52 protein-coding genes and 1 tRNA gene (1 of these 53 running past the window's edge) are annotated in these 57,671 nt (G+C 36.9%); 19 read left to right on the top strand and 34 right to left on the bottom strand.

Features of this window, described 5'->3' with window-relative positions; translation table 11 throughout:
* The 5 genes from G530_RS0114595 to G530_RS0114575 all read left to right on the top strand — a co-directional run.
* A protein-coding gene (locus G530_RS0114595) for a hypothetical protein (RefSeq protein ID WP_026935231.1) crosses the window boundary here: on the top strand, nucleotides 1–245 show its 3' end. Its footprint begins 1,024 nt before the window's first position; only the last 245 of its 1,269 coding nucleotides appear in the window; the start codon falls outside the window, past its left edge; the stop codon is at nucleotides 243–245.
* A 96-nt stretch (nucleotides 246–341) separates the two neighbouring features.
* A complete protein-coding gene (locus G530_RS0114590; protein WP_026935230.1) occupies nucleotides 342–908 on the top strand; it encodes a YceI family protein in 567 nt (188 codons plus the stop codon).
* 68 nt (nucleotides 909–976) lie between these two features.
* Nucleotides 977–2,254 carry an acetyl-CoA hydrolase/transferase family protein gene (locus G530_RS0114585; RefSeq protein ID WP_026935229.1) on the top strand — a complete coding sequence of 426 codons (1,278 nt, stop codon included), beginning with the start codon at nucleotides 977–979 and terminating at the stop codon, nucleotides 2,252–2,254.
* A 95-nt stretch (nucleotides 2,255–2,349) separates the two neighbouring features.
* The gene (locus G530_RS0114580) at nucleotides 2,350–2,631 is read left to right on the top strand and encodes a hypothetical protein (RefSeq protein ID WP_026935228.1); all 282 of its coding nucleotides are present in this window, start codon (nucleotides 2,350–2,352) and stop codon (nucleotides 2,629–2,631) included.
* Between the two features lie 3 nt (nucleotides 2,632–2,634).
* Nucleotides 2,635–3,033, top strand: a complete 399-nt coding sequence (locus G530_RS0114575) for a group III truncated hemoglobin (RefSeq protein WP_026935227.1) — start codon at nucleotides 2,635–2,637, stop codon at nucleotides 3,031–3,033.
* 100 nt (nucleotides 3,034–3,133) lie between these two features.
* Here the strand turns inward: G530_RS0114575 and G530_RS0114570 are convergent, their stop codons facing one another.
* From G530_RS0114570 to G530_RS0114560, 3 genes are all read right to left on the bottom strand, one after another.
* Nucleotides 3,134–3,901: a universal stress protein gene (locus G530_RS0114570; RefSeq protein ID WP_026935226.1), complete on the bottom strand. Its 768-nt coding sequence runs from the start codon at nucleotides 3,899–3,901 to the stop codon at nucleotides 3,134–3,136.
* A gap of 89 nt (nucleotides 3,902–3,990) precedes the next feature.
* Entirely contained in the window at nucleotides 3,991–5,034 is a 1,044-nt protein-coding gene (locus tag G530_RS0114565) for a response regulator (protein ID WP_026935225.1), read from the bottom strand.
* A gap of 26 nt (nucleotides 5,035–5,060) precedes the next feature.
* A complete protein-coding gene (locus G530_RS0114560) occupies nucleotides 5,061–6,311 on the bottom strand; it encodes a sensor histidine kinase (protein WP_026935224.1) in 1,251 nt (416 codons plus the stop codon).
* A 431-nt stretch (nucleotides 6,312–6,742) separates the two neighbouring features.
* On the opposite strand from G530_RS0114560, the gene G530_RS0114550 reads away from it, so the two are divergent.
* Together G530_RS0114550 and G530_RS0114545 are read left to right on the top strand one after the other, a co-directional pair.
* Nucleotides 6,743–7,576 (top strand): universal stress protein, encoded by an 834-nt coding sequence (locus G530_RS0114550; protein ID WP_026935222.1) that lies wholly within the window; start codon nucleotides 6,743–6,745, stop codon nucleotides 7,574–7,576.
* Nucleotides 7,577–7,631: 55 nt separating this feature from the next.
* Nucleotides 7,632–8,711: a DUF6544 family protein gene (locus tag G530_RS0114545; RefSeq protein WP_026935221.1), complete on the top strand. Its 1,080-nt coding sequence runs from the start codon at nucleotides 7,632–7,634 to the stop codon at nucleotides 8,709–8,711.
* A 1-nt stretch (nucleotide 8,712) separates the two neighbouring features.
* Here the strand turns inward: G530_RS0114545 and deoD are convergent, their stop codons facing one another.
* Nucleotides 8,713–9,411, bottom strand: a complete 699-nt coding sequence (gene deoD / locus G530_RS0114540; protein ID WP_026935220.1) for a purine-nucleoside phosphorylase — start codon at nucleotides 9,409–9,411, stop codon at nucleotides 8,713–8,715.
* A 10-nt stretch (nucleotides 9,412–9,421) separates the two neighbouring features.
* Nucleotides 9,422–10,060 carry a deoxyribose-phosphate aldolase gene (gene deoC / locus G530_RS0114535; RefSeq protein ID WP_026935219.1) on the bottom strand — a complete coding sequence of 213 codons (639 nt, stop codon included), beginning with the start codon at nucleotides 10,058–10,060 and terminating at the stop codon, nucleotides 9,422–9,424.
* Between the two features lie 286 nt (nucleotides 10,061–10,346).
* On the opposite strand from deoC, the gene G530_RS17400 reads away from it, so the two are divergent.
* On the top strand, nucleotides 10,347–11,105 hold the full coding sequence (locus tag G530_RS17400; protein ID WP_026935218.1) for a LuxR C-terminal-related transcriptional regulator: 759 nt from the start codon (nucleotides 10,347–10,349) through the stop codon (nucleotides 11,103–11,105).
* A gap of 19 nt (nucleotides 11,106–11,124) precedes the next feature.
* Here the strand turns inward: G530_RS17400 and hemN are convergent, their stop codons facing one another.
* From hemN to G530_RS0114515, 3 genes are all read right to left on the bottom strand, one after another.
* Nucleotides 11,125–12,492, bottom strand: coding sequence for an oxygen-independent coproporphyrinogen III oxidase (gene hemN, locus G530_RS0114525; protein ID WP_026935217.1), 1,368 nt, complete (start codon nucleotides 12,490–12,492; stop codon nucleotides 11,125–11,127).
* An 83-nt stretch (nucleotides 12,493–12,575) separates the two neighbouring features.
* Nucleotides 12,576–13,202, bottom strand: coding sequence for a DUF4403 family protein (locus G530_RS0114520; RefSeq protein WP_026935216.1), 627 nt, complete (start codon nucleotides 13,200–13,202; stop codon nucleotides 12,576–12,578).
* Nucleotides 13,203–13,225: 23 nt separating this feature from the next.
* Nucleotides 13,226–13,669, bottom strand: a complete 444-nt coding sequence (locus G530_RS0114515) for an MgtC/SapB family protein (RefSeq protein WP_035716564.1) — start codon at nucleotides 13,667–13,669, stop codon at nucleotides 13,226–13,228.
* A 451-nt stretch (nucleotides 13,670–14,120) separates the two neighbouring features.
* On the opposite strand from G530_RS0114515, the gene G530_RS0114510 reads away from it, so the two are divergent.
* Nucleotides 14,121–14,537: a hypothetical protein gene (locus G530_RS0114510; RefSeq protein ID WP_026935214.1), complete on the top strand. Its 417-nt coding sequence runs from the start codon at nucleotides 14,121–14,123 to the stop codon at nucleotides 14,535–14,537.
* Nucleotides 14,534–14,728: a helix-turn-helix transcriptional regulator gene (locus G530_RS0114505; protein ID WP_026935213.1), complete on the top strand. Its 195-nt coding sequence runs from the start codon at nucleotides 14,534–14,536 to the stop codon at nucleotides 14,726–14,728. The genes G530_RS0114510 and G530_RS0114505 overlap by 4 nt, the downstream gene beginning before the upstream one ends.
* A 187-nt stretch (nucleotides 14,729–14,915) precedes the next feature.
* Here the strand turns inward: G530_RS0114505 and G530_RS17065 are convergent, their stop codons facing one another.
* Nucleotides 14,916–15,332 (bottom strand): helix-turn-helix domain-containing protein, encoded by a 417-nt coding sequence (locus tag G530_RS17065; protein ID WP_035716563.1) that lies wholly within the window; start codon nucleotides 15,330–15,332, stop codon nucleotides 14,916–14,918.
* 232 nt (nucleotides 15,333–15,564) lie between these two features.
* On the opposite strand from G530_RS17065, the gene G530_RS17060 reads away from it, so the two are divergent.
* Entirely contained in the window at nucleotides 15,565–16,257 is a 693-nt protein-coding gene (locus G530_RS17060; RefSeq protein WP_051199811.1) for a CPBP family intramembrane glutamic endopeptidase, read from the top strand.
* A gap of 163 nt (nucleotides 16,258–16,420) precedes the next feature.
* Here the strand turns inward: G530_RS17060 and G530_RS0114480 are convergent.
* From G530_RS0114480 to abc-f, 7 genes are all read right to left on the bottom strand, one after another.
* Nucleotides 16,421–16,493, bottom strand: a tRNA-Met gene (locus G530_RS0114480).
* Nucleotides 16,494–16,554: 61 nt separating this feature from the next.
* Nucleotides 16,555–16,908 (bottom strand): SpoIIAA family protein, encoded by a 354-nt coding sequence (locus G530_RS0114475; RefSeq protein ID WP_026935212.1) that lies wholly within the window; start codon nucleotides 16,906–16,908, stop codon nucleotides 16,555–16,557.
* Nucleotides 16,909–16,969: 61 nt separating this feature from the next.
* Nucleotides 16,970–17,152 (bottom strand): CPXCG motif-containing cysteine-rich protein, encoded by a 183-nt coding sequence (locus tag G530_RS17055; protein WP_035716562.1) that lies wholly within the window; start codon nucleotides 17,150–17,152, stop codon nucleotides 16,970–16,972.
* 2 nt (nucleotides 17,153–17,154) lie between these two features.
* Nucleotides 17,155–18,486, bottom strand: a complete 1,332-nt coding sequence (locus tag G530_RS0114470) for a TolC family protein (protein WP_026935211.1) — start codon at nucleotides 18,484–18,486, stop codon at nucleotides 17,155–17,157.
* On the bottom strand, nucleotides 18,470–21,673 hold the full coding sequence (locus tag G530_RS17050) for an efflux RND transporter permease subunit (RefSeq protein ID WP_035716560.1): 3,204 nt from the start codon (nucleotides 21,671–21,673) through the stop codon (nucleotides 18,470–18,472). The genes G530_RS0114470 and G530_RS17050 overlap by 17 nt, the downstream gene beginning before the upstream one ends.
* Complete coding sequence (locus tag G530_RS0114460; RefSeq protein ID WP_026935210.1) at nucleotides 21,670–22,812, bottom strand: efflux RND transporter periplasmic adaptor subunit; 1,143 nt, start codon at nucleotides 22,810–22,812, stop codon at nucleotides 21,670–21,672. Before G530_RS0114460 ends, G530_RS17050 begins: the two co-directional genes overlap by 4 nt.
* 59 nt (nucleotides 22,813–22,871) lie before the next feature.
* A complete protein-coding gene (gene abc-f, locus G530_RS0114455) occupies nucleotides 22,872–24,788 on the bottom strand; it encodes a ribosomal protection-like ABC-F family protein (protein WP_026935209.1) in 1,917 nt (638 codons plus the stop codon).
* 52 nt (nucleotides 24,789–24,840) lie between these two features.
* On the opposite strand from abc-f, the gene G530_RS0114450 reads away from it, so the two are divergent.
* The gene (locus G530_RS0114450; RefSeq protein ID WP_026935208.1) at nucleotides 24,841–25,227 is read left to right on the top strand and encodes a DUF983 domain-containing protein; all 387 of its coding nucleotides are present in this window, start codon (nucleotides 24,841–24,843) and stop codon (nucleotides 25,225–25,227) included.
* On the opposite strand, the gene G530_RS0114445 is transcribed toward G530_RS0114450, so the two are convergent.
* The 8 genes from G530_RS0114445 to G530_RS0114410 all read right to left on the bottom strand — a co-directional run bounded on the left by G530_RS0114445 (nucleotide 25,224) and on the right by G530_RS0114410 (nucleotide 35,932).
* Nucleotides 25,224–26,282, bottom strand: coding sequence for an NAD(P)/FAD-dependent oxidoreductase (locus G530_RS0114445; RefSeq protein ID WP_026935207.1), 1,059 nt, complete (start codon nucleotides 26,280–26,282; stop codon nucleotides 25,224–25,226). The genes G530_RS0114450 and G530_RS0114445 overlap by 4 nt on opposite strands.
* 91 nt (nucleotides 26,283–26,373) lie before the next feature.
* Nucleotides 26,374–27,267: a type IX secretion system ring subunit PorN/GldN gene (porN, locus tag G530_RS0114440; RefSeq protein WP_026935206.1), complete on the bottom strand. Its 894-nt coding sequence runs from the start codon at nucleotides 27,265–27,267 to the stop codon at nucleotides 26,374–26,376.
* 13 nt (nucleotides 27,268–27,280) lie between these two features.
* Complete coding sequence (gene porM / locus G530_RS0114435) at nucleotides 27,281–28,822, bottom strand: type IX secretion system motor protein PorM/GldM (RefSeq protein ID WP_026935205.1); 1,542 nt, start codon at nucleotides 28,820–28,822, stop codon at nucleotides 27,281–27,283.
* Nucleotides 28,823–28,875: 53 nt separating this feature from the next.
* The gene (porL, locus tag G530_RS0114430) at nucleotides 28,876–29,523 is read right to left on the bottom strand and encodes a type IX secretion system motor protein PorL/GldL (protein WP_026935204.1); all 648 of its coding nucleotides are present in this window, start codon (nucleotides 29,521–29,523) and stop codon (nucleotides 28,876–28,878) included.
* Between the two features lie 60 nt (nucleotides 29,524–29,583).
* Nucleotides 29,584–30,948 (bottom strand): T9SS ring complex lipoprotein PorK/GldK, encoded by a 1,365-nt coding sequence (gene porK, locus G530_RS0114425; RefSeq protein ID WP_026935203.1) that lies wholly within the window; start codon nucleotides 30,946–30,948, stop codon nucleotides 29,584–29,586.
* Between the two features lie 115 nt (nucleotides 30,949–31,063).
* A complete protein-coding gene (locus tag G530_RS0114420) occupies nucleotides 31,064–32,224 on the bottom strand; it encodes a formimidoylglutamase (protein WP_026935202.1) in 1,161 nt (386 codons plus the stop codon).
* A 3-nt stretch (nucleotides 32,225–32,227) separates the two neighbouring features.
* Nucleotides 32,228–34,753 (bottom strand): type I DNA topoisomerase, encoded by a 2,526-nt coding sequence (gene topA / locus G530_RS0114415; protein ID WP_026935201.1) that lies wholly within the window; start codon nucleotides 34,751–34,753, stop codon nucleotides 32,228–32,230.
* Between the two features lie 162 nt (nucleotides 34,754–34,915).
* Complete coding sequence (locus G530_RS0114410) at nucleotides 34,916–35,932, bottom strand: hypothetical protein (RefSeq protein ID WP_035716557.1); 1,017 nt, start codon at nucleotides 35,930–35,932, stop codon at nucleotides 34,916–34,918.
* A gap of 141 nt (nucleotides 35,933–36,073) precedes the next feature.
* Here G530_RS0114410 and G530_RS0114405 point away from each other — a divergent pair, with 141 nt between their 5' ends.
* The 3 genes from G530_RS0114405 to G530_RS0114395 all read left to right on the top strand — a co-directional run bounded on the left by G530_RS0114405 (nucleotide 36,074) and on the right by G530_RS0114395 (nucleotide 37,659).
* Nucleotides 36,074–36,796: an SDR family oxidoreductase gene (locus G530_RS0114405; protein WP_240472175.1), complete on the top strand. Its 723-nt coding sequence runs from the start codon at nucleotides 36,074–36,076 to the stop codon at nucleotides 36,794–36,796.
* A gap of 31 nt (nucleotides 36,797–36,827) precedes the next feature.
* Nucleotides 36,828–37,064, top strand: coding sequence for a hypothetical protein (locus G530_RS0114400; protein WP_026935198.1), 237 nt, complete (start codon nucleotides 36,828–36,830; stop codon nucleotides 37,062–37,064).
* Between the two features lie 88 nt (nucleotides 37,065–37,152).
* Nucleotides 37,153–37,659 carry a hypothetical protein gene (locus tag G530_RS0114395; protein WP_035716555.1) on the top strand — a complete coding sequence of 169 codons (507 nt, stop codon included), beginning with the start codon at nucleotides 37,153–37,155 and terminating at the stop codon, nucleotides 37,657–37,659.
* Here the strand turns inward: G530_RS0114395 and G530_RS0114390 are convergent, their stop codons facing one another.
* Nucleotides 37,660–39,690, bottom strand: a complete 2,031-nt coding sequence (locus G530_RS0114390) for a protein-disulfide reductase DsbD family protein (RefSeq protein WP_026935196.1) — start codon at nucleotides 39,688–39,690, stop codon at nucleotides 37,660–37,662.
* 155 nt (nucleotides 39,691–39,845) lie between these two features.
* Nucleotides 39,846–41,039 (bottom strand): GAF domain-containing sensor histidine kinase, encoded by a 1,194-nt coding sequence (locus tag G530_RS0114385; RefSeq protein WP_026935195.1) that lies wholly within the window; start codon nucleotides 41,037–41,039, stop codon nucleotides 39,846–39,848.
* A gap of 160 nt (nucleotides 41,040–41,199) precedes the next feature.
* On the opposite strand from G530_RS0114385, the gene G530_RS0114380 reads away from it, so the two are divergent.
* Nucleotides 41,200–42,078: a bile acid:sodium symporter family protein gene (locus tag G530_RS0114380; protein WP_156888645.1), complete on the top strand. Its 879-nt coding sequence runs from the start codon at nucleotides 41,200–41,202 to the stop codon at nucleotides 42,076–42,078.
* A 495-nt stretch (nucleotides 42,079–42,573) separates the two neighbouring features.
* Here G530_RS0114380 and G530_RS0114375 read toward each other — a convergent pair whose 3' ends face one another.
* A complete protein-coding gene (locus G530_RS0114375; RefSeq protein ID WP_026935193.1) occupies nucleotides 42,574–43,317 on the bottom strand; it encodes a DeoR/GlpR family DNA-binding transcription regulator in 744 nt (247 codons plus the stop codon).
* 358 nt (nucleotides 43,318–43,675) lie between these two features.
* Between G530_RS0114375 and G530_RS0114370 the strand changes: the two genes are divergently transcribed.
* The 3 genes from G530_RS0114370 to G530_RS0114360 all read left to right on the top strand — a co-directional run bounded on the left by G530_RS0114370 (nucleotide 43,676) and on the right by G530_RS0114360 (nucleotide 48,950).
* Entirely contained in the window at nucleotides 43,676–46,570 is a 2,895-nt protein-coding gene (locus tag G530_RS0114370; RefSeq protein WP_240472174.1) for a SusC/RagA family TonB-linked outer membrane protein, read from the top strand.
* Between the two features lie 19 nt (nucleotides 46,571–46,589).
* Nucleotides 46,590–47,924 carry a RagB/SusD family nutrient uptake outer membrane protein gene (locus G530_RS0114365; RefSeq protein WP_026935191.1) on the top strand — a complete coding sequence of 445 codons (1,335 nt, stop codon included), beginning with the start codon at nucleotides 46,590–46,592 and terminating at the stop codon, nucleotides 47,922–47,924.
* 354 nt (nucleotides 47,925–48,278) lie between these two features.
* Nucleotides 48,279–48,950: a class I SAM-dependent methyltransferase gene (locus G530_RS0114360; protein WP_026935190.1), complete on the top strand. Its 672-nt coding sequence runs from the start codon at nucleotides 48,279–48,281 to the stop codon at nucleotides 48,948–48,950.
* 247 nt (nucleotides 48,951–49,197) lie between these two features.
* Here the strand turns inward: G530_RS0114360 and G530_RS17905 are convergent, their stop codons facing one another.
* The 7 genes from G530_RS17905 to G530_RS17035 all read right to left on the bottom strand — a co-directional run.
* A complete protein-coding gene (locus G530_RS17905) occupies nucleotides 49,198–49,332 on the bottom strand; it encodes a hypothetical protein (RefSeq protein ID WP_262490148.1) in 135 nt (44 codons plus the stop codon).
* A gap of 614 nt (nucleotides 49,333–49,946) precedes the next feature.
* The gene (locus G530_RS17045; protein ID WP_035716554.1) at nucleotides 49,947–52,304 is read right to left on the bottom strand and encodes a GumC family protein; all 2,358 of its coding nucleotides are present in this window, start codon (nucleotides 52,302–52,304) and stop codon (nucleotides 49,947–49,949) included.
* Nucleotides 52,305–52,307: 3 nt separating this feature from the next.
* Nucleotides 52,308–53,072 (bottom strand): polysaccharide biosynthesis/export family protein, encoded by a 765-nt coding sequence (locus G530_RS0114345; RefSeq protein WP_026935189.1) that lies wholly within the window; start codon nucleotides 53,070–53,072, stop codon nucleotides 52,308–52,310.
* 32 nt (nucleotides 53,073–53,104) lie between these two features.
* Nucleotides 53,105–54,466 (bottom strand): exopolysaccharide biosynthesis polyprenyl glycosylphosphotransferase, encoded by a 1,362-nt coding sequence (locus G530_RS0114340; RefSeq protein ID WP_240472173.1) that lies wholly within the window; start codon nucleotides 54,464–54,466, stop codon nucleotides 53,105–53,107.
* Between the two features lie 107 nt (nucleotides 54,467–54,573).
* Nucleotides 54,574–55,341, bottom strand: a complete 768-nt coding sequence (locus G530_RS0114335) for a glycosyltransferase family 2 protein (protein WP_026935187.1) — start codon at nucleotides 55,339–55,341, stop codon at nucleotides 54,574–54,576.
* Between the two features lie 146 nt (nucleotides 55,342–55,487).
* Nucleotides 55,488–56,459 carry a UDP-glucuronic acid decarboxylase family protein gene (locus G530_RS17040; protein WP_035716551.1) on the bottom strand — a complete coding sequence of 324 codons (972 nt, stop codon included), beginning with the start codon at nucleotides 56,457–56,459 and terminating at the stop codon, nucleotides 55,488–55,490.
* Nucleotides 56,460–56,537: 78 nt separating this feature from the next.
* A partial coding sequence (locus G530_RS17035; protein ID WP_035716550.1) for an Ig-like domain-containing protein occupies nucleotides 56,538–57,671 on the bottom strand: 1,134 nt, incomplete at its 5' end.

Raw genomic sequence — 57,671 nt, 5'->3', positions numbered from 1 at the left:
ACAGATTTGGGAACGATGAAGATTTCCATATAGGTACACGTTACAATACCGTAAGTGGAGACCTTAAAACTGGAGGAGAAATCGATGTAGACAGATTTCAACTTGGGGCAGGATGGTATATGACCAAAAACATATTGATGAAGTTAGAGTATGTAACTCAGAATTATGATGGTTACCCTGCCAGTGATATCCACCACGAAGGTAAATTTGATGGGTTGATGGTAGAAGCCGCAATTAGCTTCTAAAGTTTGAATAAAAGATTTCGGGTAGTGTGATGAGGTCCCTCAAAGGCTTTAAAACACTACCCGAAATACTTTCTGATAATCTCAAAGTTCTGAATCATGAAACGACTTTTACTTTACATAGGATTTGTGCTTCTGGGATATGTGGTTCATGCCCAGGCAGATTTTGAAAAAGAGACTATTAAGATTCTTCCTGAAAGCGAACTTATCATCGCAGGAAGTACCAACGTGAATAAATTTGATTGCAAATTCGATATTGACTTAATAAGCGATTGGAGAGAAATTAGATATTCACAGGAAGACAATTTTCTTCATTTTAATGACCTTAAACTTCATCTTCTAACTAAGGGGTTTGACTGCGGACATAAAAAAATGAATGCAGATTTTCAAGACCTTTTGATGTGTGAGGAATATCCGGAAATAGAGATCAAAATAAACCGGATCGAACTCTTTTCCGAAGAATATTCAAAAGCCTATATCACGGTTATGTTAGCCGGTGAAGTGAATAATTATGATCTTCCAGTTAAGATCAGTGAAAATCGTTTTCAGGGTAAGTTCAAAATGAATATTCGCGATTTTGGATTGCAGCCACCAAAAAAGGCTCTCGGACTAATAGAAGTAGATGAAGAGATAGAGGTACAATTCAATCTTAAGGTTACACATTAAAAAGATCTCCGTTTTTTCCTTAAATTCTAAACAAAGGAACAAATACCGCTATAATTAATAAAAATGCTATGAAAAAACTAAATATAGTTTCGCCTCAGCAGGCTGTGAGCAAGATAAAATCTAATCAAAGAGTTTTTATACAGGGAGCAGCGATGACTCCAAATGTACTTATAGATGCTCTGTGTGAAAGATACAATGAACTTAATAATGTTGAGATCATCCAGATCCATACAGAGGGAAAAGCACTTTATACTCAACCTCCTTACCAGGATTCTTTTAAAACAAATAGCTGCTTTGTGGGTGGTAACGTTAGGAATGCCGTAAACTCTAATTTTGGTGCTTATATCCCTATTTTCCTAAGTGATATTCATTTACTTTTCAGGCAGAATATCCTACCCCTGGACTTTGCTTTCATCCAGGTGTCACCTCCAGACAAACATGGTTTCTGCTCCCTGGGAGTATCTGTAGACATTACACTTCCCGCAATACAAACGGCGAAAAAAGTAATTGCCCAGATAAACCCGAACGTGCCTAGAACTCATGGAGACGGGGTTGTTCATATAAACCAGCTGGATGCAGCAATTGAGGTAGACCTTCCAATTCATGCCCATATGCTTGGTCAACCAACAGATATTGAAAAGCAAATTGGGAAACATGTCGCCGAACTGGTTGAAGACGGCGCCACCCTGCAAATGGGAATAGGCGGAATTCCCAATGTAGTACTCAGCAATCTTACCAACCATAAAAGACTCGGAATTCATACCGAGATGTTCTCTGACGGGATCTTACCTTTAGTTGAAAAAGGAGTTATTACCGGTGAAGAAAAGGAGATCAAGACCGGCAAACTGGTTACCTGTTTTGCGGTTGGTTCCCCTGAATTATATGACTTTGTAGACGACAATCCTTTGGTGCATTTCAAGGAAGCCGGATACACCAATGATACCGCAATTATTAGAAAAAATCCAAAGGTTACTGCGATCAACTCGGCGATAGAGATCGACCTCACCGGCCAGGTGTGTGCAGATACTATTGGCAAGATCCAGTACTCCGGGGTTGGGGGTCAAATGGACTTTATTAGAGGAGCCGCACTTTCTCCCGGTGGAAAAGCGATTATCGCAATGCCATCTGTGACTAGAAATGGCATCTCTAAAATAGTTCCTTATTTAAAAGAAGGAGCCGGTGTTACCACTACACGTGCTCACGTGCATTATATCGCTACGGAATATGGAGTGGTAGATCTATTCGGGAAAAACCTCAAACAGCGTGCAGAAGCTTTAATATCGGTCTCTCATCCCGATCATAGGGAGGAACTATCCAGACAGGCTTTTGAGCGGCTAAACGCATAGAAAACATTTTTAAAATAACCCCGAAAGCTGAGATTCATCATATTTCAAAAGGCGGCCCTGCTATACTTTTGAAACTGTAATTAAAGACAAAAAAAATGAATTTTTACCAAAAACAACTTTCGGAATTTACGCGTGATTTTTATGCAGGAGCATCTACGGGGATCATAGTTTCCAGCTGTATGGGCTCTATTGCTGCAATGCTTGTTCTCATGAATGGTCATGGCCTGGCAGAAATGATACAGTTAGGCCTTATTGTAGTAGTTTGTATGTGGTTCAATGCATCTGTACTGGCGCAATTAAAAGCTAAATTCGTATTCAATTCACTAATTTTGAGCCTGCTTGTAAGTACAAGTTTTATTCTGGTCAATATTTTATAATTCATGCAGGACGATCTAAAAGAAAGAGCCGATATAAAGAAACTTGTTGTGAGCTTTTACAGCAAGGTTAGAAAGAATGAAGAAATAGGTTACTTTTTCAATAATACTATCTATAACTGGGAGGAGCATTTCGAGAAGCTCACCGACTTTTGGGAAAGTAACCTATTCTTTACCGGCAGCTTTCATGGAAATCCTGCCTTAGCCCATGTAAAAGTAGACCAGACACACAAAAATTCTATTACCGAATATCATTTTGGGATCTGGCTTAACCTTTGGTTCCAGACTATAGATGAACTCTTCCAGGGGGAAATGGCGGAACGCCTGAAACATAACGCCCGTAAAATGTCTACTCACCTCTTCTTAAGGATCTACCAGGGCAGACAATCTTCAAAATCTAATTAGCATTTTCTTCTCAGCTTTGAGATCACCGAATCATTATTGATCTTTTCTGAATAAGGATCATTTTCAGGTTTAGACTTTTTTGGTGTATGAACTCGATTCCCTAACCGTGGTATACGAAAATTGGAATTTCGATATTCATATTTGCAGAAAAGCCATATTCTGTATGTAGAAGTTGGTCACAGATACTCAGGTTCTTCCCGAAGATAAATATGATATCAAATTCCTTCTGAATATCTTTAAACAAATTTTTAGTAAAGGGAACGGGAGCTTTGAAAGGGATGTTTAAATTCCCGCTTTCAGAATATTCCACGTCTCCATCCTTGATCTCTAAAAGTGTGAAATCTGAAGAATCCAGGTAGGTAAGCTTTTCAAAAAACCTTTTTTGTTCCTGCATGGAAAGGATGGAACGATCTACCGGAAAAACAGCTTTTCTCGGGTTTTCATAGGAACATCCTGCCGGAACCGCGATAATATTACATTTTATCTTTCGTACCACATCATAGGCATGATCCCCTAAAATAGGATGTGCATGTTCATCCTGGCTTGCAGCCCCTATAAAAATTAGATCTATGTTTTTATCTACCAGCGCTTTTCTTACTGCACTTATCAAATTTTCTGAAGATAGTATAGTATTGAAATTATGCTTTTTATTTACAGAATATTTATCCAGTTTACCAGCATCTATCTGAAGATGCTCTAAAGTAGACACCAATTCGGTTTCAAGTAAGTTGCTGGCAGATCTATTGAAATTAAAATGATGAATGTTCAATAAATAGAAATTAGCCGCTGATTTTTGTAAAAAATCAGTGGCATATTTTCCTGCATTCTCTGAAGTTTCTGAGAAATCTGTTAGAATTAATACATTCATGGATCATCACTTAATAAGGCGAAATTAAGCGATGCCTGGTCATGAAAAAATGATGAAAATCAGTTCTTAATAATTAATCCTGAGTCGGTTTATTTAACATTCTTCAGGGCCTCAGAATCTACCAGCTTTATATTGCGTCCTTCGATCTCAATAAATCCTTCTTTTTTGAACTCAGATAAGGTTCTAATAAGACTTTCTGGGGCCATACCAGCAACTCCGGCAAGATCTGCCCGTGAAATACGAATACTTTTTAAGGGATGCTTTTTGATCCTTTCAGCAAAAAGAAGAATGGTATTGGCCGTTTTCCTTCTAACAGACCCATAGGCCATATCCATTAATTGCTGCTTAAGCTCAGAAAGGTTATTATTTAATACCTCAACAAGCTGCATCGTTATTTTGGGATTCCCAACAAGGATCTTTTGAAATTCATCTCTGGAGACAGCGTACAACTGGGAATTTTCCATCGCAGTGGCATAGTCTTCATAGGAAGATTGAGGATCTATAGCATGATTTCCGAAAAAATCATCTTCTTTATAAAGTTCGGTAATAAGCTCCTTCCCCTGATTGTCCATTCTATGGGCTTTAACCACTCCCCTTTTTATTAAATAAAAGAAATTGGAATGTTTGCCCTTTTCATAGATCGTATCTCCTTTTTTGAAATACAATAATTCATTTTTACTGAAGATCTCTCGAAGATCATCAAGATCTTTAAGTTTTTCCTCCTTTTGCGGTGAGGGTTCTTCTTTTCTATAAGATTTAAGAATAGCCACTTTCGCCAGCCTGCTCTCTATTGCGCTTAAAAGCTCCTCCTCTTCAAAAGGTTTGGTTAGGTAATCATCTGCACCCAGATCCATGCCTTTTCTAATGTCTTTATGCTCTGTCTTTGCTGAAAGAAATATAAAAGGAATATTAACCGTCTCGGGATCCTTGCTTAATGCTTCTAAAACTCCGTAACCATCTGTCTCGGGCATCATGATATCACAAACTATAATATCAGGAATATCCTGCTGCGCTTTTTCTATCCCAAGTTTACCATTAGATGCGATAATAACATTGTAATTTGAAAGCTCCAGCAATTCTGCCGTGTTCTCTCTTACCGTTACGTCGTCTTCAATAAGCAATAATTTCTTCATAAAACCAACCTAATTAGATCTGTATTTTAAGATTTATTCATGGGAACCCTTATTGTAAAGGTAGTTCCTTTATTTTCTTCACTTACAAATTGTATAGAACCACCAAGGTTTTTAAGATGAGTTTTAGCAATATTCAGCCCAATACCTGTTCCCTGATCCAGCAAGGCATTTTCTGCTCTGAAATACCTCTCAAAAATATGTTTCTGATCCTTTTTGGGGATACCTCGACCCTCATCTTCTATATCAAAAACCAATAATTCTTCTTCAATATTAACCCTGAACTTTATCACCGTATTTTCAGGAGAATATTTTATAGCGTTCCCTAATAGATTGGATAATATGAGTTCCAGGATCTTTTCATCCATATAAAGCTCCACATCCTCAATATCTTTAGGGTACACTATTTCCTGCCCATCCTTAAGGGTAATATTGGCATTATAAACAACTTCATTTATTAAGCGCTTTAACCCGAAATTTGAGAATTTATACTGCCCTCTTCCACTATCCAGACGTTCTATGGAAAGAAAGTCATTCAAAATATTATTAAGGTAATGAACTTTATTTCTTATGGTTACCAGATGCCTCTCCCTCTTTTCCTGTTGTTCTTCTTTGGTATATTTCTCAGCAAGCGTGGCCGAAGTTAAGATACCACTTAACGGAGTTTTAAATTCATGTGAAACCAGAGAAAGGAATTTTGTCTTTAACTCATTGAGTTCCTTCTCTTTTTGAAGAGCATCCTTGATCTTTTTCTCCGCTTCTTTTCTTCGGTTAATTTCTTCTTCAAGATCCAGGTTAAGATTCTTTAATTCATCTACACTCTCGCTCAATTCCTGAGTCCTGATCTCTATTTTTTCTTCAAGCTCAGAATTGAGCTCTTTTATCTGCCTTTGAGTCTCTTTTCTAACGCTAATGTCTATCACAAGTGACATCACATATTGCTCCCCATCCATTTTAAAAGGATTAAGCCCAGCTTCTACAGGGAATAATGACCCATCTTTTTTCACACCATGCAGATCTCGCCCATGCCCCATTTGCCGTTTCTCACTTTTATCAAGGAACTTATTGAAATGGTCTTGGTGGCTGTGATGATATTTCTTTGGAATGAGCACATCCAGATGCTGATTGATCAACTCCCCTTCCTCATACCCGAACATAAGTTCAGCTGCAGAATTTGCTACTACAACGATCTGGCTAGAATTTACTACGATAATACCTTCAGAAGCCGCCTGAAAGAGAAGATCGAATAGATTAGTATTATCGAGAAAAGTGTCCTTCAAATTAAGTTTGGTTTAAGGGACACTAAGGTAAAATTTTTTTAAAAATAACCGGTTATTTGCGCTGCTGGTATTCAGAATTCGGAGAATAATCTTCATAAAGATCTTTAAAAGTTTTTTTCGTGGTGTATTTATCTGTGAGAACCCAATAAACTGTCAACAACAACATAAGCTGGCCAAAACACATTAAGAAAAAAAGAATGGTAAAAGAAAAACCCAGGGCTGCAGAAATACTAAGCAGGACTAGGATCAAACTGGTAAAAATTAAAAGACCAATACTCGAAACCTTCATTTTTGTCTATAATTTACTGAATCACAATGTATTTAACTCTTAACTAATCACTAAAAATTGCTGTAATTTCTTCAAATTAATGACTGGCGTCATATTTTTCGGGGTAAGGAATAAATAGATTTGATTATAAAATTTTAACATCATGAAAACTATTCTTGTTCCCGTAGATTTTTCAAGCCATTCTGAATATGCGCTTGAGGTGGCAGCTAGCATTGCCAGAAAACAAAATGCTGAAATAGTGGTTGTGCATATGTTGGGACTTCCAGACTCTTTTCTTACCAATGACCAAAAACAGGAAGTTTTCAATGCTATCTATTTCATGAAGCTCACTAAAAAGAAATTCGACAAATTTCTTGATAAAGATTACCTGGAGGGTATTGATATATCCCAGGCTGTAAAAACGCATAAGGTTTTTTCTGAAATTAACGAAGTAGCTAAGGAATACGAAGCAGATCTTATTGTCATGGGATCCCATGGGGCTGCAGGTGTAAAAGAAGTCTTTATAGGATCTAACACAGAAAAAGTGGTACGCACGGCAGAGATTCCAGTCCTGGTAATTAAAGACAGAGTTAAAGATTTTAATATTAAAAATGCTGTTTTTGTAACCGACTTTAGCCTGGAGACGCTTAAAACATTTATGAGTGCCAGAAAATTCTTTAAAGCATTTGGAGTGAGCCCCAAGATACTTTTTATCAATATTCCTGAAAAATTCATAAGCTCTAAAGAAATGGAACTAAAAGCATATAATTTTCTTGTAGATGTAGGAATGGACAATGAAAAATTTAGCGATGACATCATCTTCTTCGATGATTACACCGTTGAAAGAGGAATCTTTAACTATTGTAACGAAAAAGAGATCGATGCGATCGCCATCCCTACCCACGGTCGTAAAGGTGTCGGGCATTTTTTCTTTGGTAGTATAGGAGAAGACGTTGCTAATCATTCAGAGATACCTGTAGTTACCTTTAAGATCTAAACTAAGATCATAGATCGAACAAGAATAAACTGCAGAAAAATTAAATCTCGATAATATGAGACTTCTATTCACGATAGTACTTTTTCTGCATTTGCTCATCCACTCTATTGGTTTTGCAAAAGCTTTTCACTGGATAGAATCATCTGGTGAAACTAACACAATTTCGGGTGCACAGGGCTTATTATGTTTACTGGTTTCAATCCTACTCATATTGACCATCGCCTTTTTTCAAAGGAAAAACCATATATGGATTCTTCTATCTATTGTGGTGATCATAATTTCTCAGGTAATTATCCTGTTTAACTGGGAAGTTGCCAAATATGGAAGTATTATAAATTTGATCATCCTCATCGTAGCGATTATCTCTATAGCGGGCTGGAAATTTGAAAATGAATTTAGAGAAGACAAGGTTAGGGCAATATTATCCAACCCTCCTTCAGGTGGGATAATTTCAAATGAAGACCTTGAAGATCTTCCTGTATTGGTTCAGAAATATATTACCTCATCTGGGTATTTAGGAAAACCGAAGATCGAAAATGTACTTATCAGGTTCCGTGGCGAAATGAGAGAAAGGGGTGAAAAGTGGTTTAAATTCAGATCTGAACAATTAAATGTCATAAAGAATCCTTCGCGCTATTTTTTCATGAAAGCTATATTCAAAGGAATTCCTACCAAAGGCTATCATAGGTTTGACGGTAGATCTGCCAGAATGACCATAAAATCACTTTCTATTTTAAAGATCATTGATATGAGCTCTGAAGTACTTTTAATATCTGAAATGGTCACTTACCTTAACGATATCTGCATTTTTGCTCCCGGAGCACTCATTAGTGATAAATTTACCTGGGAACAAGACGGGCAGAATACCATAAAGGTAAATTTTACCAATTACAGCCGGACCGTTTCCGCGATCCTGGAGATAAACGATAACGGACAATTGATCAACTTTTTCTCCAGGGATAGATATGCTGTAAACGAAACTAAGAAATACCTGTTTTCAACTCCGGTTGGTGGTTATCAAAATTATAATGGGTTTAAACTCGCCAGCTACGGCGAAGCTATCTGGCACTATCCTGAAGAAGATTTTGTCTATGGAAAATTTGAGGTTAAAGAAATCGAATACAATATTAAATGACCTAATAGGTATTAAGAGCGATCTCTACCATATGATTTAATTTATGCTCTCTCATTTCTGAAGAAATCTCCTCGCCATTTACCAGTGAATCTGAAACTGTAAGAATAGAAAGCGCGTTAACGCCAAATTTCGACGCTAACGTATACAAACCGGCAGTTTCCATTTCGGCACATAACACACCATAGGAAGCCCATTTCTTGTAATATTCCGGATCATCATCATAAAAAATATCTGATGAAAGAACATTTCCGGCCCGGAAGTCGATATTCTCTTTCTCAGCATATTTAACAGCCTTCATTAAGAGAGCGAAATTAGCCGTAGGCGCAAAGTCTGCACCATTGAAATTATCCCGGTTTAAAGAAGAAGTTGTAGATGCCGACATGGCAATTATAATATCCATCAATTTCAGGTCGGGCTGAAATGCACCAGCGCTTCCAACCCTAATTAGATTTTTCACCCCATATTCCTTAATAAGCTCGTGGCAATAGATCATTGCTGAAGGAATCCCCATGCCGGTCCCCTGTACAGAAATTCTCCGGCCTTTATAAGTACCAGTGTATCCCAGCATACCACGAACATCATTATAACAAAAACTATCTTTTAAGAATGTTTCGGCTATCCATTTGGCACGTAAGGGATCTCCAGGTAATAATATGGTCTCAGCGATCTCACCTTTTTTGGCTGCGATATGTATGCTCATGCGATCTTATTTAAGAAATGATTTTTATTCCGGAAGATGTTCCAATTCTGGAAACTCCCAGGTCTATATATTCTTGTGCGGTTTCAGCATCTCTAATTCCTCCAGATGCCTTGATCTTAATTTTACTGGCTACAGTATTCATCATGATCTTCACATCTTCCAGGCTAGCGCCCCGGCTTCCAAAACCTGTAGAGGTTTTTACGAAATCGGCCCCGGCCTGCATTACCAGTTCACTGGCCTTAGCTATCTCTTCATTTGTTAAATAGCAGGTTTCTATGATCACCTTCAGCGTCTTTTCACCTATGGCTTTTTTCACTTCCTCAATTTCCATCTGCACCTGGTCGTATTTCCCATCCAGCATAAGGCCGATATTCAAAACCATATCTATTTCATCTGCCCCATCTCTAAGCGCTATTTCTGCTTCTCTAACTTTAGATTCGCTGGAAGCTGCCCCTAGAGGAAATCCAATAGTGACCGCTAACTTTACTTCTGATTGGTTCAAATTCCTTTTTGCCACAGATGCATAACCACTATTTACGCAAACGGCATAAAAGCCATATTCTTTAGCTTCATTACAAATCTGAATTATTTGCTCTTCAGTAGTATTCGCAGCTAATAGTGTATGGTCTATATATTTTTCTAATTTCATTGGCTAGAATAATTTTCTGGCCTGTTAATTTATAGATTTAAAATATCAATGCCAGCAATTTTTCTAAGATCCTTCCTAACTACTGATGATAAACAGATTGTTATATGACTAATATCTAGATATATTGAGTAAAATGAATTACGCCATATATTCATTTTTAGCAGAAAAAAGCCGTATAAATTAATTTATTATAAATAAAAATCGATTTTTTTAATCAATATATTATAAATTTAAGCTTTGTTTAGTTATATATTTTTAACTTGGAACACTCTAAAAACGGTTCATAATGGTACTTTATGAAGGCGATTTTCTTCGCATTAAATATGAGAAGGAAAATGATTGTTTCGTGCAGTTCTGGAAAACTTCTCCCGAATCTTTTACAACTCTCAAGGAGGAGTTTATTATATATAAGTCTTTATTTGAGAAATATTCCCCTTTAAAGACACTTTGGTTGCAGCAGAATTTTCAATTAGAAATTACCGAAGAAATACATTGCTGGATAGAAAGGAATATAAATATTCCTGGTGTAGAGATTGGTATTAAGAAGGTTGCATTTGTTGTTGGTAAAGATGTATTGGTGCATCTAAGTGTTATGAATTATTTTGAAGAGAATAATTCTGTAATTCATCCACTACATTTCGCAACCGAAAAAGAAGCCCGAGAATGGCTGAATGATGAACAAAACAATCATAAACCCAATCCCAAGATTAGAATTCTATTTGAAGGCGTAGATAAAGAAGGTAATTCTATAATTAAAGTAAAAAGACCTTCTTCAGACATTACCCAGACCTTGCTTTCTTTTGGCCACCTAATTGAGGAAAATGATTTCCTTAAGTCTAATATTTCCAATTTTTCAAAACTTACTAAGAGGGAGAAAGAGATCATGGTAATCTTTTCCAAAGGACTGCGACAACAAGAGGCTGCAGATAAATTATTTATCTCTATTGAAACATTGAGAACTCACTGGAAGAATATCAAAAAAAAATTAAACATCAAGTCCCTTACAGAGGTTATTAAATATGTGAAAGCCTTTGATATGAATTGATTAATTCATATCAGTGATCCTAGACAGTCATAGAGAACAACTGCGTTTCAGGCTTATTTATTTGTAATCGCATATCGAAAGCCATACAAATATTACGCATGAACGGTCTTCCTTTATCTGTAATCTTCAGGTAATTAGTATCGATCTCAACAAGCCCGTCTACCTGCATTTCTTTTAAACTAATAAGTACATCTGGCAATTGTGTAAAAAATTCACCCCTGGTGTACCAGGAGGTCTTCAGCTTACACATCAGGTTGAGAATATGATTTCTAATTTTTAAGTCTTCGTCGTTTAAAATATGCCCTCTATTCACGGGCAGGATACCATTGCTCACTAAATCCTGATACTCCTCTACCATTTTTACATTTTGAGCAAAACCATACCAGCTATCACTTATTGCAGAAACTCCCAGTCCTATCATCGTACGGGTTCTGGAATTGGTATATCCCATAAAATTGCGATGAATAGTCCTGTTTTCAACGGCCTGGTATAGACTGTCTGATTTCAAGGCAAAATGATCCATTCCTATCTCTTCATAACCGGCTTCCAGCAACATCATTTTTCCGGTTTCGTATTGCTCTCGCTTAGATTCTGCTGAAGGAAGATCTCTTTCATTAAAACCTCTCTGGCCATTTCCTTTTATCCATGGGACATGAGCATAACTATAAAAAGCGATACGATCTGGCATCAATTGTTTAGTCTGTTTTATAGTATAAATGATATGATCTTTTGTTTGAAAAGGAAGACCGAAAATAATATCGTGTCCTACTGAAGTGTAACCGGAATCTCTCGCATCTTTTGTAACTCTTTTTACCTTCTCAAAAGGCTGTACTCGATGAATTGCCTTTTGCACAGTAGGATTATAATCCTGCACCCCATAGCTAACCCTATTGAAACCTATTTCGGCAAGAACTTCCAGGTGATCTTTCGTAGTATTATTCGGGTGGCCCTCAAAACTCATTTCCAGATCTGCCGACCTTTTAGCCCTGGAAAATATACCCTCTATCAGCACTTTTAGATTTTCAGAAGAAAAAAAGGTAGGAGTACCTCCTCCAAGGTGTAGCTCCTTTACCAATGGTTTTTTTTCCAGTAGCTCAGAATACATTTCCCATTCCCGTACCACCGATTTTATATAGGGCTCCTCCATCTTGTGGTTCTTTGTGATTCTCTTATTACAACCACAAAAAGTACAAAGGCTTTCACAAGACGGTAGATGTATATAAAGACTAATTCCTTCTGAAGTGTTGCTTTCTTTAAAGCTTCTCTTAATAGAAGTCTTCCATTGCTCTAATGTGAAATTATGTTCATCCCAGTAAGGAACTGTAGGGTAACTGGTATATCTTGGTCCTGGAACATTATATTTTTCGATCAGTTTCGAAGCCGCCATATCTTAAATTTCTGGCTCCAAAAATAACAGCACGATGTTTATTGAAAAATGATAATTATCAGGTTTAAGTCTGAATCGCCAGTTTAGATTTCTAACTTCTCGAGTTCTACCAGGCCAGTACCTTTGACAGATACAGATATCCAAAGTTCGTTCTCCCCGGCTTTGAGATTTGAAACTTCTAATTTTTCCAATGATCCAATTAGATGAACGCCTTCTTTAGCCTCCAACTTATTCTCTAATTTCTCATTAAGTGAACCTAGTTTTTCTTCAATATGAGGCATAAGGTCAAAATTCATTTTCTTCTTAAGCTTCTCATACATCCACTTATTCACTATAGTCTCCAATAGTTGATCGGCGAACCAGTTTTTGGTTTTCCCGTCTACTTCAAAATCTTTAAGAGATATATTTTGCAGATCTTTATCCAACTCCAAAGCAGCATGAAAGAAAATCTCTACCTGTTTATTTTTAAAAAGGTTGGTAAGTGTTTGTAAGGTAATATTGAGCCGAATGTCGAATCCTTCCAATTCACTTTTTTGAATGGAAACATCTAAAATCTGTGCGTAATTTGATTTTTCTCCTTCAGAATTTTCTTTACTTATAATTTCGCCAATTAATTTTTCTCGTAAATATTTATCAAGCACAGAATAACCTATAATTACAGGGATGGTTATATTGATATTTTGGTCATTAAATTCATCTTTTACATGCATACATCGTCATTTTAAAAACAAATCTACTCATCTTGATTTGTATGATTGCTTAGCTTTAAGTTCAAATATCCAAACACTAAATTAATTACCACAACAAAGATGGTAAAAATTAAAAGAGGTAAATAGAGAGCAAAGCCGGCAAAACATCCTGCAGCGGCACTACACCAGATAGTTGCCGCGGTAGCAAGCCCCTCAACTTTCTTACCTTTTTCTCCATGTAAGATAACGCCAGCTCCTAAAAAACCAACACCAACTACTACCTGACCAACTATCCTGGTCATATCTGTACTTCCGGAATCTTTAAAAAGTAATGAAATCATTATGAAGCCTGATGCACCAAGGGCAACCAGCATATTGGTTTTAAGGCCCGCCGGTTTACCCTTGTATTGTCTTTCCAGTCCCATAAGCAAACCTGCAAATGCCGCAGCGCCATTTTTTAGCAGGAATTCTGAGATCTCTATTTCCATAATAAAGCGACATTTTAATAAAGCTAGCAAAAACTATCTATATAGTAGTTTACTTACTGAAAAACGGTAAACAAAATTGTAAAAGGAGGAAAAGGCAAAAACCTTCCAGAAATCTGAAAGGTTTTGATTGGTCAAGTCAATTAAGGATTAATATTGAAAAAAGTTATTTCTACCCTACATAAAATAACTCTAAAAAATCCACTAATGAAATAACAATGCACAATTTAAGGATAGATTAGATATAAAAAAATACCCATTATAGGGGATATTTGATAGAATCATCCGGGAATATAAAGGGGTTTTACAAAGATTTCACTTAGCCATATCAACATCCTTAGACACCACCAATAACTAATAAGTCAAGTTTATTTTACTTTTTGTAAAACAAACCAGTCAATTATTCAAATATTTATTTACATTTGTAAAACAAACTTTACATATAAAAATAGAAATGATGAAACAAACTGACAAAAACTGGTGTGATAACACCAGAAAAAATACAGTAAATCTTGCATACTGGACGGGAGCCTGGGTGTTAACCATGGCGCTTGTCTCTTTTGGACCTAAATTTCTTTGGAACGAAAATATTCCTCTAACAATTATCGCAATTTTAGTGAATCTGGCGATCGGGATTGGAGTTATTTTTGCTAACAAGAGACATTTAAATTCTCTGGACGAGCTTCAAAGAAAAATTCAATTAGAGGCTATGAGCCTAGCTCTCGGGGTTGCCGTAATCTTTGGTTTAAGCTACTCTATGCTGGATGTTACAAATCTTATAAGCTATGATGCCGAAATTTCTCACCTGGTAATTCTTATTGGGTTAACCTATTTAGCAGGAACAATCATTGGAAATATGCGATATAGATGAAAAACAGGATAAAAGTACTCCGTGCCGAAATGGATCTTACCCAGGCGCAACTGGCTGCTAAACTTGAAGTATCAAGACAAACTGTGAATGCTATAGAAAAAGGAAAATTCGACCCTAGTTTACCTCTGGCCTTTAAACTTTCGCATTTATTCGGGAAAACTATTGAAGAGATATTTCAAAATGAAATATGAGTATCCAAAAAATAAAAAAAGGGGCCGAATCCCTACAATTTCAAGCCCCTTAATTCTTTAACTAAATTCTAATAACAAATATATCTTTATAATCGCATAGGCATTAACTCTAACAAATTAAATATTAGCACAATACATTATTTATCAAAGCTTAGGTAATAATTACATCCATATTGCCAAACTCTCATTAATTTAACCTTGCAAAAATTTCGTTCCAAACCATCCATTGTATTAAAGAAATCAGGATGACTACCGCGCTCCAGAATAAATACAATTCAAAATGAGTCTCGGGGAAAGTTGGAGATTGTGAAATAAATGCCATAGATAAAAGTAAAATAATTAGTCCGCTGGAAACAGAAAGAATGATCTTTTTACCCAATGATCCTTGAGAATTTACATCTTTGTCTAAAGAATACAGGGGGATTTGTAAAACTTCCATAATCTTATTCAAGGTATAATCCCTGGGATAAACTTCCGCCTTTTCTATTCGTTGTATAGAACGCAAACTTAGGCCGGTGATCTCGGCAAGTTTAGCCTGGGTTAACCCCTTTTCCCTTCTACTGCCCTTTACAAGACTAGCCAGTTTTTCTTTTGTAGCTTCCATTTATCCTGATTAATACATTTTCCACAGGTCATTTATATGACAATCTGAAGTTTTAAAAATACTAATATTTAATTGTTGTCTCTTTTCTGAGTTAAACAAAATGACCGTTCTAATCGGGAACTACGAACCGTATTAATGTGACATTTTATATGACAGAAGGTTCTTGTGCTTGCAATGACTATAATAAGGATCATTTAATGTCTAATTTTGAACCTTAATTACTGTTTTAGAAATGATTGGACTGCTTATTATCATTTGTATTTCCCTCGTGCTATTAAAGGTCTTTAAAATAGATTTTTCAGAATTTGGTTATAAGCCCAAATCTGAAAGACTAAGAAGTTTCGTAATTGGGTTTTCGGTATCTGCAATTGTATGTACAGTTTATTTCCTATTAATAATAAAGAGCCTGGATTATAATTTTAAGGTAAATGAAAATTACACTGTACGAGATTTTCTATTAGGTGCCTGGTGGACGTTTAGATCGGTCCTAACGGAAGAACTACTATTTCGTGGAGCATTGCTTATTCTGGCTATCAAATACCTTGGAAAACACAAAGCCTGTCTTCTTTCTTCGATCATTTTTGGAGTCTACCACTGGTTCTCTTATAATGTATATGGAAGTTTAATGCCAATGATACATACATTTCTAATCACTTTTATTGGAGGAATGATGTTTGCTTATGCTTTTGCTGAGACAAGATCACTTTACCTGCCATTTGCTTTACATTTTGGCTGGAACCTTTTTACCATAACTATTTTTTCTGAAGCCCCCCTTGGAGATCAGTTTTTGATAACTTCAGGAGGACAACCCATGGGCTACTTATATATTGTTTTTTTACTCTACCAGATCCTGGTCCTTCCCCTTTTTACCTTCTATTATTTAAAAGGAAAAAATAATGCCATCCGTTATAGATATGAACGATGAAGATATGTTAGCAAATGATTTTAGGATAATGAATATGAACCTACCTTCAAATAATGGAGTTATTCAGGTAATTAATACTATACTCCTCTCTACAGAGTAAGGTTTAGCCCTATAAATACAGGAATAAAAAAAGCCACTCGATTGAGTGGCTTTTTTTACTTAGTAGCGGGAACTGGACTCGAACCAGTGACCTTCGGGTTATGAGCCCGACGAGCTACCTACTGCTCTATCCCGCGATATTGGACGGCAAATATAGTATCATTTTTAGAATTACACCAAACTTTTTTGAATAAAATTTCAATGTGATATCCATTGAATTGCTTCTAGCCTGTCCTTCAGCTCAAAAGACTTCACTTCTGTACTAACAAAAAAATTATCTACGTCCATAATTGCTCTTACCCAGGCCAGATTTGTAACCATCGCTAGTTTCTGGATCTGGTCTGAATGATCAAATTTGAACTTCAAATTTTCTAACATAAATTTTAAAGGGACACTATTATCTGGCATGATCTCGCAAAATAGATTAATGCTATCATGTTCTTTTAACTTCTTCTCTATTATAGCGTGAATTTCATCAAGATAGTCTTTGCTAATATCCTTATCTACCATGACACCTATAACGTTACCTGCTAATTCAAAACTTACTGGCATAATTTATCAAAGAACTAAAAATAGCAATTATTAAATTGCCAGATTCCCGGTAATGATAATATTATTGCTCAATGTCAGAATACTGGAATTCAATTAGTTCACCCTCTTCAAATGCTACTCTGAATTCTATAGGACGACAGCATACCTCACAGTCTTCAATATAAGTTTGAGTTGAGACTGAAGGGTCCAGAAGAACTGATATCTCTTCCCAGCAATAAGGACATTGAAAAAAGTGCTCAAACATATCTACAATTCTACATTCAACAACTGCCCCGTTAGCTGAAGAACCTGCAATTCGGCAAGCTTCGCGTCATATTTTGCCAGGTTCAGGCTCGTACGCGCATCAAGTAGATTGATCTGTGCCTGCCTGAATTCTATAGAAGTGATCCTTCCCAGTTTGTACTGTTCTTCACTACGGTTAAAATTATCCAGGTTTGTTCTTACATTATCCTCCTGAACATTAAGAATATATAACTTATTACGGTAATTCCCCAAGGCATTTGCGATGTCGCGTCGAATTTCAGTTTCACGTTGCTCTTTCAGGATTTGCTGATTCTCGTACCTTATTTTGGAGTTATCGACCAACACACTGGTCCTTCCACCATCAAAAATATCCCATCTTAAACTAACTCCGGCAGAAAAACCATCTCTGGTAGTTGTAGATCCCGGAAAAAAGGCCGAGGCCGCACTTCTATTCTTATTCCAGCCATAAGACCCGGTTAGATCTACCACAGGAAGGTATCCAGATTTATTTATCTTGATATCGTACTCACTAATTTCAAGATCCTGATCAATTTGAAGCAGGGATACATTATTAGTTTCAGCTTCGTCTATGAAACTTTCTAATTCTAAGTCTGAAACAAAATTCACAGTTGTATCTACCGCGAAAAGATTATCATTTACCTCCCTATCCAGAAGGACATTGAGATCTCTTTTAGTATTTCTTAGTTGCTGTTCAGTTTCAATTAAAGCGATACTATCATTGTTTACGTCTACCCGTGCATTTAAAACCACCAGGTTATTTGCCTGCCCGTACTCAAATTGATACTGAGCCCTGGTCACCCTGTTCTTAGAAATATCCAGGGTTTCCTCTAAAACATTTACATTTTCAGATAGCCTGGCGATCTCATAATAGACGCTCATGATCTGAAGGATCGTATTCTCTACGGTTTCCCTTGCTTCCAGCTGAGAAAGGTTATATTGCTCCTTTAAACTCTTGTAGTTATAATACCGGCCTAGACCATCAAAAAGCGTATAACCCAGGTTTATAGAAGCATTATAAGCATTGTTTTCAATACCATTCTGGATCACATCTTCACCATTTTCCGGTTCTGTAATCCTATCATTGATATCATAATTAGCTCCTGCCAGTCCGGTAAGCGTGGGCAAATATCCGGAGTTAAGTATCCCCTGATTATTATCTGCTATTTCTACATTATTGTTAGCCAGTTTAATCCCGAAATTTTCTTCAAGAGCTCTGGCAATAACTTCCTCTTTCGTTAATACCGGTTCTTGTGACCACAGGGTATTAGAGAAGGAGACAATAAGAATTAGAATTAAACTACGTAATACTTTCATGCGCTTCTTCTTCTTTTTTCTCTTTAATAGCTCTTTCCATATCCTCCTTAGAAGGCTTCTCGCCAGTTGTTAGCCATTTTCCCCCTACTTTAATGCTATTGCTTATAGAAATTAATAATGGCAATAAAAGCAGGGTTAAAATTGTTGCCACGGCAATTCCGTAAGAAATAGAGATCGCCATTGGTTTTAAGAATTGTGCCTGTCTGCTTTTTTCCAGTAATAGAGGAGCCAGACCGGCAATAGTGGTTAACGAGGTAAGAAAGATGGCTCTAAACCTGGATTTACCTGCTTCATAAAGGGCCTTATTAAAGTCCATGCCCTGCCGCAGGAAGCTATTATACTTTCCAATTAAAACCAGCCCATCATTTACCATAATTCCTATGAGCGCAATAATACCTAATGCCGAAAGTACATTTACAGGGAAATCATGCAACCAGTGACCCCAGGCCACGCCAATTATACTAAATGGGATCATGATCATTAAAAGGAATGGCTGACTATAACTTCTAAAAGTAAACGCGATTGTAGCATATATTAAAAACAAAATAATTGGTATCACCGCAGCTGCAGAACTGGATAACTTAGATGCTTCCCTGTTCTGACCTTCAAAAGAAACTGTAATGCTTGGATATTTTTCCAGAATTGGCGGAAGCACATTTGTTCTAACATCTTCCATAATTTCTGTAGAACTGCCATTTGGATCTTCCATATCTGCTGCAACACGAATCTCTCTCATTCCGTCAAGGTGACTAATAGATTCAGTTCCACGAACAATATCATAGTTGGCGATCTCATCAAAAGGAACCCTTTCCCCGGAAGGCGTCACCAGCCTCATCTCATCAAGATCGTTAATAGAACTTCTATTCTCAAGGTCATATCTCACCCAAACCCTGATCTCGTCCTGACCTCTTTGAAAACGTTGTGCCTGGGCTCCAAAGAACCCATTTCTTATTTGACGCATTACCTCTCCCAGGTCCAGACCAAGTGCGTATGCATTGTCTTTAAGCTGAACATTTATCTCTTTGATTCCCTGAGGATCATTATCTGTTACATCTTTTAAAAGAGAGTTATTTTCCAGTTCCTGCTTCAATTCCTCTTTTGCGGCTTCCAGTTCTTCTAAATTGTTTCCAAGAAGAGATACTGAAACTGGAGAACCACCAAAATTCCCCCCGGAACCAAAAGTCAGGTTTTCTACTCCAAAAACAGGACCTACTTCATCCCGTATCGCATTCGTAATTTCAGGAGACCCAAAATCACGCTCTTCTCCGGGTAGCAGGTTGACCTGTAAAGATGCTTTATTATTACCTGGACCTACTCTTTTTATAATATTTTCAACAACCTGCTTATTGCCGGTTTGCCTTTCTGTATAATCATCATTAACCCTCCATGCAGCAGCTTCCACCATAGAAATAATAGAATCTGTCCTGGCCGGGTTAACCCCTTCTGGCATCAGCAGATCTATACTTACCCGGTCACTGGCGATACTGGGGAATAATGTTACCCTTATCCAGTTTCCGCCAATAGCGCCTATGGTTAAGACCAGTACTGTTAGTAGAATTCCCAGTGCAAGCACTTGTTGGGTAAGCACAAACTTAAGGGCAGGACTATAGATCTTGTCCCGCATGTAAGACATAGCGCGGTCACCAATTCTATTGGCCACTTTCATCTTCTGGAAGAACTTAGCGATTCCCTTTTTAGGTTTTTCGTTTGGATCATCTCTTTTCAATGCCTTAGAATGTGCAATATGGGCAGGAAGAATGATCAAAGCTTCAACTAAAGAAATCACCAGGGTAAGGATCACTACCGTAGAGACTTCTCCGAAGAATTCCCCAATCCGGCTGTCCAGGAAGAGGAAGGTAGAGAAAGCCAGTACCGTAGTAATAATTGCCGATAGAATTGGAGGAACAACCTCCATCGTTCCGTCCATTGCGGCCTGAACTGGGCTTTTACCCATTTCTGAATGCTGATAAATATTTTCTGAAATAACGATTCCATCATCTACCAGAATCCCTATTACAATGATCATCCCGAAAAGTGATAAAACATTGATCGTAACACCAAAAGAACCTGCGAAAATAAACATCCCCAGGAATGCTATAGGCAAACCAAAAGCTACCCAGAATGCGAGTCTGATATTCAGAAAAAGTGAAAGGAAAAATAACACCAGCAGCATTCCCATGATACCGTTTTCAACCAGTAATTGAGTACGCTGATTTAAGGTAATAGATTGATCGTTCACCACATTCAACTGAACATTGCTATTCTTCTGGTTAAACTCATCTACATATTCATTGATCTTTTCAGCAGTGGCTAACAAATCTTCGCTACTTGTATTACTAACTGAAATATTTACTGCTACATTCCCATTAAAATAAAGTGCATTCGGAGTTTCAGAAAATTGATCTCGAACTTTGGCAATTTCACCCAGACGAACAATCTCACCTGTAGCATTAGACTTTAGAACAATATCGTTTAGAGCATCGGCATAATAAGCCCTGTTATTAGCGCGAATTAGATAATCTTCAGCATCGGTTTTAATGGTTCCTCCTGTAGATAGAATATTCGAATTACGAACTGCCTGCGCAACCTGATCAAAAGTAAGATCGTAAGCAAGAAGGTCATTTTCGCTAACCGCGATCTCAATCTCTTCCTGAGGAAATCCTGAAATACTAATTTGAGAGACCCCATCCAGCAAGCGCAGATCATTCTCTATTTGCTGGCTAATTTGTTTTAAGGTTGCCAATGGCACATTATCACCACTAACTGCGAAATTGATGGTTTCCCGAATAAATTCCTGCTTAGAAACTACCAATGGCTCCATGCCACCGGGAAATGTAGGAACACGGTCTACCGCATTCTTCACTTCGGTAAGCATGGCGTCAATGTTTTCTCCACGTTCGATCTCGACCGTGATAGACCCACCACTTTCTCTTGCCGTAGACGTAACCCTGTCTATTCCCTCAAGACCTTTCAGGTTATCTTCGATCTTCAGAATGATACCTTCTTCAATCTCCTCTGGAGCTGAACCAGGATAGGCGATATTTATGTTTATAATTTTAGAATCCTGAAGAGGGAAAAATGAAGATTTCATATTCATCACTCCAAGGACCCCGAAAATAATAAAGGCAATGATCACGACATTAACCGCAACTCCGAACTTTATAAAGTAATTAATTAAACCTCTCAAGATTGTTCTTTTTTAAGAAGATCCTTTTGACCTTCGATCTTTACCAGCATTCCGGAATATGCACCAGGGACATTTGCAGATAATATTTGCGTTCCGTCTTCCAGGCCTTTTATCACCACCGTATTATTTGTAAAATAAACCGGGTTGATATCTACCAGATTCAGCGTGCTATCCTTTACCACGTATACTTTGGTTCTTTCTACAAGAAGTTCCCTGGGGATCTCAATTGCGTTCTCTTCTTCCTTTGCATCCAGTTTAGCTTCCAGGTACATCCCTTCACTTAGATCTGAATTTTCAACTTTTATGAACACTTTGATACTTTGAGTTTCCTGATTTACCTTACCGTTGATACGACTTACCGTACCAGTATAGGTCTTTGTTCTTTCAAGATTCTGAAGATTTACAGATTTACCGATCTCCAATACATCACTGAATTTTTTTGCGATAGAAACCTCCAGTTCATATACACTTGGATCTATGTATTCTCCAAGTTTCTGCCCCGGTCTAATCAAAGTACCCTTATTCACTAGAGCTTCAGTAAGAATCCCGTTGTATGGAGCAATAATGGTGTATTTGGCAAGCCTTTCTTCCAGGTTCTTGACGTTATAGTATGCTGAAACAATTCCGCGGCCAGTTATAAAATATTGCTCCTGCTGCGTGGCAGTCTCTGGCAAGGCAGGCACAGATTTGGCCATATCGAATTTGTTCAAATAAGCTTCCCATTTTTTGAATGCTTCCGGGTAATCCAGTCGAAGGTCTGGCATAATGGAAGTGATATTATTATAGAGATCACTTTTTGCAGACTGTACACTTGCTTTGTACTCTTCAGAATCTATACTTAAAAGCACCTGGCCCTTTTGAAATTTTTGTCCTGGTCTAAAATCTTTGCTGCTATACCTGAAGATCCCCTGTACTTCAGCAAAAAGTTCCAGGCGGTGTAAAGCAGTAATATTTCCATTTGCCGGCACTACAATTGGCACCGTAGTATTTTCAACCGTATCTACAAAAACGCTTTTAACGGTCTTGGCGACCGGAGGTTTTTCCTTGACATTGCTATCTATAATAAGTTTTGCTCCAAAAATGGCAGCAATAACGAGAACGACACCCAGTGCCGAAAGAATGATCTTGCGTTTATCCATAACAGTACTAGGACTAAGACAAGTCCTTATGGTTTAATTAAAAAAATAAAAATTACACCTTACTTTAATTGCTCAAGATCGAGCTGTAGTTCCTCCCAATCTAACATAAGTTTTTCGAGTTTCTTTTTGGAATCATTATAGTTGTTAAGGAACTCCGGCTTCGTAACCGTCTCCTCATAATTATCGGCAAGTTGCTTATCCTTGGCCTTGAGTTCTTTTTCCAGTTTAGTGATCTTGGCTTCGGTCTTACTAAGTTGATTTTTCAATCTTTTGATCTCCTTTTGATCATTAAAAGATCTCTTTTCATCCTTATTCTCCTTTTTCTTCGAAGATTTCACCTTTTCACTTTTCTCAACAGCTCTCATATCCAGAAGCTTCCTTTGCTCCAGATAATAATCTATATCACCAAGATATTCCCTGATCTTATGATTTCTGAACTCGTATACTCTACTAGTTAGATTCTGAAGGAAATCCCTGTCGTGAGAAACAATGATCAAAGTTCCTTCAAAATTATTAAGAGCATCCTTTAGAACGTTCTTGGATTTAATATCCAGGTGGTTTGTAGGCTCATCCATCACCATCACATTGAATGGTTCCAGTAACATTTTACAAAGAGCCAACCTGTTCCTTTCACCTCCTGATAGTACTTTTACTTTCTTCTCTACTTCATCACCTCTAAAAAGGAAAGCTCCAAGCATATCACGAACCTTGGTTCTATTCTTTTCATTAGAAGCATCCTCCATGGTCTGGAGGATAGTTTTATTTCCATCCAGATATTCAGCCTGATTCTGGGCAAAATATCCTAGCTGAACGTTATGACCAAGTTTCAGTTTACCTTCGTGTTCTATTTCACCGATAATTATTTTGGCAAGGGTTGTTTTTCCCTGCCCATTCTGCCCAACAAATGCAATCTTACTTTGACGTTCTATCAATAAATTTACATCCTTTAGAACCTTCTTTTCTCCATAAGATTTTTCAAGGTGTTCAGTTTCGATAACTACCTTTCCCGGATTGATCGAAACCGGAAAATTCACGCTCATCACTGAATTATCATCTTCATCTACCTCTATGCGATCAACTTTTTCAAGTTTCTTGATGAGTGATTGTGCCATTGATGCTTTACTGGCCTTGGCGCGAAATTTATCGATCAGCTTTTCTGTATTCTCAATTTCTTTCTGCTGATTCTTTTGAGCAGCAAGTTGTTGTTCCCTTAGTTCTTTTCTGAATTCTATAAATTCTGAATAAGGCTTTCTATAATCATAAATACTACCAAGGGATATTTCAATACTTCGGTTGGTCACATTGTTAAGAAACATCTTATCATGAGAAACCAGCATTACACAACCTGTATAGTTATTAAGAAAACTTTCCAGCCAGATGATACTTTCTATATCAAGGTGGTTGGTAGGCTCATCCAGAAGCAAAATATCGTTATTCTGAAGCAGAAGCTTCGCTAGTTCTATCCTCATCCTCCACCCTCCAGAGAAAGTCTCTGTAAGGCGATCAAAATCCTCCCTTTCAAAACCAAGCCCCTGAAGCACTTTTTCAGTTTCTCCTTCGTAATTATAACCACCTATAATTTCATATTGATGGGTTACCTCACTTAAGTCTTCAATAAGCTTACTATATGAATCACTTTCATAATCTGTACGGGTGGCAAGTTGCTCATTGATCTTCTCCATTTTGCCCTCCAGCATTTTGATCTCCTCAAACGCCTGGTGCGCTTCATCAATTACAGTTCTTCCATGCTCAAAATCAAGATCCTGCTTTAGAAAACCAATTTTAAGCTCTTTATCCTTAGCGATCTGCCCGGAATCATACTCCTGGTCGCCAGAAATTATCTTAAGTAAAGTAGATTTCCCCGCACCATTTTTTCCAATTAGACCCACTCTGTCCCCGGCACCAAGCCTGAAACTAACTTCTTTAAATAGATATTCCCCTTGAAATGAAACGGAAAGATTATGAATATTAAGCATTAACGCATATTTTTTGCAAAGATGCTTAAATTTGTGATGCAAAAAAAATAAGATGAGTCTACTTAAAGGAACCAAAATTTACAGTATTCTAACTGGAACCTGCCCTGTTTGTCAGGAAGAAAGCATGTATATCGAGAAGAATCCTTATAAAATCTCGAAGGTTATAAAAATGCATGAGCGCTGTTCCAACTGTAATTCAAAATATAAAATTGAACCATCTTTTTTTTATGGAGCTATGTATGTTAGTTACGCGGTAGGAATCGCCTTTGCCGTAGCAGCATTCGTTATTGCTTATATATTTTTAAATGCTACGTTACTTGGATCGTTTTTCAGTATTGTTGGAACACTTATAGTTTTTATGCCGGTAATTATGCGTTTATCAAGAAATATCTGGATAAATATGTTTTTTAGTTATAGAAAAACAGCAGGAACTAACTAATTCGTATTATAGTGTTTCTTAGTGAATCTTGCCAGGTCTATTTCTGGATCCAGAGATGCAGAATTTTCTATATACTCCAACATAGCTGCAGACATATTAGGCGCTATTAAAACTCCCCTGCTTCCAAATCCATTGCAGCAATACATATTCTTAATTTCTGGATGCGGACCCACCAGGGGCTTACGGTCTGAAACAGCAGGACGAATTCCCGCAACCTGGTCTACAACTTCAAAATCACATTTTATAATCGACTTGAGTTGTTTTACAAGATGATCTTTGGCTTTTTGAGTTGGTTCCGCAGTTTTATCCTGATGATCATAAGTAGCCCCGGCCTTGTAAACATTATTTCCCAAGGGCATAAGAAAAACAGAAGCTTTTACAGCAAAATCCAGTTGAAGATCTTCAGAATATATAATGATGTATTCTCCTTTATTACTTCTTAAGGGAAGATAATTAAAGTAAGGGTTCTTTTTTAAACCGAAACCTTCACAAAAAATAATTCGTTTAGACTGAATTCCCTTATAATCAAAATGATCTTTTTCGACTTTCAGGCCGGCATAATTAAAAGTTTTAAATTTGATTCGATCATTCTTACTTAAATACTGCCGATAACTATTCAGAAGATTCTCGGTATCTATATTCCCTGTATGTAAAACCTTCCCTAGCGAATAGTCTGCAATTAAATTGGGATTATCATTTCTCTTTAATTGAGGATCAAGAAAAGGAGAAACTTGTGGCTTATCTGTGGCTACAAACCAGTCATTCTGTTCTTCTACGGAATGAAAACGCCTGAAGATATTCCAGTGATGTATTAATTTTACCTGAAGTTTTTGCTCTAGATGCTCATAGAACGGAATGGCGGTCTTCAATTGTTCTGCTGCATTCCAGGCCGGGGTAAATCGTTTTAGAATCACCGGATTAAAGATACCACCTGCGACAAATGAAGAGCTTTGAGAATTATCTTCGAAAACCAAAAAGTTTTTTCCTCTCTTATCTAATTCTTCGGCAACCGCAAGACCACTTAAACCAAGACCAACAATAATATAATCCAACATGGGCTAAAGATATCAATGCTACTTATCATTTTCAAAATTGAACAAAAAAAAGCGCTCTTATGAGCGCTTTAATTTATATACAAATACAGAGTTAGTAACTCCACATATCCTGTTCAAAATTTCGAATCTGTTCCTTGATTCGCTGAGATTCGAGTAATTGCATAAAAGCATTATCAGCTATATACTCATCGATCTCTCGATCTCCCTGAACGTTATCTTCCTTATAGATCACTCCGTCAAACCTTCTGGAGTTCAATAAATGATCAAAAGAAACCACCTGAGAAGTATTATTTCCTGTAAAGACCTTTGCATCATGAAGCACCTGTCTTGCATCTGGATACCACACCCAGAACAATTCAACCAGATCTGTCTGCCCGGAATCAATAAAGTTCACATCTGGTGCTACCGGAGCAATACCTAGTAGACGATATTTTAATTCAGCCAAACGCTTATCAAAGTACCAGATCCCACGAATATGATACTCAGCAATATCAGCCGAACCAAGGTCACGGCGATCAATAAACTGCTCATCTACCTGTTCACCAGCATTATACTGCTCAACACCAAGATCTGTAGTATCAATTTTAGATAAGGTAGCTCTAATATCTTTCAACGTCCTTTTTTCCTGAAAATAGGAATCAGCATAGATGTTTTCAATCTTCCCTTCCTTGATAGCTTTTACAAGCACATCATAAAGAGATCTTCTATTAGATCCAATATTATTGGTATCTATTGGATAATAAAGCGGAAAATTAACTCTCTCATCAAGATCAATGATCTCCCAGGTACCTTTAGACCAAAGAATATCACGATCTCCAACATAGCCATATTCTAATGGCTTGTCTTCCTCATCTATGATGACCTGAGCTTCCGACTTCTTCCCGATGTCCTCAGGTTTGTTGGCATTCAGGATGTTTGCCTGACCGAAAGAAGAGACACCCGCCATCATCACAAATCCATATACAAAAAATTCTTTCAAGCTCATTTTTTAAAAAATTTTAGTTCGTAAGCTCTATCACTACAGGAGCTACTTTCTTAAGCTTATAGCTTGAGTTTCCTGCAAGTGAGGCTGAAATATCATAAATCTGAACCGACTCACCTCTACCAGCACGTCTTAGTGCCGCTTTAGCTCTATCATCTAACCTACTACCATTAACAATAATAGTTGGTTGTCCAGGTACTTTAAATTTAAATCCGGTAACATTTAGATTAAGATCAAAATCGAAATCTGGTAGACTAGCACCAATCGTTGCGATCTCAAGACTGTTTCTTTGCATAGACACAGATCCATCTTCCCCACGTATAGTACCTACCGGTCTTGGAATATCTTTTACTCTAAAGGTCTTCTTATCTGAAACCGTCTTCCCGCCAGGAAGTGTTCCACTAACACTAATGGTAACTTCTCTAGCCTGTAAAGTTGTAACATCCATCAAATAATTCCCTGTTCCGCCGGCAGATCTTAAGCCCGGAGCATTTGCGCTTACATTGCTAACACCAGGAATAGAGATTGTCATTGGGTTTTGAACTCCACGATAAACAACGTTCATTTTATCTGCAGAAATTACCGCTGAATTTGGTAATGGAATTACATTATAAGAATCAGAGATATTGATGCTTTTTAAAGAATCATTCTCCATATACTGAAGTTCTCCAGTAATCTTTTGCTCTCCAACATTTCCTGCTGGAAATTCAAGAACTACCTGTCCAGCTTCGGTATTATCAACTTTCTTACCATTAATAACAACGTTCTCAAATTGTAAAGTATTGTCAAAACGACCTAAAACTACCTTACCAGTAAAATTCTCACCACTAAAAAAGGCAGGTTTACTAGGAATAACGATCGCCTCGTAATTCTTCAACGAAACATCACTTTGTAACTGGCCTGAAAGCATGGAAGAAAGTATTTCACTTTCTGTGCTTTTAATATCAGCCTGCATCTGGGTTAACTGTGTAATAGATGCAACTAAAGGAAATCCTTCAAAACGATATTTTAACCATGGTACTTTTGCGCCTTCAACATTTTGATCTTCTGTAGCAAATTCTTTCTGAATATTTACTTTCTGAGCAATTGTATTATAATCTCCTTCGAGAATTTCAGATATACTATTTCTGTAAGTTTCAATTTGCGCAAGGAACTCTTCTCCTTTAGGAGAGATTCTACCACTCTGGAAGAACATCTCATCCATTGCGCTAGACTGATCCATAGTTTCATAATCCATAGGATCATCAACAGAAGTTTCCAGTTCTGTTTTTATTCCCTCGACATATTCACTAAAGTTTGAAGAAAGCTCATGAATTCTATCAGCATCTTCCTTGATAGAAGTATATTTTGCAGGTTGTTCGTCTACCTTAGTAGCAAGCCCTGCCATCAATGCGTTATTTCTTTCAGCATAATTCGCTGTAGACGCATTCAATTTTTCGTTCATAAGTCCAAAAGCGGTAAGAACCTCTTTGGACATATTCAGTGCCATCATGGCGATGAAAACCAGATACATTAGGTTTATCATCTTCTGCCTTGGCGATTGTTTTCCGGATGCCATGTCTAATTAGTTGTTTTTAAATTAATATAACAGCTTAATTGAAAAATTATCAATTAGACTCTAACTTTTCCGTTCATCGCAGTTAACATTCCACCATAAACATTATTTAATGAAGCCATATTTTCAGTCAGTGAATTCATTTGAGCCTTAAGCTTTCCTGCATTTTCAGCTACTTCCTGATTAACTTCAGCTTGCTTAGCGGCAGATTCAACCTGAGCTCTATAAATATTATTTAAGGTTTCCATTTGTGCAGCAGCAACACTTAATTCTTCACTGTATTTCTTTTGAGAAGCCATAGAGTCTACGGTTGGGGCGATACCTTTAGCAGCTCCTTCAAAGTTTTTAATACTATCTCCTAATGAAGCCATAAGATTTGCATCTAATTTAGCTTCTTTAAGCATTGCATCTAATTTTTTAGAAAGCATTCCTTCTGCTTCTTTTTCATCAGCAACGATTGCTTTTCTATCTCTTCCCGGTGCGCCTGCGAGCTCAGGGTATACTAGTGACCAGTCTAAATCGTCATCTACAGGTTCAAATGCTGAATATGCGAATACTAAGGCTTCCACGATAAGACCCGCAATAAGCATTGGGTTACCACCTGGCCAGTGCATGATTTTAAAAAGGGCACCTAGAATAACTACCGATGCTCCCAGACCATACACCATATTGGTCAATTTTTTTGTTGATCTTGAATTTGCCATAACTCTAATGTTTAGATTTTCTTAATTGATTTTATTGATAGGTTTAAGTTCCAATTTTTATTATGGATTCTTTTGGTTTAAAGTCACATCTGTACCCAGGTAATCCTGAACGGTTCTAAACCCGATATAACTTCTAGCTGAATCCATGTACTCATAATCTCTTGAACTTACCTGTAAGAAGTAAGCAACATCTTTCCAAGATCCTCCACGAACTACTTTTCTCATATCCTTTGGATTGTTAACGGTAGGGTTCATCGTAGACATGTACTCATATGATCCCGGATCATATGAAGAATCTACCCACTCTGCCACGTTACCAGCCATATTATAAAGGCCGTAATCATTAGGATCGTATGATTTAGCTTCTACAGTATAAAGTGCCTGGTCTGCCGCGTAATCTCCTCGTAAAGGCTTAAAGTTAGCCATAAAGCATCCACGATCATTTAAAGTATATGGTCCCCCCCAAGGGTATGAAGCTCCTTCCAGTCCACCTCTGGCAGCGTATTCCCACTCCCCTTCGGTAGGAAGCCTATAGGTAGGTACATTCGCATCTCCTTTTTCTCTTCGGAAGTCATTATGATATTTTGTTCTCCACTGCGTAAAAGCTCTGGCTTGCTTCCATGAAACTCCTACTACCGGATAATCATCAAATGCGCTATGCCAGAAATAATCATTATGCATAGGCTCGTTGTATGAATAATTGAAATCTTTAATCCAAACGGTTGTATCTGGATAAATAGAAACTTCTTCTTTCTTTATAAAATTGCTACGGTTCCCGTTTTCTTTGGCAGCCGATTGAATATCCATATAGGAATATTTAAACTTCAGCTTCTTTACATCGATGGTGCGCTGACCGTTGTATACTTCATCTAATGGTATATACATTGAATCCATCACCTCAGCGTAATAAACATCTGGATAATCTTCAGTATCCCAGATTATCTCTACATCGCGATTTAGTTTTCTATTTTCATAGTCATCGGTTGGACCACCCTGACCGTAAGTATTCAGCATATACTCCTGATATGGAGTTAGGTTTTCTGGATCTGCATCGGCAAAAGCAAATTCACCAATCCCATCATCTCCAGGTACAGCACCTTGTAATTCCGCCATAATTGCAAGATTAACCCTTACCACAGAGTCTCTTACGTCTTCAACGAACTGCCTGTATTCAGCATTGGTTATTTCCGTTTCATCCATATAGAACGAACGAACCGTAACGGTTTTAGGGGGTGCATTTTTTTGGCCGGCAATATCATCATCAGATTTACCCATAATGAATGCGCCACCAGGAATCAATGTCATACCATAAGGTTTCTCCGGATTCCACTTCTTTCCCTCCGCACCTACAAGCTGTCCACGATCGCCTCCGCCACAGCTAGAAAGCAAGGCCAGAACAGCAATGAGCGAAATATACTTCTTCATAATTATCTTAGGTTAAGACATTTTGATTTACGGCAGTAAACCTATCTAAATATTTTTTAAAAAACAATATTTCAGATAAAAATACAGTAAATCAGAATATGTCTGAATATAATTTTTAGACTTCGTTTTTTCTTTTGGCTTTATACCAGCGCTCCGGAATTACCTGATTGCAGGCCTCAAGATAATCTTCTTCGCTGCAAGGTAATAACGTATGCCTTTTTAATTTAGTATTTACATTCGACAAAAATGGAATTTCTATCCACCAGCGCCCACTTACAGGGCTCTTAAAAAAGACAAGCACCTCATCATCAATAGGTACCTGATACTTTATAAACTCCTTTTTAGCCGAAATAGTATTTTCATTGGTTCGATAATTCACCCCTTCGATAAAGTACCATATAATCTGGGCAATCAGCATATTTGCAAGATCTCCCAGTTGTTCCTGATATTCGTACACCCCAAAAGATGAAACTTTATCACTTATCCCGGCATATCGGGATAATGCACAAATTTCACGACCATTAAAGCCGTTCGGGGAATTAAAACTCTCCGAGTTTAATGAGGCCGAATCTATAGCTCCAAGATCCATTCCTACGAGGTTCGCACTTCTAAAAATAGGCTCCATATGACCAATATTTGAAGTAACTTCACCCAATCTATAAGCCTCAAAAAACAATCTCTCCATTAACTCAATCTCATCCTGAGAATTGAAATAGGTTTGATAACCAACAGCAGAATAATTAAATAAATTATAAGGCTGATCAACTACGATTTTTCCTACATAAGATTGATTAGAAATATTTTTTTCGGCATCACCCAGATCAAACCTACTATCAATATTTACAAGATTAACCATCTGATCTAATTTATCATAGGCTCTGTATTGAGCATAAATAAGATCCTGACTACCTCCCAAAATTATTGGTAGTACATCCTGTTTAATTAGACTTTCAACTAAATTCTGTACTGCAAAATAAGTATCTTCTACCGTTGCTCCAGGTTGGATATCTCCAAGATCTGCCAGTTGTAATCTCCAGTTTCCCGGGTATAATCTATAAAACTGACGTCTAAGATTGAAAAATTCAGGAGCATCTGCCGATTTTATGCTTCTCCTATTCTCACAAACGCCAAAAATTGCCACATTTACTCCTTCTACTTCAGGCAAACCCGATCTCTCGGTATGAAGTCGAATATTAGCGCCTATAGACTGAGGGTTTAAATTCCTGATCTCATCCAGTAGATCTTCATGTACCGGACTAAGAAAATCGAACTCCATACTTTATTTCTTTTTGGTAGTTTTCTTTTTGGTCGTCGTTTTCTTCTTCGCTGCAGTTTTTTTCTTAGCTGCAGGCTTCTTTTTCTTGGTATTCTTTTCGATGATTTCCTTTACCTCATCTAAAGTTAGTTCTTCCGCTTTAGTGGTCTTAGGTAATTCAACCTTTGTTTTACCTTTAATAACGTTAAATCTGCCCCACCTGGCTTTTTCTACTCTAATTCCTTCTTCTTCCCAGTGATGAATAAGCTTTTCACGCTCTTTTCTCAACTTATCTTCAATAAGTTCTTCTATATCATTGTCAGAAAGATTATCGAAATCATATTTCTTGTTCACGTTAATGAACATACTATTCCACTTTAAATATGGACCAAATCTACCCACGCCTTTTTGCACTGGCATCTCCTTGTATTCGTAAATAGGAGCATCTGCTTTTTCTTTCTCCTTAATGAGTTCCATAGCACGATCTAATTCCACATTTAAAGGATCCTCACCTTTTTCAAGTGAAACGAAAGTCTTGCCAAATCTTACATAAGGGCCATATCTACCATTATTTACTTCTACATCTTCTCCTTTATATTCACCTAATTTCTTCGGAAGCTGGAAAAGATCCATCGCTTCTTCGTAAGTAAGGGTTTCCATATTTTGATCTGGACTAAGACTGGCAAATTTTGGCTTTTCATCATCCTCCACACTACCTATTTGTACCATAGGCCCGAATTTCCCTAATCTCACACTTACCGGTTTCCCGCTTTCAGGATCTTCACCCAGAATACGTTCACCTACTTCCCTATCGGCATTCTTAGCTACATCCTGAACATGAGGATGGAAATCCTTGTAGAATTCCTTCATCATCGCTGTCCATTCTTTGTTTCCTTCGGCGATATTATCAAAGCTTTCTTCTACTCTTGCCGTGAAATTATAATCCAGAATATTAGAAAAATGGTTTACCAGAAAGTCATTTACCACCATTCCGGTTGCGGTTGGCACCATCTTACCTTTGTCGCTACCAACGGTTTCGGTTAGTGTTTTCTCTTTTAAGCTATCATTCTTAAGCTTAAACTGGACATATTCTCTTTCAGTTCCATCTACCGAACCTTTTTCCACATAATTTCTACTCTGTATAGTTGAGATTGTTGGGGCATAAGTAGAAGGTCTACCAATACCAAGTTCTTCCAGTTTCTTAACCAGTGAGGCTTCAGTATATCTATATGGAGGCCTTGTAAATCTCTCGGTGGCAGTTATGTATTCATTATTTAACGGCTGACTCACCTTTAATGCTGGCAGCATTCCGTTCTGCTCTTCATCTTCATCATCGCTACCTTCCAGATAAACCTTCAGAAAACCATCAAACTTCAATACTTCTCCATTCGCAGTAAAATGATTCTCATGTTTATCTGCCTCGATCTTAACATTGGTTCTTTCTAATTGCGCATCACTCATTTGTGAAGCGATCGCTCTTTTCCAGATTAACTCATATAAACGCTGCTGATCACGATCTGCAGAAATACTGTGCTTGGCAAAATTAGTTGGACGTATAGCTTCGTGAGCTTCCTGTGCTCCTTTCGACTTGCCTTTAAACTGGCGAGCTTTAGCATATTTATCCCCATATGCTTTCAGAATTTCTTCTTTGGCGCCTTTTCTAGCATCTTCTGAAAGGTTTACACTATCTGTTCTCATATAAGTAATATGACCGGCTTCATATAAACGTTGAGCCATGGTCATGGTCTTACTTACAGAAAAATATAGTTTCCTGGCAGCTTCCTGCTGTAAAGTTGAAGTTGTAAATGGTGGTGCCGGATTCTTTTTGGCAGGTTTCGTAGTAAGATCGGCTACTTTAAAGTTTGCACCTATATTTTCTTTCAGGAACTTTTCAGCTTCCTCTTTTGTATCAAAATTCTTCGGAATCTTTGCTTTGAAAGATTTTCCATCCTCGGTGGAGAATTCAGCATCGATTCTATAAGATGCCTGAGCATTAAAATCCTGAATTTCGCGCTCTCTTTCTACAATCAATCTAACAGCTACAGACTGAACACGACCTGCAGAAAGACCTCCTTTTACTTTTCTCCAAAGCACCGGAGAAAGTTCATAACCCACCAATCTATCAAGCACCCTTCTTGCCTGCTGAGCATTAACCAGGTTATAATCTATACTTCTTGGATTATCTATCGCCTTAAGAATTGCAGTTTTCGTGATCTCATGAAAAACTATACGTTTAGTCTTATCATCCTCAAGCTTCAATTCCTCTGCGAGATGCCACGCGATCGCTTCTCCCTCACGGTCTTCATCACTCGCTAGCCACACCATCTCTGCACTCTTCGCGAGGCTCTTAAGCTTCTTAACCACATCCTTCTTATCCTTGGATACAATATATTTAGGTGTGAAATCTCCTTCGGTGTCAACACCAATCTCCTTGGTAGGTAAATCTGCGATATGCCCAAAACTTGAAGCCACTTTATAGTCACTTCCAAGAAACTTTTCTATAGTTTTAGCCTTCGCAGGAGACTCAACAATCACTAAATTCTTAGCCATAAATCTGTCGGTTTGTATTTGCAAAAGTATATCAAATTTTTCTTCCTCTCGTTAAACTTGCTTTAAAACCAACGAACAAAGCCTTGAAAACCCTGAAATTGACACTCTTCAGAGATTCAAAAAAAAATATTATCTAAAAAATAAAATTGTTTTTGTACTAACCTATTCGGTATAAAAAAACAAGGAAGAAGCTCCCTGTAGAGCATATTTTAGGTCTGGTGAAATATTTCCTGAAACAGATGTAGCATCGTTAAATGCAAGCACTCTACCGCCATTATTAAGAGCCTCGGCAACAAAGATCACGTTATAGGCCGCATTGTAAACTATATTCACCGGGTTACCTAATAAAGTGTTACCTCCTGAAATTCTTAATTGATCTCCAGCACCTATGAAACCGCCATTATCGGTTAGTGAAAATTTTTCCTGAAAATTCTCAATAATATGTAATGCACCATCAGAACTTGATTCGGCTTCACCAATATCAGACAGGACCATAGTACCGTTATCATAATCTAATCCATGTGCACGAATAAGCCCTTGAATGGCGACGATTTTTTCAGCCGTCACAATACGATTGTTAGTATTTACGGTTAAAAAATTACGATAAACAGCTAATTTACTTGATTCATCTACGGCCAGGAAAAGATCATCACCCACAAACTCGATTCCCCATACCTTGAATTTGGTTTGAACCACATTTCTTAGAACAAAATTGGTTTCGGTTTTCCTATAGATAAATAATCGTCCTTCAGGCGTTGTTTCGTCTTCATCCAAATCTGTATTATCTGAAACCACATAGAATTCACCATTCACAGCAAGATCTCTAGGATTTTCAAGGTCGGCACTACCCATGATCATATCTTCAGGATTTTTCGTTCCGCCTTCACCTAACAAGCCTATGCCAGAATATGATTCCAACCTGTTCGCAGATCTGGAAACTATAGTAAAGGAGTCATCTTCAGAAGAAAAAAATATGCCTTCAGCATCTGAAGAAGAATTGGCATAATTTGTTTCTACCCCATTATTTATATCATAACGTCTAACATCACCATTATGGGTAGTTGCATATAGGTGAGCCGTTTTAGAGGTACTCACCCCTCCATTAAGATCGTCATCGTTACTACAGGAAACGCCTACGAACATTAATAACATTAAAAGCAATAATTCAGGTTTCTTCAAAATCCTATTTTTTCACGAATATATAACGTAGAAAATTTCATTATGGTTTATAAGCGTTAAATATCTGTTATTTGAAATAATCTTAACGCAGAAATATTCCTGTATTCGTCATATTAAAATAAAAGTAAATATATGAATGATATGGAAAAAGTAGCAGTTATTACGGGGGCAAGCAGCGGAATTGGCGAAGCTATTGCCAGGAAACTTTCTACTGAAAAATACAAGGTGGTTCTTGCAAGTAGAAGTATAGATAAAATGAAAAGTATCCAGAAGGACCTACCTAATGAAAGTATGGTGGTGAGAATGGATGTGAGTAGTACCGAGAGCGTCACTAAAGCCTTTGATGAGATCACTGAAAGATATAATAGAATTGACGTTTTAGTGAATTGCGCAGGGATAATGCCTCTTACCTATTTAAAGAACAGACATCTAGATGAATGGCTGAATACTATTGAGGTCAACGTTAAAGGCACTCTACGTTGTATATATTCTGTTCTACCACAAATGAAAAAGCAAATGAACGGGCATATAGTAAATATAGCTTCAGTAGATGGTAAGGAAATTTTTGCCGGAGGTGCGGTATATGGAGCTTCCAAAGCTGCAGTTATAGAATTATCTAAAGCTATGCGTATGGAGCTTTCTCCAGAATTCAACATCAGGATAACTGCAGTTGAACCAGGAACGGTAGACACCAATTTGAGAGATGATATTACAGACCAGGAATTACTGGATGATAAAGATTACGGAGGTGACGAACCTAAACTTACCGGTAAAAACATTGCCGATGCAGTTTTATACGCTGTTTCACAACCAGAATCGGTTAATGTGAATGAATTACTGGTAAAACCAACAGGGAAAGCCTAAAAAAGGAAAATTAAAATTAGAAAGAGAAATTATGGGAACAGGAAACATACTAAAACTAGCTAGCAAATTTTTAATAAGAGGAGTAATCTATAAATCAGGTAAAAAAGCCGCCATAAAAGGCGGGAAAGTAGGGATAGGTATATTTTCTATCTTTTATGCAGGCTATATGGCTTACACTTTATATAATTTACGAAAGGAGAGTATAGAAGAGCAAAAGCAATTACATGTAGACAGAGGTTGGGATCCTAAGACAGTAGAAAAAGCTTAAGCACTCACATCGCAAAAGGGTGTTTTCATATCAAATTCAAAATTTTCAGTGGTCAAATTATTATATTGAAGGCTGAAAATTCAATGATATGAAACAAAAAATACTATACCTTTTAGTATTAATTCCCTTTTTAGGCTTTTCTCAAAATACAGATTGTGCATGTTGCACACCGCAACATGCGCAATTTGACTTCTGGGTTGGAGATTGGGAAGTATTTAATGAAAATGGCGACAGGATTGGAGAAAACCTGGTGGAAAAACTGGAAGATAATTGCATTCTTAATGAGAACTGGAAAGGCGCCAAGGGCAGCACGGGAAAAAGTTACAACTATTATGATCCTTCAGACGATACCTGGAATCAATTATGGATAAGCAATTCTGGTACTATCCTAAAATTAAAGGGAACTGCCTCTAAGGATAAAATGACCTTAAAAAGCGAACTTATCAAAGGCAAAAATGGTGAATTTTACAACCAGATCACCTGGATTAAGAACGAAGATGATAGCGTAACCCAGCTCTGGGAAGTTTATGACCCTCAGGGAAACCTTTTAAATGAAGCTTTTAAAGGAATTTACCGAATAAAGCGGAGTGATTGACTATTGAAAAACGCTTACTGAATCTGCATTTAAACTTTGTGTAGAAGACGTACCAGGCTTACTAAAGTTCTCTATTCCTTTTTTTAGCCAGTTATAATACTCGTCTGCATCTGGTTCGTAGGCTGAAGGCGCGATCAACTTTTCTTCATTATGATCTATTAGCACATAATAAGGTTGAGCATTGGCCTTATACCTTGTGATTTGAAAATCACTCCATTTATTACCTATACTTTCTATTTCTTTACCGGTAGTTTCTGAAACATACTGCTCAGATTCAGGCAATTTTCTTTTATCGTCCACGTATAAAGATATAAGCACCACATCATTTTTCAGAACTTCTAAAATCTGAGGTTCGCTCCAGACCCTTTCTTCCATTTTTCTACAATTCACACAGGCGTGTCCTGTAAAATCTATAAGTACAGGCAAATCCTTTTGCTTTGCATATTCTAAACCATCTTCATATTCATGGAAGGAAACAATATCATGAGGTCCGTATTTAGCTCCTTCAGGAAGACTACCTGTAGGAGACGAAACCCCAGCGCTAGAGGCTCCTATCCCATCTGGAGACTCACTGTACTGCATTGGCGGCGGGAATCCACTTATTATTTTTAAAGGAGCTCCCCATAGACCAGGGATTAGATAAATTGTAAAAATCAAAGCTACGAGACCAGTAATAAGTCGGCCAACAGAGATATGATCTACCTTAGAATCATGTGGCAAACGAATCTTGCCGAATAAATAAAGTGCCAGCATACCAAATATTGCTATCCAGATGGCCAGAAAAATTTCTCTTTCCAGGATATGTAATTGCAGAACAAGATCTGCATTAGAAAGAAATTTGAAGGCAAGTGCAAGCTCCAGAAATCCCAAAGTAACTTTAACGGTATTCAACCAGCCTCCAGATTTTGGTAAAGTATTTAACCACCCTGGGAATGCGGCAAATAAACCAAATGGTAGCGCAATTGCCAGAGAAAATCCAAGCATCCCGACTATTGGAGCAATCCCTCCTTTAGAAGCGGCTTCAACAAGCAAGGTTCCAACAATAGGCCCGGTACATGAAAATGAAACTATGGCTAAGGCCAGAGCCATAAAGAAAATACCAATTAAGCCTCCTTTATCTGCTTTGGAATCTATTTTAGTACCCCAACTACTGGGTAATACTATCTCAAAAGCACCCATAAAAGAAATTGCAAATACCACTAGTAATATAAAGAAGATAATATTGAACCACACATTAGTAGAGAGGGCATTTAAAGAGTCTGCCCCGAAAATAAGAGTTACCAGTGAACCTAGTAAAACATAGATCACTACGATAGAAATTCCGTAAAAAATGGCGTTTCTAATCCCTGCAGCTCTTGATTTGCTTTGCTTTGTAAAAAAACTAACGGTCATTGGTATCATAGGAAATACACAAGGCGTAAGCAATGCTGCAAAGCCCGATAAAAATGCTACTATAAAGATACCCCAGAACGACCTTTTTTCTTCAGGATTATTAACTGCCAGATCTTCCTTATCTTCACTTATAGCTTCATTTTCTGAAACTTCCTTACCGGCATTCGCAATTGATTTTTCATTGATTATAAATTCAAAATCTTCGGTTTGGAAGATACAGGCTTTATCATCACAAGCCTGATATTCTACCTTCCCCTGAATGCTGGTAAGGCTGGAATCCAGAACTTTTATATTCTGAGTAAAGGTGGCAGAATTTGAAAAATAAGTGAGATCCATTTCAAACACATTATCATATTCTGTAACAGATTCACTTTCATTGGTCTCACCAACCAATTCATACTTATCTCCGGCATCTTCGAATTTAAAAACGGTAGGAAGCGCTCCACCTTCCGGTAGTTCCTGTGAATATAAATGCCAGTTTTCCTGGATGTACGCGTTGATGACTAACTGATATTCATTATCAGAAATCTGTTTAACCTCAGAGTCCCATTCAACAGGGTTATGTATCTGGGCTTGAGAAAAAAAACCTGTTAATACAACTAAAAAGAAAAGACCTTTTTTTAGTAATTTGTCAATCATAATCTTGAAATCCTGGTAGTTTTAAATCATCGAATGCGTTCAAATTTAAGGAATTTAAACAGAATTCAATTTTTTAGTAATCCTCTATTTTAACTTTAAGAGAAGTCTCGATAGGATCATCGAACTTACATTTTTATCACTAAAACAATTGAAGTTTATATGGGAACTCTCACCTCGATTTTCGCACCCTTATCTTGCGTAGAAGAGATCTGCATATCTCCATTAAGATCGTTGAGCATTTCATTCACCAATTTCAGACCCAGGCCGAAACCTTTTTCTCCAGCACTACCAATGGAACAATCCAGTTTATTGTTATAAAATTCCTGAATTTCATTCGCTGTAAAACCTTTACCAGTATCAGTAATCAAGGTCTGGATAAATTTCCCCTGTTCAGAATTCTTGATATCGAGAGCAACTTGAATTTTACCATGAATAGGAGTAAATTTTATAGAATTTGAAATAAGGTTCCCTAATATGGAAAGTAATTTTCGCTTAGGGAAAAATTTCCAGTTCTTTTCTGGATCAAAATTTATATGAAGACCAATTTGCTTCGATTTTGCAGGTAGCTGGTAAAGTTTATCCAACTTTTCTTTTAACTGTTGAAGGTTTAAGTAAGTTGATCTAAAAATATCAGGATCTTTCCCATTATCAAGTATATCATCTGTAAGGTCTAAAATCCCCTTTCCTGAATCTTTAATTAGCTTAAAATACTCTTTCATCTCCTCTGTAGAAACCTCCTCTGTCTCAACAACCTCAGCCAAACCGGCAATCCCATTGATGGGACCACGCACATCGTGGGCCACCTGATTCTTCACCCTGATTGCTTCAGAAAGCGAATAAACAGTTTCGTTCAACTTCTTTTTTGCTTCCAGTTTCTCAACTATTTCTGTAGCGATGAGCCTGAGAGCTTTCTTTTTGATGTTGGAAGTCTGTTTTTCTACACGATCTGCCAGGCAGATAGCACCAATATTTTCTCCTGAGGTTAAAGTAAGCGGAATTCCTAAATAATATTTCAGGCCAATTTCACCCTGGACAAAATTTTTGCCAGAAAATCTGTCATCGAGATCAAGCCTTTGAATCTCTAATCCATCCTTAGTTTGGATAGTGTAATTGCAAACCGAATCTTCTCTAGGTATTTGGCGGGGACCTTCGATAACTGGTGAGACGGTCCATTGAGTATTACTATCTAAAAGGTTCAGCATTGAAATTTCTGTACCGGCGACCATACCCGCTAACTCAACAAGATTTTTAACCTCATCGTTTATCTCAAGGTAATCCAGGTCAAATTCACTAAGCTTTTTAATTCTTTGAAATTCAGAATTATAACTTATAGTCTCTACTTCAATCATAATCAGATTTTGGGGATGCAAATATACCCCATATCTATGGATAAAAGACGAAAATCTTCGTTAAGAGACTGATGTTTAATAATTAGAAAACTATAAATTCTTTCTAGTGCCAATATTTACTAGCTTAGTCCAGCTAAAAATTTAATTCAAAAATCTTCATTTGGAAAGTGCCTCTGAGTTTATAATGCCAGCTGCTATAGCCATCATCATGTTTGGGATTGGCTTAGAATTAAAATTTAAGGATTTCCGCAGGGTTTTTACGAACCCTAAGGGAGTACTCATTGGGCTTGGTTGCCAATTATTCATCCTTCCGGCTATAGCACTTTGTATTATATATTATTGGCCTATAGAGCCCATTCACAAAATAGGCATTATGCTTATCGCTGCCTGTCCTGGCGGCACTGCTTCAAACCTGGTTACAAAAATACTGAAGGGCAGGGTAGCCCTGTCTATCTCCCTAACTGCTTTTAACAGCTTCCTGATTCTCTTTACCATTCCACTCATCATTGAATTTAGTTACATGATCTTTGATCAGGATACAAAAAGTATTGATCTGGGGTTTTGGGAAACAATGAAGCAGGTCTTTTTCACCGTGGTTCTGCCAGTTTTTACTGGAATAGGAATCGGGAAAATGATGAAGGAAAAACATACAGAAAACCTTCACCAACCGCTTAATTTCATTCTACCTGCAATACTAGTGATTGCCGTAATAACTGTGCTGGTTTCAGATGAGTCCAAACAAAATATCAGCTACATTAAATACCTGCATATATTGGTCCCACTGTTTATATTGAATATTGTGACGATCATAGTTGGGTTTATCATAGCCAGAAAAAGCTCACTAAAACACGATTCTGCTTACACTATTGCTATTGAAATGGGGTTACAAAATAGTGTTCTCGCTCTTTTTATTGCAAACCAGCTTTTGAAAAGTCAGGAAATAAGTCTTATTGCCATTCTATATGGCAGCTTTTCTTTAATAAGCACCTTTGGAGTTGCCTTTATACTGAAGAAATATTTCGCTTACGGAATTAAATAAATTATAAGCTGAGAAAATAATGGTCTATTCCAACTTATTTTCTCCTTCTACGATAATGAACCAGTAATAAATAAATGGAGGTTATAACAGCCAGAATGGCCAGAATTATAGAAGCAAAATAAAAGAAATTAATCATAGCATCTGATTTTAGAGGACGGACAAAAGCACCGTTTCAGATGAAAATGCACTCCATGATTATCAATTGGCAAATATACCTTGCAAGAAGACAGTAGAACGCAACGAAAGATTTTATTATTGCCGTTTATCAGAAATTAATTACTGTTTTTAGGCTAAATACAGATTATTAGTAATTTTTTATACCGCTAAGTAGCTCGAAGCCGCTCCTGCTTGTCTAGCTACTCCTGCACATACATTAAAACATTTAACGAACTCAGAATAAGATTTGGAATATAATAATGCTCATCAAAAGAAGAAATCAATTCATTGATATATTCTGGTTTTAAAATCTGTTTTTATTGAATGTGACTAAGGTCATCACAGGATTTCAACATCTTTACGATAGGCATCTAATTCCCGGTCTTCAGGATCCAATTCAGTAATCAGGGTATGAATTTCAGAAATTTCACAGATCTTAAATCGTTGTACCGAATTCAGTTTTTCTGAAATGGTCAATAATATCGTCTTTTTCGAGGCTTCAACCATTGCCTGTTTAACCTGTACTATTTCCCAATCCAATTCTGAAATACCAAATTGAGAATCAATATTTCCAGTACCAAGGAAACAAATATCTACCTTGATATTTGAAAGGATTTTTATAGCGCTGCCACCGTAACTTATCTGGGCTTCTTTAGATATCTTACCTCCAATAAAATTTACCTCAACATTAGGGAAAGACATTAATTTAGATGCAATTATCAAACTTGGAGTAAAAACGGTCAATTTTATTTTATGAGGCATTGCTTTAATGAGCTCAATATTAGTGGTTCCTCCACCAATTAATACAACCTGGTCATCCCGTAAAAAATTTATCGCCTTTTTCGCGATGACTATTTTCTTCTGAAGAAAGTACACTTCTTCTGCCTTGTAAGGTAAATTATTATAGCCTAGGGAAACAGCTCCACCATGGACCTTTTTCAGCTTTTTCTCACTATCAAGTTCCTTAACATCACGTCTTATGGTATCGATAGAAACATTCAGTAAATCTGAGAGATCACTCAAAAGAACGCGATTATGTAGCATAACTTTAGATAATATAATCTGCTGTCTTTCATCTTTCATATAAGCAGGACATTAGAGGTTAAAAACTGCAAAAAACTGCATTCTCGTCAGGAATAGCAGATATTGCAAGTGTTTGATTCACTAATTTACTGCAAAAAACTGCAGGCATTAACATAATTATTGTAATTTAGTTTCTCACGCAGAGAATATTTTCTACATATCTCAAGCTGCGTTATTAAGAATGATACAAAACCAGCACTTACTTTAAATTAAAAGCTAAAAGAGAATGGCCAGTTTTGTATATATAGAATTGAATTACTAATTCACTAATTTCTAATATATGATGAACTACTTTTTTCAAAGGCCATCGATCCTAAAAAAGTGCATTACCCTAACATTTTTTTTAGTTTTTGGTACAATGGCGATCGCACAGACCAACCAGTATGTGTTTACTGGGACCATTACAGATAATAACTCGAATATTCCTATCTCTGGAGTTTCAGTTTTTATTGAAAATTCAAACAGGGGAGCCTCCACAGATTTTGACGGGAATTATAGATTTACGGCTGAATTAAGCCCTGGCACCTACAATCTTGTAGTGAATTCTGTAGCTCATAAATCGAAAAAACTAAGTATCAGCCTTGGCGATCAAACCGAAATCACCAATGATTTCACTCTGGTAGAAGATCTCTTAAGTCTTGATGAAGTAGTAGTTACAGGTAACGTGGTGGGAATCAACAAAAGAGCTTTAGGTAATAATATATCTTCTGTAAATGCCGAAAACCTCAGTAACACGGCATCAGTACAGGTAGATCAAGCATTACAGGGAAAAATCACCGGGGCATTGGTAGTCCAGAATTCTGGAGATCCAGCCGGAGGAATTTCGGTTTTACTTAGAGGAGCCAGTAGCTTAGGTGGAAATCAGCCATTATATATTCTGGATGGAGTAATACTGAATAACGACAGCAACGAATTGATAGATATTGGTGGAAATAGCCAGAACAGGCTTGCCGACATTAATCCGGAAGATATTGAGAAAATCGAGGTGATAAAAGGTGCAGCGGCATCAGCAATTTATGGGTCTCGAGCAAATAATGGTGTTGTACAGATCTTTACTAAACAAGGAAAAAGAGGCGAGGCTCAATTCAGGTTTTCAACCAGCGTAAAAGTAAATGAGCTTCGAAAGAAAATAGATTACAATACCGCTCCATTAGCATGGGTTGATCCATTCGACAGAAACAATCTAGAAACGAGACCTGTTGAAAGATTTGATCTACAGGACGAATTCTTTGATACAGGGTATGGAGTTGAAAATGCTCTTTCTGTAAGCGGGGGTGGAGAAAATGCCCGATATTATGTTTCAGGTTCATTCCTGGACAATGAAGGTATCATCAAGAATACAGATTTTCAAAGAATAAACTTTAAGACCAATGTGGTTTTAGACGCTTTTGACTGGTTAAAAGTTACCGGAGATTTTAATTACGCGCGCAGCGTTAGTCAGGATATCCCCAACGGTGGAATCAATGCCGCGTATGGTGCTATTACCGGATTTGTGTTTAGTGAAAATTCAATAGACCCTTCACCAAACGAATCTGGTGTATATCCTGTGACGTCTCTATTAGTACCAAGAACAAACCCGGCAGAAGCTGTGGAACGATTTGATTTTGGTAATAAAACGAACAGATTTATCACTAGTTTCAAACTAGATGCTGAAATAACCGACAACCTTTCGGCTTCCTATATTTTGGGATTGGATTATTACAATCAATCTGCATCTGCATTCATTCCGGTAGGGAACACTTCTCCTAATGGAAGCGGTTTTGCCAGAAGATCAGACGTGAACAATTTTCAATATAATAGTGATCTAAACCTAACATACCAGGCAAATATAACTGACGATCTTACTTCTACGACTACTCTAGGTGGAACTTACCAGTTTCAAGAGGTCGAAAGAATAGGGATCCAGGCCACTGGACTAGTTCCAGTTGTAGAAACTGCCGGCTCGGGAAGTATCCTGGAACAGGGAGAAACACGAGTACCTTTCTCACTTTGGGGAGGGTTTATTCAGCAGGCATTCGGATTCAAAGACAAGCTATATATAAATGGAGCTATTAGAACTGATGGATCGTCTGCATTTTCAAAAGATGAAAGAAACCAGTTATATGCCAAAGCAGGTATTTCCTATATCATCTCAGAAGAAGATTTCTGGCAGGATGGAATTGGCGATGTATTCAATACATTAAAACTGAGAGCTGCCTGGGGTCAATCTGGAGGATTAAATGCATTACCTGCATTTAGCCGATTTACCAACTTCTCCCCTAGCGCCCTTAACGGACAAAGCAGTTTGATCATTGGAAATCAATTAGGGAATGTTGATGCTGCTCCGGAAAAACAAACGGAAACTGAATTTGGTTTTGATGCTGGATTCTTTGACGGAAGAATAGGTGTGGAATTTACCTATTATCAGCAGGAAGTAACAGATCTATTACTGAATAGAGAACTTGCACCTACTGCCGGTTTTGGTTCAAGGTTTGAAAGTGTAGGTAAACTGGAAAATAAAGGTTTAGAATTATTAATAAGAGCTATTCCTGTTAGAACAGATGATTTCACCTGGAATCTTACAACGACCTACACTAGTAATGACAATAAAGTAACCAATGTAGCGGGACAACAATTTGCCCTTGCAGGAAGTTTCTCCACTAACTATGTGATCGAAGGTGAATCTCTTGGTGTATTTTACAGACAGTTCTATAACAGAGATGCCAATGGAGAGATTATTTTAGATGATAATGGTTACCCAACTACAGGAAGAACGGAAGATGGTTCCTCTTCAAAGGTTATTGGAGATCCTAATCCAGATTGGTATGGTTCGCTAATCAATGAATTCAAATACAAGAATTTCGCTTTAAGAGCACAGTTTGACGCAGTTCAGGGATTTGATGTTTTTAACTGGAACCGAAGATTGCTTGATAATGTGATCTTTGGTGGTGGTTCTAATGTAGGAGAGGAATTGCTTGGAAACTTACCTAAAGGTTACGGTGGAGCACAGGCCGGTATCTTCGAAGAATTTGTTGAAGATGGTTCTTTTGTAAAACTTAGAGAGCTATCCCTAAGCTACACGATCGCAGAACCAATAAAATATATTGACGAAATAAAGTTAAGCCTTGTGGGTAGAAACCTGGTTTCATGGGACGACTACAGCGGTTGGGATCCTGAGGTAAATACCGGTGGTCAAAGTAATGTTCGTGGATTCGATTTCGGGGCAGTGCCAATCCCAAGAACCTATCAGTTCGGAATAAACCTAAGCTTCTAATTTTAAAGTCATGAAAAAAATGAAAAATTATATCCATATAAAAATTCTAGCTGTAGTGGTTTTACTTTTTACAGGTGCAGCCTGTGAAACAGATTTTGATAATCCCAATGCAGCTACAGACGAACAAACCTACTCTTCCAGAGAAGGTACGATAGCAGCAGCCATAGGTATGCAGCAATTATATTCTACCGCTGGGCTAAGATGGATCGTGGAAACACCAGCTATTACTACTAGAGAAGTGGGGATTACAACTACTTTCCAGAATATGATAGAACTGGAAGACGGAGGAAGTGAACTACCAAATTCCAATTCTAATGTTGAAGGAATGTGGGGAACACTTTACAGAGTCGTAAAAGTTGCAGAAGACCTGGAGAATAATGTTCCAAATCTTGGCTTACAGGCAGGAACGGAAAGTGGTTTATTAGCTTTTGCTAAACTATTTAAAGCAATGTCTATTGGTGCCTTGTCTCAGAATTATACAGATGTAGTGATCGAAACTGACCAGGATAATAATGCCGAATTTGTTTCCAGAATGCAGGGATACCAGGAAGCAATAAGATTACTGAACGAGGCTAACTCCTTAATTTCAGCGAATCCAGTTTCAGACGAATTTAATTCTGCTATTACTCTAGGAAATATTGATCTTCAAAATACGATAAACGCTATGCTGGCAAGATTTAATTTGTTTGCTGGTAATTATGACGCAGCAATTAGTGCGGCTTCAAGTGTAGATCCAAGTTCTACATCATTCTTTAATTATGATACTCAAAACCTGAATCCAATCTGGTCCAGAGTTTATCAAAATTCAGCACCTAACTGGAAACCAAGAGATGAATTCGGATTACCAGAATATCTACAGCCAGAAGAAGATGACATGCGAAAAGAATTTTATTTGATTCCTTTAGACACCTTAAACCAGAACGGTTTACCAATTGAAGATCTGGCTGGATTCTATGATGTAAGTACAGAACCAATCCCGATTTATTTACCGGATGAAATGGATTTGATAATTGCTGAAGCAAATTTACGTAAGTCATCTCCAGACACTGATGCAGCAGTAAATGCATTGAATGATGTACTTACTGATAGTTCAGATCCTTTAAATGTGAATGCCGGTCTGGATGCCTATTCTGGTGTAGAAACTGTAGATGCACTATTAGACGCCATCTATACCAATAGACGAGCTGAATTATTCTTAACAGGGGTTAGCCTGGAAGATAGTAGAAGGTTTAACCGTCCTGAACCTAGCGGACAATCCAGAAATTTTGCTGAAGAGCGTAACCGTAATTTCTATCCTTTCCCGGAAAGTGAGAGAAACAGTAATCCTAACACACCACAGGACCCTTCTATTTAGGAGAAAATATATTCTGAATAATCTACGGCCTGTTTTTAACAGGCCGTTTTTAATCATTATTTGATTACAATATCGTGTAATTATATTTCCTCTAATTACGGGTCTTATCTCCAGTGATATATTTCATTATGATATGGTTGTGCCTGGTTAATCCAAATATTGGAGAAGGAAGAATTGATTGAATTTCTGGCAAGCATCTTAATATCCAGCGAGGTTATATTATATTACTTCTGGAATAGATACCTATAAAATATTTTAAATTACACCTTGGATAATTCAACTTTTGGCCTGGCCACAGTACAATTTGCGTAGAGAAATAATGCTTGAAGGTAAACATCCTTTAAAACTCGGGTTATGAAAAAGCAAAATGACATCATAAAATCATGGGAAGCAAATGCTTCAGAATGGATTAGAATCATCGAGGAAAAAGGGATCGCTTCCAGGAAAATTACGAACCAGGCAATCGTAGATGAGGTGAACTCATACGATTCTGCTAAAATACTGGATCTGGGATGTGGGGAAGGCTGGCTTACCAGAGCCTTATCTACTGATGAAAATTCCGTAACTGGTGTTGATGCTATAGAGAATTTGCTGAAAAAAGCGAGAACAAAAGGGGAACAGTCATTTTACCAGCTCACATATGAAGATATAATTGAGGGAAAAAAAATTCCAAATGCTCCTTTCGACAGTATAGTGCTGAATTTTTGCCTATATCAGGATAAGCAGGTCGAAAAGTTGCTGAAATCTCTTTCTAAGTTTTTAAATGAAAATGGCCAGATACTAATTCAGTCAATCCACCCTTACTTTCTCATTCAGAATGATTTTAAATATAAAAGCAGTTGGATAGAAAATTCATGGAAAGGACTTCATGGGAATTTTGTACATCCTCACGCCTGGTTCGCGAGAACATACGAGGATTGGATAAATACATTTTCGAATTCCGGACTTTATTTATATAAAATGAGGGAACCAATAAATGAAGAGGGACTCCCTGCTTCAGTGATTTTCACCTTAAAAGGGTTGTAAAAAGTATAAGATTTTGATGATAAGAATCTTCAATTCTGCTTAGATTAAGCTTTTTAGAAAAAACCAGGTTTGATAAACTTTTGGAAAATCAAGAATAATTAAGTGTAGTATAAGACAAAGAATTATTATGAATACAGTAGCTTCACGGCAGAATTGCTATCATAATGTAGTCAACTACCTACAAAAGAAGATATAAAATAACCCTCATGCATTTCTGAATGAGGGCTAACTGTAAATTTCAAGTGATCTATTGGAAGACTGCCACCAAAGCCATTAGGATAAGCCCAACACCAATGATAACCCTTCTAATCACACTAACCTTCTTTTCCATTGAAGCATAAATCTTCTGAAATTCCGGGTCAGTTGAAACTAAATTCTCCATGTTGTGTAGATTTGGGTACGGCTAATATTGTTAATATATTCATAACAAACAAATTAATCGATGTATTTCATCTGATTAATATGCTTTTTACCGTAAATCTTACCTGAAGCTATTCAATATTTCATGCCCTTCCCTTTCAGAATTAGAAAATAGTATTCAACGTTGATCCCTAAAAACAAAAAAGCCTTCTTCCATCAAATGGAAAAAAGCTTTTCATTGGTTAACCAATAATCCACACAACAAGGATTATAGCTCGGTTAACTACACATCCCAGTCTCCTGGGACAAACAACACAACTAATCATTAGTGCCAAAAAAAGCCCCCCGTGTAGAGGAGCTTTTTTGCAATTTTGCGGTCTGGTTAAAAAACCATCTTGCCTTCTAGATGAGAGGTAGATATTCTATCTAACTTAACAGTTATAATGTATTCATATTTCAAGGACAATTAGAAAGGTTTTAGTAAAATAGCCGGATTAAAAATAATTCTATCAAGAAATTTAATTTTGGATTTATTGATATATTATGAATATACATTTCTTTTAAAAAATATAAAGCCTGCACTTTTAATTCGGCACGGGTTATTTCCAGAATTTAGTTGAATATCTATTAAATAAACTAGAAATAAGTTCTCCAACTAAAGGCTGGTTTTTTTTGTTCTCCATACCCATAACCATATTTATTCCCAAAGCCAAGGTCTGATTTCTGGACATTATTGAGAATAAAATTAATTTTAGGCATAGTCCCGTTATTCTTTGCATCTAAAGCAAACTCCAGCAAATCTTTATCTGTATAACCCGCTTTTACCAAATATAAGGTAATATCAACATGTTTATTAATTAAGAAAGTATCAGTGACTAACATCGATGGAGCTGAATCTATAATGATATAATCATAGATATCTTCAAGCTCCAGAAACATTTGCGATAGTTTTTCTTGACGCAAAAGTTCGGAGGGGTTAGGAGGAATACTCCCAGAGCCAAGAATACTTAAATTTGAATTAATTGTAGATTTTTTAATCAGGTTTTTGATACAAATTTTATTCTGGGTCAGGTAATTACTTAAACCGGCTTTATTACTTTCAGAATTCTCTATATACATTTGTAATTTAGGGTTACGTAGATCTGCACCTATCAGTAAAACTTTTCTCTCGTTGTTAGCCAGTGTAATTGCTAGATTTAAGGCAGTAAAAGTTTTACCTTCTCCTTTTATAGACGATGTAATAAGGATCTTTCTTCCTTTATCTGTTTTCTTTGAATCCAGTAATAAAAACTGAAGATTTGTAATTAAGAACCTAAAAGATTCCGAAAGCATGGAACGGTCATTTTTTCCGATCATGATTTCCTCCTTTTCCTTAACTTTCGGTAATTCTCCAACAATAGTAATTTCTCTAGATAATTCTTCAATATCTGATCGACTATATATCTTATTATCCATCATTCCTTTTATATACAATATTGAAAATGGAATAAATAAACCCAGTGCTATTGTTCCTAACAATACACTTTTAGAATTTGGAGATACTATATAACCGGTGCTGTGAGCGCTATCTACAATCTTGGCTTTTGGTGCTGTAACTGCTAGTGCCAGTGAATTCTCTTCTCTCTTTTGCAGTAAATACAGGTATAGGGCTTCCTTAATACTTTGCTGTCTTTCTATACCTCTATACTCTCTTTCCTGTGATGGCACCGCCAGAATTTTGGAACCTATACTCCTAACCTGACGGGTAACATCCTCCTCAGAAATTCGCAAATTATTCCTTAATCGCTGCAGACTTTGTAAAATACTAGCCTTAACCTGGTCTATCTGATTGTTTATTCTAACCACCGTTGGATTTAATTCAGTAGAACTTTGCATGATCCTGTTTCGCTGAAGGACCATATCGTTATATTCTGAAATTTGCATATTTACACCATTCTCCTGAATTCCTAAATTTGCCGGAAGAAGTTCAGAATTTGAACTACTGGAGAGATAATCAAGCATGGCATTTACCAGTTCTAACTGTGTTCCTATTTCCTGTCTTTTCCTATTATATTCACTTGCGGTTTGCACAAACATCTGCGATTCAGACTGAATATCGGTTAACCGATTAGACTCCTTAAACTCTTCTTTCCCGGATTCTACAAATTCGAGTTCATCATTTATAATATCTAAACGGTCATTTATAAAATTAGCAGTATTACCAGCAATTAAGTTTTTATCTTCTATTGCATCTCTATTAAATTCAAAAATCAATTGATCTATAATATCCATAGCCTTTTCCGCTACCGGATCTTCAAGACCTAACATAATTACATTAGAACTTTCTTTTTCCTGAATGAGCTTGATATTGTTACGGTAAATTGCTGCTACCTTATCAATTTCAGAAAAGGTCATGGTTATATTTTTAAAACTCTTCACACCCTTATTTGGAATGATCACAACACTGGCAAACCCGAGGTCAACAGGAGATCCTGATTCAGCTTTTAAAACCTTCATATTGGTAAGGTTTGTAATTAGAAGTCTATCTTTTCCAGTTAATGCTATTTTAAAACTTTTGTCCCCATATTGATTTTCTTCTTCAAGCTTTAAAACCTTCAGTGTAAACGGTATGTCCTTATAAACTTCGACATCTCTTACCTTACCTTCTACAAAATAAGAGATATGGAGATTTAATGATTTCACAACTTCTCGCATAAGTCTACGTGATCTAAGAATAGCTAACTCCTTATCGAGATCATTGGTTTTTAACCCTGTGGCTAAACCCAGATCGGGCATGTCAGATTTACTTGAATTGGTTGTTTCCTGATTAATGATAATACTGGCAGCTGCGCTGTATACCGGTGTAGTATATCTTAAATAAAAATATCCTAATAAAAGTGAAAACACAATTCCAACTAGAAACCAATACCAATATTTCAGATATTTTTTTAGCTCCTTCCTTAATCTGAGTTTATTAGATTGTTGTTCTAAAGGATTATGATTGGAATTAATCATGATTTAATTTGTTAATAAAATAGCGGTAGAAATCAGAAGAGATAATAGTCCTATATAACTTGAAGCATTGTTAAGTACGCTTGCTGACTGTCTTTTAGTTCCTTTGGGTTCTACATACACAACATCATTCTGTCTAAGATGAAAAAACGGGGAATTCACCGCATCAAAATCTGTAAGATCCAGATAAGTTTTAACTTTTTTTCCATCCATTTCTCGGATTACCATTATATTCTCTCGTTGCCCGAAAATTGTAAGGTCTCCAGCCAATCCTAAAGCCTGGGTAAGACTGATATAATCATCCTGAATTATAAAGGTCCCCGGATTTTTCACTTCTCCTAAAACACTAATCTTGAAATTAAGGACTCTTACATTAACAATAGCATCCTTTACATACAGTGAAATAGCATTTTTGATTTTTTTAGATAACTGAAAAGTATTAAGTCCTTCAACATCCACAGTTCCTAATACGGGAAATTCAATAGTACCTTCTTTAGATACCATATAAGTTTCCAGCTCTACATTTACACTAATTTCTGACGCTACAGATTTGGTCATATTAAATGGCAGGGCAGCTTCAGGCTCAGGTGTTGCGACCCTTATCGTTAGTTGGTCGTTAGGCATGATTCTTAAATTCTTGTCTGGATCGTAATTCGTACTTTGCAAGTCATTTTGGAAATAAACAATTTCTTCTCTTGAAACACAGGCACTGAATAAAATCAGGCAACATCCTGTGTAAATCGCAATTTTTAAAAACTGGGAGGCTTTCATAATTTCTCTTTTTTTAGTTAAAATTTAAGTTTTCAGAAGGCATTTTCTTCACCTTTTAAGCAATTGTAGATGGTATTATAAATTATCTTGAAGTCCAGTATAGGGCACCATTTTTCGAGATAAAAAATATCCAGTCTAGTACGATTTATTATATCAGATTGTTTTGCAATTTCTCCTCTGTAACCTTTAATTTGAGCCAAACCTGTGATGCCCGGTTTTGCATAATGCCTTACTAAATATTTATTTACAGATTTAGAATATTCTAGAGTATGTGCTTCCATATGAGGCCTGGGGCCTACAACACTCATGTTTCCAATTAGAACATTATAAAATTGAGGTAATTCGTCAATGCTGGTTTTTCTTAAAAATTTACCCAGCCTTGTCACTCTGCAATCATTTTTTACACACATTTTTGAATTTGACTCCGTATTTATTCGCATAGACCTAAACTTATAACACCAAAAAGATTGGCGATTATAGCCATGCCTCAATTGTTTAAAAAATACCGGTCCCCTCGATTCCAATTTCATTATAAGATATATAATTGGGGTTAACCATGAGAGAATTAGAAGAATTACAAATAAGGAAAATAGTATATCAAAAACCCTTTTTCCATATCTGGCGTAATTCAATTCTAGAGGTGAATTTCTTAAATTCAGAACTGGGATATTCTCAAAAAGTTCTGCATTCATCGCTCGAGTGTGAATGCCTTTATTATCGGGCACTAATTTTAATTTCTTAAAGTTATTATCAGCAAAATGAATTAATTGTTTTACCTGTTGCTGAGATAGTTGTGAAACAAAGCAGTAGATTTCGTCTACACGATTCTCTAATATGTAATCGAAACAATCTTCAATTTTCCCCAGATGATCGTTACAATTTTCATTTCTACTATCGAAATAGCCCAGATATCTATACCCATAATCAGTTCGGTTAAAAATCTTTTTTATCTTAAGTAGATTTCTCCCATAACCAATTACTACAACATTCACATAATTCCCACCCATTATTCGATACAACTTTCTTAGCTGGAAAAATATCCAGCGAAATATTGCTAAAAGAAAAAATATAACGCTTAAGACTAAAAGTTGATAAGACAAATCAAATTCAACTTTCCTAAACGAGAACACTGTGAAATATGTAAGAGTGAAGATAAAGTAATGCATCACAAATTTGTGAAACCTTGTTATGAAGCGTTCTTTACGTTCTAGTGAATAAAAGCTAAGTATTGACGCGATTATTAACCATGAAGAATTATATCCGACAATTGCCGGAAGATCCAAATAGGTTTCTGGTGTAAGCAAAAGCAGAGATACATTTATAACTAATAAATGTATTCCGAAGGATATCGGGATAATTAAAGGTGCCCCTTTGATATTTAAATTATAAAACATACTATTCCTCGTTTACCTTTTTAATGAAAAATGAAGTAGATTAAATCTGGGCTAGAACCTAGGAGCGAGATGAATATTGAAAAGGGGGGAAGAGAAATTTAAAATATTTAGAAGTTTAAATAAGTTTTAAGCTGGGGTGCTAAATAATGCGGGATTTTTCGTCCTATTTTAAAAATTAGGGTGAAAAAGCCCATTAATTTATGCTCTTTAATAATTTTCAAATCTTCTGATGATTTTCTTTTCTGAAGACCAATAGTGGTACTTTTTCCACCAAGTCTCATCTTGACAATCCATTTATTCAGAAAGTATTTTTTTAAATTCTTATTTCTAAACCAGCGCAAAGAAATATCGTAATCACTAGCAATAGAATACTCCAGACTATACAGCCCAAAGTTATCATATAGTTCTTTCTTTACATATATTGTAGGATGTAAAGGTATCCAGCCAAATTTCAAATAGCTTTTCTTAAATGGATTGGAAGGATAAATTCTTTTAATTCTATTCGTATTTTTCTGACCCACAAAAATTCCTTTTCCATATACTATATGACTTTGCGTAGTCGTAAAGGTCTTAACTATCTCACTTATCACATCCTTTTCAGGATAAAAATCATCTGAATTTAGTATTCCTATAATATCGCCAGTGGCATTTTTAACACCCTTATTATAAGCATCAAAAATCCCGGAATCTTTCTCTGAAATATAATAGGCTAATTTATTAAGAAAATGCTCAATCTTCTTTTGAGTTCCATCTGTGCTTGCACCATCAATTACAATTAATTCAATATTATCATAATCTTGATCTAAAACAGACTGGATACACTCTGAGATAGTATTTACATTATTGTATACAACGGTAATGATTGAAACTTTCATAATTTATTGGTTTAGTGATTGGTCACATTGATATTAAACTGAAGCTATTAAACCTCTAGTTTTGGACAATTAGCGGGATTAAGATCTGTAGATTTGAAAGGAAGTTTGAAATAGATTTAGGCTTTTCAGACCTTAATTTGGTTGATTTAAACTCGAGCCACTTTTTTACGAGCAGCCTTTTTTCTAAGAGTAGAATCAAAATATTCTATAGTCTTTTCGAGACCTTCTCTTAGATGAACCGCACAATCCCATCCATTGAGCATACTTTTGGCCAGGGCTGTATTGGGTTGCCTCATCTTTGGATCATCTTTAGGCAGTGGTTTAAAAATTAGCCCTGAGGTTGAACCTGTGAGTTCGATAATATATTTTGCTAATTCTAGCATCGTAAATTCATTCTGATTTCCCAGGTTAACAGGCCCGATAAATTCTTTAGGAGTATTCATCATTCTAAGCATGCCTTCTATTAAATCGTCTACATATTGAAATGATCTTGTCTGCTGACCATCTCCGTAAATTGTCAAATCTTTTCCCAACAAGGCCTGCACTATAAAATTTGAAACTACTCTGCCATCATTGAGATCCATTTTTGGACCGTAGGTATTGAAAATTCTTATAATTTTAATTTCAACATTATTTTGATGATGATAATCCATAAAGAGAGTTTCAGCACAACGTTTTCCTTCATCATAGCACGACCTTGGACCTATTGGATTCACATTCCCCCAATATTTTTCAGGTTGAGGATGTATTTCTGGATCTCCATAGACTTCGCTAGTACTCGCCTGCATCACTTTTGCATTAATACGCTTGGCCAATCCCAACATATTAATGGCTCCCATTACAGAGGTCTTCACAGTCTTGATGGGATTATATTGATAGTGAACAGGAGAAGCCGGGCAGGCGAGATTAAAAATTTCATCGACCTCTATCATAATTGGCGCAGTAATATCATGCCGAATAATTTCGAAATAAGGATGATCCAGTAAGTGAATGATATTTTCTTTTGAACCAGTGAAATAATTATCTAAACATATAACTTCATTCCCCTCTTTTAGGAGTCGTTCACAAAGGTGAGACCCTATGAATCCTGCTCCTCCAGTAATTAATATTCTTTTCATATTAACTTATTTTTAATGTTTAGATCATTTTTGGTTTCCCTTTTCTTCGAGTGAGCTTAAGCAGATTCCTGAAATTAATCACCTTCGTAATATTAAATTAAAACTCTCCCTGCCAGAAGAACTATTTAATATTACCAGGTACATTCCATTTGGAAGATGATTTATCTGGAGATCATAAACATATTCCACCCCACCTAATACTCGTCCTTCTGTGATCTGGAAAATAAAAGCACCTCTGGCATCAAACAAGTTCAGAGTATAATCTGCATCTTCCTTCAAATTAAACCTAACGGTTGACTCTCCATAAGAGGGATTTGGATATACAGTAAGATTATTCTCTGTAATTTCGCCTCCAGATCCATCTCCAGGAATCATAATAGCCCCCGGAAATACTATCGCTGATGCTATATTGGAATATTCAGAAATTAAATCTCCTTTTACCGCCTTTATTCTATAATATAATTCACCCCTTGATCTCCTATTATTTAGGTTACTATCTGTATAAAAAATTGTATTTGGTGGAATATTAATAAGATCCACTCTACCTGTAAAATTAGGATTGGAAGAGCGCTCCAGGATGAATCCTGTCTCCCCGACACTATTATCTTTCCAGGTTAAATAGACTTCGCTCGTTGATATCCATGCAGCAGTTAGATTCGTTGGCGCATTGATTGATTCATCAGGGTTAACTGAAACTGAAATAATTTCGGAAGTTGCGCTTTCTCCTTCATTATCGGTAGCCACGGCTGTCAGCTCATAGGCGCCTGAAGCTACATCGCTCCAGATAAGACCCCAGCCATCACTATCATCAGAATCTACTCCTAAGGAATTTTCTCCTGCGAAGAATTCTACCGAAGTTATGGTTCCATCGGCGTCAGATGCATCAGCGGTGATCGCTATTTCAGCGGGGGCCGTAAAAGAATCATTATCTACAGGTATTGTTATTGAAACCGTTGGAAGCATGTTTTCATCCGGATCACTCACTTCAATATTTACAATTGCTGAAGTTGTGCTTTCTCCTTCATTATCGGTAGCTATAGCTGTCAGTTCATAGAGGTCTGAAGCTACATTGCTCCAGGTAACTCCCCAGCCATCACTATCATCAGAATCTACTCCTAAGGAATTTTCTCCTTCGAAAAACTCTACAGAAGCTATGCTTCCATCAGTATCAGCTGCATCCGCAGTGATCGCTATTTCTGCGGGAGCCGTAAA

It is taken from the genome of Christiangramia echinicola DSM 19838 (assembly GCF_000423065.1).
GTDB lineage: Bacteria > Bacteroidota > Bacteroidia > Flavobacteriales > Flavobacteriaceae > Christiangramia > Christiangramia echinicola.
The sequence above is the reverse complement of the archived record's forward strand: the minus strand, read 5'-3'. Positions and strand labels throughout refer to the sequence as shown.

What these genes read in the sequence shown, in the direction of transcription:
- porN (WP_026935206.1), bottom strand. Translation starts at nt 27,267, where the DNA reads ATGAGCTTGAAAGAATTTTTTGTATATGGATTTGTGATGATGGCGGGT.
- G530_RS0114375 (WP_026935193.1), bottom strand. Translation starts at nt 43,317, where the DNA reads ATGAAAGATGAAAGACAGCAGATTATATTATCTAAAGTTATGCTACAT.
- G530_RS0114520 (WP_026935216.1), bottom strand. Translation starts at nt 13,202, where the DNA reads ATGCATGTAAAAGATGAATTTAATGACCAAAATATCAATATAACCATC.
- G530_RS17055 (WP_035716562.1), bottom strand. Translation starts at nt 17,152, where the DNA reads ATGTTTGAGCACTTTTTTCAATGTCCTTATTGCTGGGAAGAGATATCA.
- G530_RS0114450 (WP_026935208.1), top strand. Translation starts at nt 24,841, where the DNA reads ATGAGTCTACTTAAAGGAACCAAAATTTACAGTATTCTAACTGGAACC.
- G530_RS0114515 (WP_035716564.1), bottom strand. Translation starts at nt 13,669, where the DNA reads ATGGAAATAGAGATCTCAGAATTCCTGCTAAAAAATGGCGCTGCGGCA.
- G530_RS0114505 (WP_026935213.1), top strand. Translation starts at nt 14,534, where the DNA reads ATGAAAAACAGGATAAAAGTACTCCGTGCCGAAATGGATCTTACCCAG.
- G530_RS0114405 (WP_240472175.1), top strand. Translation starts at nt 36,074, where the DNA reads ATGGAAAAAGTAGCAGTTATTACGGGGGCAAGCAGCGGAATTGGCGAA.
- deoD (WP_026935220.1), bottom strand. Translation starts at nt 9,411, where the DNA reads ATGAGCATACATATCGCAGCCAAAAAAGGTGAGATCGCTGAGACCATA.
- G530_RS0114385 (WP_026935195.1), bottom strand. Translation starts at nt 41,039, where the DNA reads ATGATTGAAGTAGAGACTATAAGTTATAATTCTGAATTTCAAAGAATT.
- porK (WP_026935203.1), bottom strand. Translation starts at nt 30,948, where the DNA reads ATGAAGAAGTATATTTCGCTCATTGCTGTTCTGGCCTTGCTTTCTAGC.
- G530_RS0114420 (WP_026935202.1), bottom strand. Translation starts at nt 32,224, where the DNA reads ATGGAGTTCGATTTTCTTAGTCCGGTACATGAAGATCTACTGGATGAG.
- G530_RS17065 (WP_035716563.1), bottom strand. Translation starts at nt 15,332, where the DNA reads ATGGAAGCTACAAAAGAAAAACTGGCTAGTCTTGTAAAGGGCAGTAGA.
- hemN (WP_026935217.1), bottom strand. Translation starts at nt 12,492, where the DNA reads ATGGCGGCTTCGAAACTGATCGAAAAATATAATGTTCCAGGACCAAGA.
- G530_RS0114580 (WP_026935228.1), top strand. Translation starts at nt 2,350, where the DNA reads ATGAATTTTTACCAAAAACAACTTTCGGAATTTACGCGTGATTTTTAT.
- G530_RS0114470 (WP_026935211.1), bottom strand. Translation starts at nt 18,486, where the DNA reads ATGAAAGTATTACGTAGTTTAATTCTAATTCTTATTGTCTCCTTCTCT.
- G530_RS0114360 (WP_026935190.1), top strand. Translation starts at nt 48,279, where the DNA reads ATGAAAAAGCAAAATGACATCATAAAATCATGGGAAGCAAATGCTTCA.
- G530_RS17905 (WP_262490148.1), bottom strand. Translation starts at nt 49,332, where the DNA reads ATGGAGAATTTAGTTTCAACTGACCCGGAATTTCAGAAGATTTATGCT.
- abc-f (WP_026935209.1), bottom strand. Translation starts at nt 24,788, where the DNA reads ATGCTTAATATTCATAATCTTTCCGTTTCATTTCAAGGGGAATATCTA.
- G530_RS0114565 (WP_026935225.1), bottom strand. Translation starts at nt 5,034, where the DNA reads ATGAAGAAATTATTGCTTATTGAAGACGACGTAACGGTAAGAGAGAAC.
- G530_RS0114395 (WP_035716555.1), top strand. Translation starts at nt 37,153, where the DNA reads ATGAAACAAAAAATACTATACCTTTTAGTATTAATTCCCTTTTTAGGC.
- G530_RS0114550 (WP_026935222.1), top strand. Translation starts at nt 6,743, where the DNA reads ATGAAAACTATTCTTGTTCCCGTAGATTTTTCAAGCCATTCTGAATAT.
- G530_RS17060 (WP_051199811.1), top strand. Translation starts at nt 15,565, where the DNA reads ATGATTGGACTGCTTATTATCATTTGTATTTCCCTCGTGCTATTAAAG.
- G530_RS0114390 (WP_026935196.1), bottom strand. Translation starts at nt 39,690, where the DNA reads ATGATTGACAAATTACTAAAAAAAGGTCTTTTCTTTTTAGTTGTATTA.
- G530_RS0114570 (WP_026935226.1), bottom strand. Translation starts at nt 3,901, where the DNA reads ATGAATGTATTAATTCTAACAGATTTCTCAGAAACTTCAGAGAATGCA.
- G530_RS0114335 (WP_026935187.1), bottom strand. Translation starts at nt 55,341, where the DNA reads ATGAAAGTTTCAATCATTACCGTTGTATACAATAATGTAAATACTATC.
- deoC (WP_026935219.1), bottom strand. Translation starts at nt 10,060, where the DNA reads ATGAAATTAGAAAAATATATAGACCATACACTATTAGCTGCGAATACT.
- G530_RS0114460 (WP_026935210.1), bottom strand. Translation starts at nt 22,812, where the DNA reads ATGGATAAACGCAAGATCATTCTTTCGGCACTGGGTGTCGTTCTCGTT.
- G530_RS0114590 (WP_026935230.1), top strand. Translation starts at nt 342, where the DNA reads ATGAAACGACTTTTACTTTACATAGGATTTGTGCTTCTGGGATATGTG.
- G530_RS17400 (WP_026935218.1), top strand. Translation starts at nt 10,347, where the DNA reads ATGGTACTTTATGAAGGCGATTTTCTTCGCATTAAATATGAGAAGGAA.
- G530_RS17045 (WP_035716554.1), bottom strand. Translation starts at nt 52,304, where the DNA reads ATGATTAATTCCAATCATAATCCTTTAGAACAACAATCTAATAAACTC.
- G530_RS0114585 (WP_026935229.1), top strand. Translation starts at nt 977, where the DNA reads ATGAAAAAACTAAATATAGTTTCGCCTCAGCAGGCTGTGAGCAAGATA.
- G530_RS0114370 (WP_240472174.1), top strand. Translation starts at nt 43,676, where the DNA reads ATGGCGATCGCACAGACCAACCAGTATGTGTTTACTGGGACCATTACA.
- G530_RS0114340 (WP_240472173.1), bottom strand. Translation starts at nt 54,466, where the DNA reads ATGTTTTATAATTTAAATATCAAAGGGGCACCTTTAATTATCCCGATA.
- porM (WP_026935205.1), bottom strand. Translation starts at nt 28,822, where the DNA reads ATGGCATCCGGAAAACAATCGCCAAGGCAGAAGATGATAAACCTAATG.
- G530_RS0114575 (WP_026935227.1), top strand. Translation starts at nt 2,635, where the DNA reads ATGCAGGACGATCTAAAAGAAAGAGCCGATATAAAGAAACTTGTTGTG.
- G530_RS17040 (WP_035716551.1), bottom strand. Translation starts at nt 56,459, where the DNA reads ATGAAAAGAATATTAATTACTGGAGGAGCAGGATTCATAGGGTCTCAC.
- G530_RS0114345 (WP_026935189.1), bottom strand. Translation starts at nt 53,072, where the DNA reads ATGAAAGCCTCCCAGTTTTTAAAAATTGCGATTTACACAGGATGTTGC.
- topA (WP_026935201.1), bottom strand. Translation starts at nt 34,753, where the DNA reads ATGGCTAAGAATTTAGTGATTGTTGAGTCTCCTGCGAAGGCTAAAACT.
- G530_RS0114510 (WP_026935214.1), top strand. Translation starts at nt 14,121, where the DNA reads ATGATGAAACAAACTGACAAAAACTGGTGTGATAACACCAGAAAAAAT.
- G530_RS0114365 (WP_026935191.1), top strand. Translation starts at nt 46,590, where the DNA reads ATGAAAAATTATATCCATATAAAAATTCTAGCTGTAGTGGTTTTACTT.
- G530_RS0114475 (WP_026935212.1), bottom strand. Translation starts at nt 16,908, where the DNA reads ATGCCAGTAAGTTTTGAATTAGCAGGTAACGTTATAGGTGTCATGGTA.
- G530_RS0114445 (WP_026935207.1), bottom strand. Translation starts at nt 26,282, where the DNA reads ATGTTGGATTATATTATTGTTGGTCTTGGTTTAAGTGGTCTTGCGGTT.
- G530_RS0114400 (WP_026935198.1), top strand. Translation starts at nt 36,828, where the DNA reads ATGGGAACAGGAAACATACTAAAACTAGCTAGCAAATTTTTAATAAGA.
- G530_RS0114545 (WP_026935221.1), top strand. Translation starts at nt 7,632, where the DNA reads ATGAGACTTCTATTCACGATAGTACTTTTTCTGCATTTGCTCATCCAC.
- porL (WP_026935204.1), bottom strand. Translation starts at nt 29,523, where the DNA reads ATGGCAAATTCAAGATCAACAAAAAAATTGACCAATATGGTGTATGGT.